Annotated in this window: 55 protein-coding genes and 1 tRNA gene (1 of these 56 cut by a window edge); 7 read left to right on the plus strand and 49 right to left on the minus strand. The window is 44.8% G+C overall.

Translation table 11 applies throughout. From position 1 onward, the window contains the following. The 4 genes from MKX36_RS25005 to MKX36_RS25020 form a co-directional block, all read right to left on the minus strand. Positions 1–381 carry the 5' end (the start) of a hypothetical protein gene (locus MKX36_RS25005; RefSeq protein WP_340866033.1) on the minus strand. It extends 762 nt beyond the left edge of the window, so only the first 381 of its 1,143 coding nucleotides appear in the window; it begins with the start codon at positions 379–381; its stop codon lies off the left edge, out of view. Continuing rightward, the gene (locus tag MKX36_RS25010; protein ID WP_249507031.1) at positions 378–890 is read right to left on the minus strand and encodes a DUF4365 domain-containing protein; all 513 of its coding nucleotides are present in this window, start codon (positions 888–890) and stop codon (positions 378–380) included. The genes MKX36_RS25005 and MKX36_RS25010 overlap by 4 nt, the downstream gene beginning before the upstream one ends. A 319-nt stretch (positions 891–1,209) precedes the next feature. After that, positions 1,210–2,286, minus strand: coding sequence for a hypothetical protein (locus MKX36_RS25015; RefSeq protein WP_290409640.1), 1,077 nt, complete (start codon positions 2,284–2,286; stop codon positions 1,210–1,212). Between the two features lie 77 nt (positions 2,287–2,363). Continuing rightward, the gene (locus MKX36_RS25020; protein WP_290409639.1) at positions 2,364–3,230 is read right to left on the minus strand and encodes a hypothetical protein; all 867 of its coding nucleotides are present in this window, start codon (positions 3,228–3,230) and stop codon (positions 2,364–2,366) included. Positions 3,231–4,275: 1,045 nt separating this feature from the next. Here MKX36_RS25020 and MKX36_RS25025 point away from each other — a divergent pair. Beyond that, a complete protein-coding gene (locus MKX36_RS25025) occupies positions 4,276–5,616 on the plus strand; it encodes a hypothetical protein (protein ID WP_340866036.1) in 1,341 nt (446 codons plus the stop codon). Positions 5,617–5,661: 45 nt separating this feature from the next. Here MKX36_RS25025 and rlmH read toward each other — a convergent pair whose 3' ends face one another. Together rlmH and MKX36_RS25035 are read right to left on the minus strand one after the other, a co-directional pair. Continuing rightward, positions 5,662–6,141: a 23S rRNA (pseudouridine(1915)-N(3))-methyltransferase RlmH gene (gene rlmH, locus MKX36_RS25030; RefSeq protein ID WP_044786744.1), complete on the minus strand. Its 480-nt coding sequence runs from the start codon at positions 6,139–6,141 to the stop codon at positions 5,662–5,664. A 315-nt stretch (positions 6,142–6,456) separates the two neighbouring features. Continuing rightward, positions 6,457–7,155: a DNA-binding protein gene (locus MKX36_RS25035; protein WP_340866038.1), complete on the minus strand. Its 699-nt coding sequence runs from the start codon at positions 7,153–7,155 to the stop codon at positions 6,457–6,459. 177 nt (positions 7,156–7,332) lie between these two features. Between MKX36_RS25035 and MKX36_RS25040 the strand changes: the two genes are divergently transcribed. Next, entirely contained in the window at positions 7,333–7,677 is a 345-nt protein-coding gene (locus MKX36_RS25040; RefSeq protein ID WP_340866039.1) for a helix-turn-helix domain-containing protein, read from the plus strand. A gap of 80 nt (positions 7,678–7,757) precedes the next feature. On the opposite strand, the gene MKX36_RS25045 is transcribed toward MKX36_RS25040, so the two are convergent. The 4 genes from MKX36_RS25045 to MKX36_RS25060 all read right to left on the minus strand — a co-directional run bounded on the left by MKX36_RS25045 (position 7,758) and on the right by MKX36_RS25060 (position 10,336). Continuing rightward, positions 7,758–8,246 carry a DinB family protein gene (locus MKX36_RS25045; protein WP_290409636.1) on the minus strand — a complete coding sequence of 163 codons (489 nt, stop codon included), beginning with the start codon at positions 8,244–8,246 and terminating at the stop codon, positions 7,758–7,760. 28 nt (positions 8,247–8,274) lie between these two features. Beyond that, positions 8,275–9,216: a helix-turn-helix domain-containing protein gene (locus MKX36_RS25050; RefSeq protein WP_340866040.1), complete on the minus strand. Its 942-nt coding sequence runs from the start codon at positions 9,214–9,216 to the stop codon at positions 8,275–8,277. An 82-nt stretch (positions 9,217–9,298) separates the two neighbouring features. Then, a complete protein-coding gene (locus MKX36_RS25055; protein WP_013373879.1) occupies positions 9,299–9,466 on the minus strand; it encodes a CxxH/CxxC protein in 168 nt (55 codons plus the stop codon). Positions 9,467–9,571: 105 nt separating this feature from the next. After that, the gene (locus MKX36_RS25060) at positions 9,572–10,336 is read right to left on the minus strand and encodes a class I SAM-dependent methyltransferase (protein WP_340866041.1); all 765 of its coding nucleotides are present in this window, start codon (positions 10,334–10,336) and stop codon (positions 9,572–9,574) included. A gap of 233 nt (positions 10,337–10,569) precedes the next feature. Here MKX36_RS25060 and MKX36_RS25065 point away from each other — a divergent pair, with 233 nt between their 5' ends. After that, the gene (locus MKX36_RS25065; RefSeq protein WP_340866042.1) at positions 10,570–12,291 is read left to right on the plus strand and encodes a cellulase family glycosylhydrolase; all 1,722 of its coding nucleotides are present in this window, start codon (positions 10,570–10,572) and stop codon (positions 12,289–12,291) included. 86 nt (positions 12,292–12,377) lie between these two features. Here MKX36_RS25065 and MKX36_RS25070 read toward each other — a convergent pair whose 3' ends face one another. Further along, positions 12,378–13,613: a S1C family serine protease gene (locus tag MKX36_RS25070; RefSeq protein ID WP_102997369.1), complete on the minus strand. Its 1,236-nt coding sequence runs from the start codon at positions 13,611–13,613 to the stop codon at positions 12,378–12,380. A 503-nt stretch (positions 13,614–14,116) separates the two neighbouring features. Here MKX36_RS25070 and MKX36_RS25075 point away from each other — a divergent pair. Then, on the plus strand, positions 14,117–14,323 hold the full coding sequence (locus tag MKX36_RS25075) for a hypothetical protein (protein WP_013373883.1): 207 nt from the start codon (positions 14,117–14,119) through the stop codon (positions 14,321–14,323). Here the strand turns inward: MKX36_RS25075 and MKX36_RS25080 are convergent. From MKX36_RS25080 to rpsF, 24 genes are all read right to left on the minus strand, one after another. Further along, complete coding sequence (locus MKX36_RS25080) at positions 14,292–15,098, minus strand: MBL fold metallo-hydrolase (RefSeq protein ID WP_340866044.1); 807 nt, start codon at positions 15,096–15,098, stop codon at positions 14,292–14,294. The genes MKX36_RS25075 and MKX36_RS25080 overlap by 32 nt on opposite strands. Positions 15,099–15,104: 6 nt before the next feature. After that, the gene (yycI, locus tag MKX36_RS25085; protein WP_013373885.1) at positions 15,105–15,869 is read right to left on the minus strand and encodes a two-component system regulatory protein YycI; all 765 of its coding nucleotides are present in this window, start codon (positions 15,867–15,869) and stop codon (positions 15,105–15,107) included. Positions 15,870–15,890: 21 nt separating this feature from the next. Next, positions 15,891–17,228, minus strand: a complete 1,338-nt coding sequence (locus tag MKX36_RS25090; protein ID WP_019689082.1) for a YycH family regulatory protein — start codon at positions 17,226–17,228, stop codon at positions 15,891–15,893. Next, complete coding sequence (gene walK, locus MKX36_RS25095) at positions 17,225–19,054, minus strand: cell wall metabolism sensor histidine kinase WalK (protein WP_025366252.1); 1,830 nt, start codon at positions 19,052–19,054, stop codon at positions 17,225–17,227. The genes MKX36_RS25090 and walK overlap by 4 nt, the downstream gene beginning before the upstream one ends. Continuing rightward, on the minus strand, positions 19,051–19,782 hold the full coding sequence (gene yycF / locus MKX36_RS25100) for a response regulator YycF (RefSeq protein WP_340866046.1): 732 nt from the start codon (positions 19,780–19,782) through the stop codon (positions 19,051–19,053). The genes walK and yycF overlap by 4 nt, the downstream gene beginning before the upstream one ends. 232 nt (positions 19,783–20,014) lie before the next feature. Next, positions 20,015–21,538, minus strand: a complete 1,524-nt coding sequence (locus tag MKX36_RS25105) for a M23 family metallopeptidase (RefSeq protein WP_340866047.1) — start codon at positions 21,536–21,538, stop codon at positions 20,015–20,017. Positions 21,539–21,847: 309 nt separating this feature from the next. Then, complete coding sequence (locus MKX36_RS25110) at positions 21,848–22,504, minus strand: hypothetical protein (RefSeq protein ID WP_290409629.1); 657 nt, start codon at positions 22,502–22,504, stop codon at positions 21,848–21,850. Positions 22,505–22,732: 228 nt separating this feature from the next. After that, positions 22,733–24,019: an adenylosuccinate synthase gene (locus MKX36_RS25115; RefSeq protein ID WP_016822464.1), complete on the minus strand. Its 1,287-nt coding sequence runs from the start codon at positions 24,017–24,019 to the stop codon at positions 22,733–22,735. A 377-nt stretch (positions 24,020–24,396) separates the two neighbouring features. After that, positions 24,397–25,755, minus strand: coding sequence for a replicative DNA helicase (gene dnaB / locus MKX36_RS25120; RefSeq protein WP_013373892.1), 1,359 nt, complete (start codon positions 25,753–25,755; stop codon positions 24,397–24,399). A gap of 2 nt (positions 25,756–25,757) precedes the next feature. Next, a complete protein-coding gene (gene rplI / locus MKX36_RS25125) occupies positions 25,758–26,201 on the minus strand; it encodes a 50S ribosomal protein L9 (RefSeq protein WP_016822463.1) in 444 nt (147 codons plus the stop codon). Next, the gene (locus MKX36_RS25130; protein WP_016822462.1) at positions 26,198–28,186 is read right to left on the minus strand and encodes a DHH family phosphoesterase; all 1,989 of its coding nucleotides are present in this window, start codon (positions 28,184–28,186) and stop codon (positions 26,198–26,200) included. The genes rplI and MKX36_RS25130 overlap by 4 nt, the downstream gene beginning before the upstream one ends. An 11-nt stretch (positions 28,187–28,197) precedes the next feature. After that, positions 28,198–29,115 carry a DUF2232 domain-containing protein gene (locus MKX36_RS25135; protein ID WP_016822461.1) on the minus strand — a complete coding sequence of 306 codons (918 nt, stop codon included), beginning with the start codon at positions 29,113–29,115 and terminating at the stop codon, positions 28,198–28,200. A gap of 5 nt (positions 29,116–29,120) precedes the next feature. Next, positions 29,121–29,423 carry a MazG-like family protein gene (locus MKX36_RS25140; RefSeq protein WP_013373896.1) on the minus strand — a complete coding sequence of 101 codons (303 nt, stop codon included), beginning with the start codon at positions 29,421–29,423 and terminating at the stop codon, positions 29,121–29,123. 189 nt (positions 29,424–29,612) lie between these two features. Continuing rightward, on the minus strand, positions 29,613–30,041 hold the full coding sequence (locus MKX36_RS25145; RefSeq protein WP_013373897.1) for a CBS domain-containing protein: 429 nt from the start codon (positions 30,039–30,041) through the stop codon (positions 29,613–29,615). Between the two features lie 45 nt (positions 30,042–30,086). Continuing rightward, positions 30,087–31,148 carry an LCP family protein gene (locus tag MKX36_RS25150; protein ID WP_045244807.1) on the minus strand — a complete coding sequence of 354 codons (1,062 nt, stop codon included), beginning with the start codon at positions 31,146–31,148 and terminating at the stop codon, positions 30,087–30,089. 233 nt (positions 31,149–31,381) lie between these two features. Continuing rightward, on the minus strand, positions 31,382–32,323 hold the full coding sequence (locus MKX36_RS25155) for a D-alanyl-D-alanine carboxypeptidase family protein (RefSeq protein WP_242211417.1): 942 nt from the start codon (positions 32,321–32,323) through the stop codon (positions 31,382–31,384). A 160-nt stretch (positions 32,324–32,483) separates the two neighbouring features. Beyond that, on the minus strand, positions 32,484–33,449 hold the full coding sequence (locus MKX36_RS25160; RefSeq protein WP_242211416.1) for an ABC transporter ATP-binding protein: 966 nt from the start codon (positions 33,447–33,449) through the stop codon (positions 32,484–32,486). Further along, on the minus strand, positions 33,446–34,429 hold the full coding sequence (locus MKX36_RS25165; RefSeq protein WP_016822457.1) for an ABC transporter ATP-binding protein: 984 nt from the start codon (positions 34,427–34,429) through the stop codon (positions 33,446–33,448). The genes MKX36_RS25160 and MKX36_RS25165 overlap by 4 nt, the downstream gene beginning before the upstream one ends. 13 nt (positions 34,430–34,442) lie before the next feature. Further along, complete coding sequence (gene opp4C / locus MKX36_RS25170) at positions 34,443–35,366, minus strand: oligopeptide ABC transporter permease (RefSeq protein ID WP_016822456.1); 924 nt, start codon at positions 35,364–35,366, stop codon at positions 34,443–34,445. Between the two features lie 11 nt (positions 35,367–35,377). Further along, on the minus strand, positions 35,378–36,340 hold the full coding sequence (locus tag MKX36_RS25175; RefSeq protein WP_016822455.1) for an ABC transporter permease: 963 nt from the start codon (positions 36,338–36,340) through the stop codon (positions 35,378–35,380). A 68-nt stretch (positions 36,341–36,408) separates the two neighbouring features. Continuing rightward, positions 36,409–38,148: an ABC transporter substrate-binding protein gene (locus tag MKX36_RS25180; protein ID WP_019689090.1), complete on the minus strand. Its 1,740-nt coding sequence runs from the start codon at positions 38,146–38,148 to the stop codon at positions 36,409–36,411. 528 nt (positions 38,149–38,676) lie between these two features. After that, on the minus strand, positions 38,677–38,949 hold the full coding sequence (gene rpsR, locus MKX36_RS25185; RefSeq protein ID WP_013312800.1) for a 30S ribosomal protein S18: 273 nt from the start codon (positions 38,947–38,949) through the stop codon (positions 38,677–38,679). 21 nt (positions 38,950–38,970) lie between these two features. Next, a complete protein-coding gene (ssb, locus tag MKX36_RS25190; protein WP_010346813.1) occupies positions 38,971–39,462 on the minus strand; it encodes a single-stranded DNA-binding protein in 492 nt (163 codons plus the stop codon). A 49-nt stretch (positions 39,463–39,511) separates the two neighbouring features. Further along, complete coding sequence (gene rpsF, locus MKX36_RS25195; RefSeq protein WP_007433230.1) at positions 39,512–39,796, minus strand: 30S ribosomal protein S6; 285 nt, start codon at positions 39,794–39,796, stop codon at positions 39,512–39,514. A 318-nt stretch (positions 39,797–40,114) separates the two neighbouring features. Here rpsF and MKX36_RS25200 point away from each other — a divergent pair, with 318 nt between their 5' ends. After that, on the plus strand, positions 40,115–40,309 hold the full coding sequence (locus MKX36_RS25200; RefSeq protein ID WP_013373906.1) for a YjzC family protein: 195 nt from the start codon (positions 40,115–40,117) through the stop codon (positions 40,307–40,309). Positions 40,310–40,675: 366 nt separating this feature from the next. Beyond that, positions 40,676–40,993 carry a hypothetical protein gene (locus MKX36_RS25205; RefSeq protein ID WP_016822453.1) on the plus strand — a complete coding sequence of 106 codons (318 nt, stop codon included), beginning with the start codon at positions 40,676–40,678 and terminating at the stop codon, positions 40,991–40,993. Between the two features lie 206 nt (positions 40,994–41,199). Here the strand turns inward: MKX36_RS25205 and MKX36_RS25210 are convergent. From MKX36_RS25210 to MKX36_RS25220, 3 genes are all read right to left on the minus strand, one after another. Beyond that, positions 41,200–41,290 (minus strand) — tRNA-Ser (locus MKX36_RS25210). Positions 41,291–41,367: 77 nt separating this feature from the next. Continuing rightward, positions 41,368–41,592, minus strand: a complete 225-nt coding sequence (locus tag MKX36_RS25215; protein WP_016822452.1) for a DUF951 domain-containing protein — start codon at positions 41,590–41,592, stop codon at positions 41,368–41,370. Beyond that, positions 41,582–42,532 (minus strand): mechanosensitive ion channel family protein, encoded by a 951-nt coding sequence (locus MKX36_RS25220; protein WP_019689092.1) that lies wholly within the window; start codon positions 42,530–42,532, stop codon positions 41,582–41,584. Before MKX36_RS25220 ends, MKX36_RS25215 begins: the two co-directional genes overlap by 11 nt. 250 nt (positions 42,533–42,782) lie before the next feature. On the opposite strand from MKX36_RS25220, the gene yyaC reads away from it, so the two are divergent. Continuing rightward, a complete protein-coding gene (gene yyaC / locus MKX36_RS25225) occupies positions 42,783–43,385 on the plus strand; it encodes a spore protease YyaC (protein WP_019689093.1) in 603 nt (200 codons plus the stop codon). Here the strand turns inward: yyaC and MKX36_RS25230 are convergent. From MKX36_RS25230 to rpmH, 11 genes are all read right to left on the minus strand, one after another. Beyond that, a complete protein-coding gene (locus MKX36_RS25230; RefSeq protein ID WP_016822449.1) occupies positions 43,339–43,860 on the minus strand; it encodes a DUF4446 family protein in 522 nt (173 codons plus the stop codon). The genes yyaC and MKX36_RS25230 overlap by 47 nt on opposite strands. A 204-nt stretch (positions 43,861–44,064) precedes the next feature. Further along, a complete protein-coding gene (locus tag MKX36_RS25235; protein WP_016822448.1) occupies positions 44,065–44,907 on the minus strand; it encodes a ParB/RepB/Spo0J family partition protein in 843 nt (280 codons plus the stop codon). Beyond that, entirely contained in the window at positions 44,900–45,661 is a 762-nt protein-coding gene (locus MKX36_RS25240; RefSeq protein ID WP_013373915.1) for a ParA family protein, read from the minus strand. Before MKX36_RS25240 ends, MKX36_RS25235 begins: the two co-directional genes overlap by 8 nt. A 186-nt stretch (positions 45,662–45,847) precedes the next feature. Next, positions 45,848–46,666: a nucleoid occlusion protein gene (noc, locus tag MKX36_RS25245; RefSeq protein ID WP_013373916.1), complete on the minus strand. Its 819-nt coding sequence runs from the start codon at positions 46,664–46,666 to the stop codon at positions 45,848–45,850. Between the two features lie 386 nt (positions 46,667–47,052). Then, on the minus strand, positions 47,053–47,775 hold the full coding sequence (gene rsmG / locus MKX36_RS25250; RefSeq protein WP_031462540.1) for a 16S rRNA (guanine(527)-N(7))-methyltransferase RsmG: 723 nt from the start codon (positions 47,773–47,775) through the stop codon (positions 47,053–47,055). Beyond that, a complete protein-coding gene (gene mnmG / locus MKX36_RS25255; RefSeq protein WP_016822445.1) occupies positions 47,775–49,664 on the minus strand; it encodes a tRNA uridine-5-carboxymethylaminomethyl(34) synthesis enzyme MnmG in 1,890 nt (629 codons plus the stop codon). Before mnmG ends, rsmG begins: the two co-directional genes overlap by 1 nt. 97 nt (positions 49,665–49,761) lie before the next feature. Continuing rightward, the gene (gene mnmE / locus MKX36_RS25260) at positions 49,762–51,138 is read right to left on the minus strand and encodes a tRNA uridine-5-carboxymethylaminomethyl(34) synthesis GTPase MnmE (protein WP_019689096.1); all 1,377 of its coding nucleotides are present in this window, start codon (positions 51,136–51,138) and stop codon (positions 49,762–49,764) included. Positions 51,139–51,268: 130 nt separating this feature from the next. Next, positions 51,269–52,027: an RNA-binding cell elongation regulator Jag/EloR gene (gene jag, locus MKX36_RS25265; RefSeq protein ID WP_340866054.1), complete on the minus strand. Its 759-nt coding sequence runs from the start codon at positions 52,025–52,027 to the stop codon at positions 51,269–51,271. Next, on the minus strand, positions 52,024–52,893 hold the full coding sequence (locus MKX36_RS25270; RefSeq protein ID WP_016822442.1) for a YidC/Oxa1 family membrane protein insertase: 870 nt from the start codon (positions 52,891–52,893) through the stop codon (positions 52,024–52,026). Before MKX36_RS25270 ends, jag begins: the two co-directional genes overlap by 4 nt. 71 nt (positions 52,894–52,964) lie before the next feature. Continuing rightward, positions 52,965–53,315 (minus strand): ribonuclease P protein component, encoded by a 351-nt coding sequence (gene rnpA, locus MKX36_RS25275; RefSeq protein ID WP_013373922.1) that lies wholly within the window; start codon positions 53,313–53,315, stop codon positions 52,965–52,967. A gap of 257 nt (positions 53,316–53,572) precedes the next feature. Next, positions 53,573–53,707, minus strand: coding sequence for a 50S ribosomal protein L34 (gene rpmH / locus MKX36_RS25280; RefSeq protein WP_007433250.1), 135 nt, complete (start codon positions 53,705–53,707; stop codon positions 53,573–53,575). Positions 53,708–54,784: the final 1,077 nt, after the last annotated feature.

Raw genomic sequence — 54,784 nt, forward strand, 5'->3', positions numbered from 1 at the left:
TATTGTGTTTTCTACACCTTTGGTAAGAGAAGTTGCTTGAATAAGAGGCATTGTTCCACTGTACGTTTCATTTGAAGCTATCCTAAAACGGAGAACGTCTACTCCGCTTAAATTAATTTCATTAATAATTGATCCCATAGAACGATTTTCAATAACCTCTAATGATTTAAACAATTCGATCATGCGAACTTTATAATCTTTTAATACTTGGTTGTGCGGTAAAATCACCTCTACTTCTTCCTCATTCAATGAAGTAAATCTCCATATTGAACCATAATTGTGTTCATAATTATATACCTTTCTCCATCCCTTAGTTTGAAGGTACATTGAGATTTCTGAAGGCTTTAGAGTACTTATTAAATTTTTCCATTCAGTAATCATAGGTCTTGCCTCCGTGAAACCTTCTCCATAAGGTTTTGTAGGGAATTTACATCGAAAATTTGAGATCGAGGTATATCTACTGTAATATTAGAAGTGTTTTCTGTATCCTTTTTACCACATAACGACACCCAATAAGCACAACTACGCATTCTCATGTGATCTTCACTCTGTTCAATCCAGGTGCCTACTTCTTCTGGAACAAGCATTACAACAAGTATTCTTGGAACAAGAGTCCTACCTTTTAAATCCTCATAATTTTTAATAGGTAGGCTAAACTTCAAGAAATTGCTTTTTGGTTCTAACTTAGTAGCGGTGGCTTTTGCTTGTAACTCAATTCTCGGTGATCTCAAGAGCGCCCCATCACCGTAAGTCCCTGAACATGATATAATAACATCTACACTGTCATCGTCTACATCGGGTTTAGTACAACTAAACCCGGCAGCAGCAGCTACAGCTCGTATATATGCGATACTTAATTGTTCTTTCTTATGATTTAAAGTAAGAGGCATATTAGAGTGCCTCCTTATTTCTACATATCATAAAAAACATATGTTTAGCCCCTTTAAGCCCCATTAAAATACCTATAAAACTCTCTGTATCAATTTACTTCTTTATACCTGTATAAATAGGAAAGTATGACTATATATAAATATATTAGCATCACACATACCATTAATCTACAAAAATCAAGAAATAATTCCCAAAATAATTTTCACATCACGTTGCCGTTACTTATGGTACGGTTTAGCTTAACGGGGCTATTGGCGAAATGCGAAAAAAGGTCATCCTTTAGAGAATGGCCTTTCTTTGATGAAGTACCCTTGTGCTTTATTTCTTCTTAAAATACGTTTTGCCTAACTTTTTTAAATATTTCTCTAGATTCTCATCCTCAAGCGAGATCTTATCATCAAATTTTGTCTCATAATCAAACAGTCTAAGATTATATTTTCCATAAGGTATTTCCTTATTTGTTCTTCTTCTTCTACTCTTCTCTAACTTTACTTGGATTGGATTTTTTAGGAATTTAATTAGTTTGTCCGAAGTTATTTCGCCTTTAAGCTCAGGAAAGATGTTAAATTCATACTTCACCTTTTTTGTAACAGCTATAATCCCCGGCTTGTCTCTATTAATGAATTTGGAAAAGGCAGAGTAATCAATCACATACGTATTCTCTATCTTATCTGCCGAACCAACAGGTGGAGTTACAATTAGCATATTAATTATCCTATCAGGTACCCATGTTGAAGGAAGTTGAAGATTTGATCTAACTATTTGTAAGTTGTTCTTGTAGAATTCAGAAATTTCTTTAAGTTGAATATTGATTGCTTCTTCTTTCTTTCCGATAAGTTCATAGAATCCACGATGAGTTATAGGCTGTGAATACGCCTTACATTCGCATAAAAATAAGCATGTTCCAACTACAAATGCTACGTCGCACTGGAATGTCCTCTTAGTTCCATCGTCAGAAGGCCCTTTTGCGTTCAAACCAACCGCATTTATTCCTATTTCTTGTAGATCTTCAATAACCCTTTTCTCAAATCCATATCCCTTAAAATTCATATTTGAGTCTTTTTTCAAGAAGTGACACATTAATACCCTCGTAGAGTCCATAGATGCAATCAGCGAAGGTATTAATACAAACCCACTATTATTTTTAATTCTAATAAGAGGAGTATCAAACAAATCAGAATCGCTTTCTGAAAAAGTTAAATTTTTTATAATTTTATAAATGTTATTATGATTGATTCCACTGTTAATCAACTTATTTTTGAGTTCTTCATCACTTATATGAAAGCAGATGCTAGACAAGCGTAAATTATCTTTAATTATTTGTCTACTTTCTAAAAAGCTCCTACCCAATTGCTTTAAAATGGAAAAGGCCCTTATCCATTCTTTTATTGGCACCTCTAGTACAGTCTGATTAAGGTTATTTAGATAAAAATATTCCTGAAATGAATGATAAGTTATGATTTCATCTTTATTTATAATTCTTCTGGTGGCAACTTAATCGTATTATTATTTGTAGTGATTGCATCAAACTCCATGTGCTCTAATTCAATATTTATCTGTTGCCTTCTTGATTCGAATCTTCCCAGTGAAACGTGGTTTCGTAAAAAAGCCTCTTTGCCTTTTGGTTCAAAGGCTAAGTACTTATCTCTTTTTATTAGCTTACAGTCATGGTATTTCCAATAATCGACAAAGTCCTTTAGGACATTAATTTTATCATAAGCATCAAAGTGGTTTAGAGAACTTAAAACTAATGTTTCATCAATTATTAACTCCGTGTCTAATGAACGTTTTTTGGTTTTTTTATAGAACATTAGGTAATTCAAAATACTGCCAGAAATGTTTGAAAAATAATCGAACATTTTGCTGGTACTCATCTGCACTGAATCGTGTTTAAAAAAAGCATGTTCAAAATTTAGGTTAATAGATAGAGGTTGAATACCGCTTCTAAGTGTGGTTAACATAATCTCAAGTGCTATCAGGAATGACTCTACCTCAAACTCCCTTGATATCTTTTCTGCATCAATATACTCTTGGCTTTCATAGCATTCTCGAAATAATGAATTTATTACATTAGCTTGTTTCCTAAATTCATCCCAATCTTTCGTTACTTGTCTGTCTGGAAATTTTTTGATTATTTCTTCAACTTGGTTTACTAATTGCTCATATTTATGTTTTCCCGGGTAAGGATTAATTAGTAAACCTGTACTTTTCAATATTTTTATAGTTTTTTCGAGACTCTTAAGATTATGTCCATCACAGAGGTTAGAGATCATCTTAATGAATTCAGCACGATTGCTTAACAATGCTTCAAAATTTCTAAACTCTATAAATGTTTCCATGCTATCCCCCACCTTTATTCTATAGTTATAAAAAAATCCGATAATACCGCTCCGCCTCTGTTAAAACCAAATACGTGCTAATATGTACAAAAAAACATCCTGCCAAGTTCAATTTTCAATAAAATCCTAAGTGACTTTCACACGAGATTTCATCTTTATGTAGCTTAATTAGTTGGTTATATCCATGTCAGTTCAGAATTAAGAAAGGAAATAGTAGAAAAGAATAAACGCATACAAGCTCATTCTTCATTACAGTAATTCATTCTCTATCCTCCTAAAAGACCCAACTAACAAAATTTAACTTTAATCTAAGAACATTATACCAAAGGTATGACCTCGCACCTAGTTCAAAATTACTATAATCTCAAGTCCCAAGTTCCGTTGCTGTTATTTATGGTACGATTCACTGTATCTATTGATAGGATAAACTCGGATGATTCAGATACTTCCTTACAATAACATATGACTACGCGAATTCATTAACGTGCGTGTCTACTTCGTGTGTCTTAGGGCATGATGATGTGATATATCGATATCATCGCAAAATCCTCCGGGTTTTCTGAGGAAGAAATGAAACAATCTTGAATTTATACAATAGTTGTAAATCCAGTGATGAAATAACCGGTATGCTTAAAGAATAAATAAACTAGCTGTCTCAAATACTATGAAAATGTTGCCGATAATCGAAATATGGTTATCGGCAACATTTTCATATAAAACTAATGACAGTCAACAGGAGGGAATTATTATTTTTAAGTGGTTGCATGAAAAAATATTATCATTTAATGGTTTTTTTGCTTTTAATTCCATGAATATTATGTTAGTTGTATTGACTCATAAATACCCGATTTTCACTCTGCTTATGATAATATCTACAAGCTACTCAATATATGCTGCGTTTATATTGAGTTGGAGAGTTTTCAAGTCGATAAAGGGATTGAAAGACCTAAAGTATTTTTATATTAACTCTTACTTTAATGATTTGCTTCACAGGAAGAGTATTATACATAATGCCATTAAATTGTTGATCGGGTGTTTTTTATTAGTGTCCACATTATTAGTTGGGGTAGAAGTGATATTTAATCATCCATCCATACTCAACGATAATGATGTTACGCTACCATTTCTCTTCTTGGTTGCATTTGCGTTCATACTAATAATTAGGTTAAGCCATTCAAAAGTCAGTCCTGTGTTAATGATATTGGTTTCGACATTCTTTGGTCTAATGATTCTAATAATCTCCTTCATGGTACTGCTATTAATTATTACTTCGCTACTTGCCTTTTCAATGAAGTTTCTTGAAACAGGAACCCCGCCTTCGTTTACTAGTGCGGAATTTCAGGGCTTTATTGATAATTTAATTCACGTAGGAGTAGGCTTTATTTTCATTGCGTCGGATAGATCATATTTTTTATCGAACTTGCTCGTCTCAATTTTTATTCAGGTACTTATTATCGGTATTACACCGCCATATTTTTTTAAACGATCAAAAAATGCATTTACTTTCGTGAATTACATTTTTAATGCGTTGATACTATTGCTATTATTTGTATCACAAGATGTATCAAACAGCATTAATACATTTGTTATAGGATTTGATGCAAAAGGTTTTGAAGAATTTCTCAATCTAACAAATAGCAATACGTTTAAAGAGTTGTTTGATAAGTTTATTAACGTGACTCTGATGCCATATATCATAGGTTCATTTATAGGATTACTTCTACTGGATCGCAAAGAAGAAGCCTTACAGAAAAAAGCCAGAAACAGTTATTTAACTGCTTTGCATCTTCATAATATTGAAAATGTAGAAGATATTGTTGTTTTTCTAAAAAAATCCGTATACTATGGTGGAGAAAGCTACGAGTTACTTATCAGAAGTAATAATGATTTTATTGCGTACAACAACTCATTGTTAACTGATGAATCCGTTAGTACTTCGTGGGGGCATCGCGTGACTAAATTTATTGGCACCGCTTTTAATCGTCTTCTTTCTGCATTGCAGATAATTATCTATTTCTCAAAATCGATTCCATCAAGAATTTCAAAATTACCGATTGTACTACAGCAGTTTGCTGATAATTACAACTTGCGAACCCAAATGATTATTCTAAGTATTGCTTTTAGCGGGTTCGCTTTGTTTGCACTGCTGGACTTTATTTCAATAAATCGTGAAATTAATACAATGTTTAGATTACTGAAAATATTATTTAACTCACTATCAATAGCCTTTCCCACACTGTTTTTAATTGCTACTGCTAGCTATTTATATTATCGCAAAAGACTTCATATAGCAGTATTCTACTTTATCGCTAGTGTGTTTTTAATAACGGTTCTTACTTTTGACTATTTCCTAATAAAAATACTCATAGGGAGTCTCAAACTATAATTTATATTCACCGTATCTATCGATAGGCACAAATTTGCGTTGCCGTTATTTATGATAAGGTTCCCCTCGATTAATCTTCACCGCCCGATAAATCTGTTCCACCAGCACCAATCGCATCAGCTGATGTGGCAAGGTCATCCGTCCGAAGCTCAGCTTCTGCTGGGCACGGCGGAGAACTTCGTCAGAGAGACCATGACTGCCGCCAATAACGAAGATAACATGGCTTGTACCGTAGGTGCCGAGCTTGTCCAATTCCTCTGCGAGTTCTTCCGAGCTCCAGAGTTTGCCGTCGATGGCAAGTACAATCACGTGTGCTTCACTTTTCACATGAGCAAGGATACGCTCGCCCTCTCGCTCCTTAACCTGTCGAACCTCCGCCTCACTCAGTGTGTCAGGAGCCTTTTCATCCGCTACCTCGATCATTTGGAACTTGATGTATGGCCCTAGCCGTTTAGCGTATTCCTGAATGCCCATGACCAAATACTTCTCTTTTAACTTCCCCACACCTATAAGCTGAATAAACAAATTCCATACCCCTATCTATGTCGAATGATAATGTAAAATCGTATTTACGATCCCTAACTTAAAAACATACCTGTATCATAGTTATTTTAGCACCTGAAACGTCTCTTACCTATCTATTTCCTCTCCGTTACAAGCCTATTCCCTGTTCAGATCATAGCGGATCATTCATTTAGGCCTCATCACAATGGAATGCTTTCAGTTCCGTATTCATCAAGACACTGCATTACTATCTGTCGATATTCGCTGATTTGCTCCGCTGTCGCTGACTCGCGTAATGATTCGAACAATGCTGTACATTTCTTAAATTGACCATCGTTACCCGACTGATCTGCTAGTTGCATAGCCTTGCAAAGCAAGCCTCACTGCATCCTGTAATCTGCCGAACCTCCGATAGTACAAAGCCAAATGATAGCAGTAGCTATAATAGTAAGATATGTTCTCTGCGTCTTCATAACTCTCAAATTCATCAATCTGCTCTGCAAACGTATGTAAGATATCTGCCACATCCAAATGATACATAAGCGCTGCCTGTAATATGGTATTTAGCCCCGGTAATATTTCCTCTAGATTATCCTGCAAAAAGGCTACATATTCCTCGATCAGCTCTATATTTCCAGATAAAATATCTACTGCATATAAATTGGTCTTGGCTAAAAACCTGAATTCCTCGACAACCTGATTGTCTTCTTCCTCTAAATCCTCCATCCACCCTAGCTCAGCATACTTATAGATGCACTCCCTTGCCTGCTCATATGCACCCTGATTCTGGTGAGCCATTCCGCACATCAGGTGACTGAGCCCAAAATAATATACCAACGGACGTTCTAGATTCACATGCGGGATGGGTAATTTCATTGCTTTATGATACTGCCGTTCTTCGTAGATACGCTGGACACGGCTATATAAAATGCCAGATGTAGTCTTTACCTGAGTCCAATTTTCGAAGGAATAAGCCATTTTTAACAGTTGTACGATCACATCTGGTTTGAGTGATTTAAGAATGTCCTCCTGCAAAAATATTACCTCCTCTAGTATATCCTCTTTATCGATTTAGAGTTGCCAACCACTCGTGAGGAGTGACTAAACAGACTAATTATACTACTTAAAAAGCGCAATATAAACCATTTTTACTATATATTTTGACCTGACTTTTACACTTCATCTTCCATAAGCTTATTATGAGGTGGTAATATGGCTGAATTACGCAAGCAAATCGGTACAAGAATCCGAGCTATTCGAAATGCAAAGGGACTTACACAGCAACAACTAGCTGACATCGCAAGCTTGGACTATAGATATATTGGTGCATTAGAAAGAGGAGAGAGAAACTTTTCGATTGATACCCTGGAGAAAGTGCTAACCGCCTTAAACGTGTCTATCAGTGAGTTGATGTTTTCCGAAGAACATATGACTACAGACGAAATGATTCGGCAAGAAGCGATAGATGAGTTTGTTGCGCTCACCAGCAGATTAAATAAAGAACAAATCGGGATTCTTAGACGTGTTAGTAAAGAAATTTCACGCGCGTTCGACTAAGCCATTCCACCCTGAAAAGTCTTAAATAAAACCAAAAAGAGCACCCCACAGGTGCCCTCAAACCTTTTTATATAAAAAACTTAAGCATATAACATAAAAAAGCTCACTTCATGTCCCAGTTGCTTCAAATAATTATAGATCTGGGAACGGTGATGGAACACATGGGTCACAGTCTCAATCTGCCATTGAACCTGTAGATGCCCATGCTCCATATAAAAGGCCTTCGTCGAACGATTCAGATAATCGTCTTCGCTAAGCGAAAGAATGTAAGCCTTATATGCCTCAAAATTCTCCCTAAAAGTCTCAGCCAAGCGCTCGGGATCTTCCACTCCGGACAGGCTATTTTCAATCTCTCCTACTTCTACCTCGGACTTCTCCTGCATAATCGCAAGATCCGAAGCTGGAATAAGCACAAAGTGGTGCACTAACTCCAGCAGCGAACGGAAATTGTCCTGTGGACGAAAGCTCCAATCCTCTGGACGTATTTTACGAATCAAGGCTTCCCCCGTCCGTACCCCGGTCTCCAGCTCATTCAGCAGATGATCGCGAACTTGCAGCGTTCCACTCATATCCTCATCTCTCCTTTGCCATTCTCCTTCATATTTTGAGTATAGCCGAGGGTTCCGAACGTGTATTGTAAAAATCGGACAACTTCCGAAAGTCCTTAGCCGCAGTAAGCGGGGAAGCTCCATAAAATCTGCGAAAATCACGGATTAGATGCGCTTGGTCAAAAAAGTTATGCTTCAATGCCAACTCCATCGAATCGACAGAATCACCATTCTGAATACTGTGTAGAACGCTCTGGAAGCGGACGACTTCACTGAACTTTTTGGGGCTGATTCCGATCCATTGTCCGAACTTACGATTGATCTGTCTTTCACTGATCGCCTCGCGCTCGGCAAGCTCCTTAACCCCCACACTCCCGCCGTTCACAAAGATGCGATGCAGCAGATTTTTCATCAGGTCACAATCGCTTGTCCTACGACGCAGTAGAAGCTGGTTGAGATACTGATCCATTATGCGCACCCGTTCATTAAAGTCTCGTGCCTCCAAAATGCGCTCACCTATGATCTCGACATTCTCGGGCCATATCTCTTCCAAGCGATAATTACCGCCTGTAAACAAATGAGTCGGCATGCAGTGAAAATAGTGTGCTCCACCGGGAAAAAATCGCACTGCAAAAATACGTGTTTCGGACCCTGCTTGTCTGGTAGACACGAACGGATTCGTAAATGTCCCACAGTATGAGAGTTCCTGACGCTTACTCACCGGGTCGTATTCTAATAGAATATCCGTACAACCATCAGGTAATACCCGGTCCACTGCCTCTTCTTCCTCCAGCCAGCCTAATGAAGCTTCGCCTCTATCCGATACTGCCATATTCCGTTCAGAAACTTCTCTAGTAGCCGGACCCGACTCCCAATAGCAGGCTACGTAAGCTCTCAGCGCAGCAGACGGCTTTTGTTCAATATAATATGTATAGGGATCACTTCCATTGACTTGAAGCGGACGAAACAGTGAATGCAGCAAAGGGTCCATCCAACGTTCACTCCTGTCTCAGTACGTGGTGGGGATATATACAAAAAGGACGTTTCTGCCCGAAACGCCCGTGCTTGTTTTTTTAGACGACCAAAAACTCTGCTTTTTTCTCACATTCCTTGCACTTCACTGGAGGGTCCCAATCCGAAAATTTCGTTTCTTTGAGATCGACGACATCCGGTGCATCCTCGTATTCATCGACGAACATATCAATTGCCAGTTCCACATGCTCTTTACATACCACGTACATTCCAGTTGCATCCCTTTCCGTTTGAAGCTCTTCCTGTTGTAGGTGTGTCAAAACCGCCTTCTTTTGTTCTACCACACTTGACGCGGAAAGGAAAGGGCTTGCCCACTATCCCTGACGTTTGGTCTTAAAAATGAGGAAATTACTGACGTTCAGGTCTTCACGGAAATGGGGATATTTCTCAAGCATATCAGCAGACGGCTTCGGTTCGATCATCCCTTCCAACAACAAACCCGACTCCACAATGGCCTGTACATAGCTGCCTAGCGTACGGTGAAAATACAAAAGCTTTTCCTCCTGATCATAAGGAATCGCTTGCTCCAAAGGGCCTTCGTTGAAATATTGATCTACTTTCCAATACAGCTTTTTCCCTGTCTCATCCTTCACCCACCCACTCTGCGGCGTCAGGAAACATGGATGCAGAATAGAAAAAATAAAGCGGCCTCCTAAAACTAATAATCGCCGCATTTCGGCAATCGCCTGCTCATAATGAGCCAAGTCCTGTATGACCATATTGGACACGATCAGATCAAAGCTCTGGTCCCCGAACATCTCCAGCTTCTCCAGATTGCCATGGTGATATGTAATTCCCAACGCTGATGGTGTTCGCTCTTTGGCTAGCCTCAGCATCTCTGTCGAGTAATCGACAGCCTCCACCAAAGCACCCGCCCTGGCCATTTTCCGGCTCAGATAACCTTCGCCACAGCCGGCATCCAGCACCTTTTTGCCTGCGATCAGTCCCATACACTCTTGCAAAGCAGGATTTAGCAGCACTTCACGAGACCGATCCCCTTCTTCAGTGTACTTAGCAGTAAAATTTTCTGCATGCATATTCCAGCGTCGAATGGCCTCTTCGGTGTTCCATGTCCCCATATTTAGCTCCATCTCCCTTCCGTACTCAGTAGCCCTTTGCGAATCCATCTTTCGCGTAGGGTCATAGATTCTACACTCATTTCTGTATTTTTTCAATAATAACGCTTACAATTGTAAAATAACTAATTCACACATGATTTTTACTTGAATTATGCAGGTATTCCATATTGCATTAGTATGATAGTGTTTTATTAGAAAGCGCTTTCAAAAATAACTTTGTAAAGGGGCCTGTTATGTTAAAACGAAGACCCATTTCATTGCTGTCGTTGACGCTTGCCATCACCCTATTGTTATCCACGTTCGCATCCGTTGCCGCTGCTGCTGAAACGGACGGACAAGCACAGCCAGCTGCTGCCACAAGCAATATGCAGTCATATGTGGAAGCCATGCAGCCTGGATGGAATTTAGGAAATTCGCTGGATGCTGTCGGGACAGATGAGACCGCCTGGGGCAATCCGCGCATTACCCAAGCTTTGATCCAGCAAATTGCTGCCCAAGGGTACAAAAGTATTCGGATTCCCGTCACCTGGGATAAGCATATTGGAGCCGCACCCCATTATACCGTTGAATCTGCTTACATGAACCGTGTGGAAGAGGTTGTTCGCTGGGCACTGGATGCCAATTTGTACGTCATGATCAATGTCCATCATGATTCATGGACGTGGGTAAGCAGTATGGAGCCCAAGCATGATGAAGTGTTAGCACGCTATAACGCATTATGGACACAAATTGCCGACCGCTTTAAAAATCAGCCTCACAAGCTGATGTTCGAGAGCATTAACGAGCCCCGCTTTTCTGAAGGGGGAACAACGGATGAAGCGAAAATGAATCAGATGCTTCATGAGCTAAATGTATCCTTCCACAAAATCGTTCGCGCCTCCGGTGGTAAGAATGCCACGCGTCCCCTTGTTCTGCCTGGATTAGATACTTCACCTGCTCAGGCCAAAATCAACGAACTGTATAACACGATAACCAAGCTGAACGATCCCAACCTGATTGCAACCGTTCACTATTATGGCTTTTGGCCTTTCAGTGTAAACATTGCCGGGAATATAACATTTGATAAAGCGGCCCAAAACGATATTGTTCAAACCTTTGATAATGTCTATAACACCTTTGTAGCCAAGGGAATCCCGGTTATTGTCGGTGAATATGGCCTGCTCGGTTTTGATAAACATACAGGTGTTATTGAACAGGGTGAAAAGCTGAAGTTTTTTGAATTTTTGACTCATTACATGAAAGAGAAGAAAGTAACAGGCATGCTCTGGGATAACGGCCAGCATTTGAATCGGAGCACTTACAAGTGGTCTGATCCTGAACTCTTTAATGTCATTAAGGCCAGCCTGAAAGGACGTTCCTCCAATGCAGCTAGTGATCTCATTCACTTGAAGAAAGGCTCTCCTGTTCAGGATACCAAGGTCACTTTAAACCTGAATGGCAACCAGTTGAAATCGCTCAATGCCAACAGCAAGCAGCTGAAACAGGGCACCGACTATACGCTGAGTGGAGATACATTAACCTTCAAAGCCAGCTTGCTCACCAGCCTAATTACTTCCGGTAAACATGGTGAGAATGCCGTTATTAACACCAAGTTTAATAAGGGGGCAGATTGGAATTTTAGAGTCGTCGTGTATGATACACCGAAATTAAGTGCCGTCGAAGGGACTACACAAGCTTTTACCATTCCAACAGACTTCCGTGGTAGCCAGCTTGCGACGATGGAAGCCGTGTATACGAATGGAGGCAATGCCGGTCCACAGGATTGGACACCTTATAAAGAGTTTGGCAATACTTTTGCCCCTGCCTATGATACGAATGGCATCAAGCTGCTGCCTGAATTTTTCAACAGTGTGAAGGATGGTGAAGTCACGTTGAAGTTCCACTTCTGGAGCGGAAATGTAGTGACATACAAAATCACCAAGAGCGGAACCCGCGTGACGGGTACGACATCTTAATCCAAGGTACTGCAGAAATCAAAAAAAGGCGTTCCCGGAAATAAGCCGGAGAGCGCCTTCTTTATAGTTAAGTCTATCATTCAACCTTAGCCTTCCGGCTTATCTGTTAATTTTAACGTCACTGACTCTTCCTTGCCTGCCCGGTAAAAGGTAACTTTAAGCTCATCGCCAATCTTCTTGTTATCATACAGGTAGCGACGCAAATCAAGCGTAGAGTTAATCGGTTCGCTATCAAACGCTGTAATGACATCGTTCAGCTTCAAGCCGCCCTCCTTGGCAGGACCATGGGCCTCCAGAACAACGGCTCCATCCTTGACGCTGTCAGGCAGCTTGAGTTCCTTGCGCTGAGTTTCATCCAAAGGTGCATATTCATTATTGAGGTCCACCGTGTACACCCCCAGATAAGGGCGGGTAATCTTGCCATCCTCAACCAGTTCATTCACCGTCTTCATTACCTCATTAGCAGGAATGGCGAAGCCCAGTCCTTCAACACCTGTATCGGCGATTTTCATCGTATTGATGCCAATCACCCGTCCGTCCAGATCGACCAGCGCTCCGCCACTGTTTCCTTCATTAATCGCCGCATCAGTCTGAATCACATGCTGTTCCCAGTCATATACACCATCCTGATTAATGGAGATCGGAATGATGCGATTCGTATAGCTCACAATGCCGGAGGTCAGGGTGTCTCCCAATCCGAGCGGGTTGCCAATCGCAATGACCGTCTCGCCCAGACGAAGTTTGCTGGAGTCCCCGATATCCGCCACTGTGCTAATGCCTTTATCATCAACGGCCAGTACAGCGATATCACTAATGCGATCCTTTCCGACCAGCTTCGCCTCTTTTCTGACACCGTCTACGGTTACAATATCCAGATCATCCGATCCTTCAATGACATGGTTGTTTGTCATAATAAAGGCTTTGCCTGAGCTCACACGGAAAATGACGCCCGATCCAAGCGCGGATTGTTCCGTACTTTTACCGTCTTCCCCCTTCAGGTTTACGATGCTGACGACGGCTGGGCGTACCTTGGCTGCCGCCTGCACAATCCGATCATACGGATCGCCCGCTGCTTGCCGCAAGGGATAATGACTTGCTCCGGTTACCGCTGTAGTGGAGGGCAGACCTGTAACAAAGCTGAACAGCAGCACGGAAACCACTGCACTCACCGCACCGCTAATGACAGCAGCCTGCACCGGACTTACCCGACGATTCCTGTGCGGCCAACGTCCTCGTCCTCCGCGACGCGCCTTAAATGCCGTTTTTTTAGCCGCACGTGTGGACACCTTCGTTGAATAAAAATCATCATCAAACAAGCCCATGCTAATCCTCTCCCCTTCGTTGTCATGCACCGACACTCACTAAAAAATTAGGGCTATTCGGGCTTGCGCCAACCTATGCTACAGAGAACCTGCTCCGTTGAACATCTCAAATGGATTGAATATCCCCTACCATCGGAATTCAGCAACTAATCGTTCCGGTCTACTTATTAATCACCACAAATGGAACCTTCCTAAGCAACCAAATCTCATAAATTAGCATACACGCCGAATCTGACCCCGAATAGAGGAAAAAAGAGGAATGATTTCCAAACCAATGGACTACAATAGTAACAAGTCTTCTATTCTATTACAAAATGATCGTCTCATAGAGACGTTCTGGCTTGTTCCCGTCCGCTTAAAGCAGCCTATACTTTCGATGAGAGCCTTCCTTCAGAAAGCTTTCTGTTGTTAGCTTTATTGTATCACAGCACTTGGCAAAACCACAGGCAGAACCAAGCTTATTGCGCGCCATTTTAAAAATATTTTTACAGGAGGAATATAGGATGAATTCCCATCGTTCCGCTATGGATGAAGTTCGCATGGCAGCCAAGCTTGCGGATTTGAAAGACGAGCACTACCGTAATACACTGGCGCTAAGTACATTGATTGAGCTACTGGTGGACAAAGGCATAGTGACCCGTGAAGAGGTCGAGCGCAAAGCCGCCGAGTTGGACAGCTTTATGGCTCACTTACCTTATCCCAAGGTGTAGGACGATCATAATACGTATCACACAATCGAAACTCACTATCCTTGTAAAAACAGCCGCGGTCTTCCATTGCCCCGCGTACGGTCAGCTTCGCAAGCTCCATCATATTGTGGTCGCGGCTCAAATGTGCCAGATACGTCCGCTTTGTCCGTCCGGTCAACAGCTCGCTAAGAATCGCACCTGCCATCTCATTGGATAAGTGGCCGATATCACTGAGTATACGGCGCTTGAGGTTCCAAGGATAGCGGCCCATACGCAGCATTTCTACATCATGGTTAGCCTCTAGCACCAATACATCTGCATCTGATATCGCTTGTTTTACCTTATCGCTGACATAGCCGAGATCGGTCGCTACGCTAAGCTTCTCTGCCCCATCATAAAAGCTGTATCCTACGGGCTCAGCCGCATCATGGGAGATGCCAAAAGACTCTACACGCAATGACTCAAATTCCCGTGTCGCGCCTGTCTCCAATATTCTGCGGTTATCATCCGCGATTTGCCCAACAGCGTTGCTGATGGCAAACCATGTCTTCTCGTTAGCATATATAGGTAAATTATATTTACGCGCCATGGCGCCTAGTCCTTTAACATGATCGGAATGCTCATGCGTGACCAAAATACCATCCAACTCTTCTCCGCTCAGATCGCGTTCTTTCAGCAATTCGTCAATACGCTTTGCGCTGAGACCTGCATCGATGAGCAATGTCGTGTCTTCGTTCCGTACAACGGTAGCGTTGCCGGTCGAACCGCTCGACAGCACGGTAAAAGAAATCCCCATATCTGTTCAAGACCCTTCTGTATGTTCTGTCTTTGGACTAATGACATCTCCGTTCATCTGTACATAATACACGCCTTTTCCGTTGTCCAGCATAAACCGCCACACCGGAGCAGCCACCTGGCTATCGGAGTTAAAGGTCTGTCCGTAATATCCGAGCCGGATATCCTTCACTACGGAGTCACGCGGCAAATAGCCATCGATCAGCCTCGCCAAGGCTTTGGACGCAGGCAGCATTTTCTTTGCCTCATCCGAGGGCTGGAGCTCCACTTGAATTTTGCGATACCCTGTAATCTTCTGATTGCTGTAAAACAGAGCCAGCTTCACATTAAAGAGCGGCCACTTGCCCTGTACCAACGGATGCAGTACAAAAGCATCTGCCTGTCCGGATACAAGCTCCTCCTGGACATCCAGCGGATCATACTGATAGCTATCGATATCCTTGATTTGCGGCTCCAATGCCTCCACTAGCGCATCATGAGTGAATACCAGCTTGCTGTCCACTGGTCTCAGCAGCTGCACAAGTTCATCTTTCTCTCCACTATGGACATAGGTGTAAGACAGCTTGGGCAGCTGCGGGGTATCTCCGGGAATCGGAGCCAGCACCTGAATGCTTTTCTCTTCCATTAAACGCTGCGTGTTTTCATCCAGTGAAGTAAAATCCAGATTCGGCCCGGCCGTTTCCTGTGCATCATGCCACAGTTGATAACCCAATACCACATTGAGCAGCAAAAATGTACAGATCAGTACGTTTTTAGCGCGGCTCCAATCCATTCCCGTTCCCCCTTCCTATTATCACTTTGTCTCTTGGTCTGACTTTTTTAATGTTGTATTGGATGCTGTCGTTACAGGAACAGCATGAATCTCTGCAACAGAACCGTCGCTGAACGTAACACGCCACTCTGGGATGAGCTTCAATCCGTCATTGATCAGCTCTGGCTGATATACAGGAGTCAGATCTCTAATCGACTTGCCGTCGCCTACCGTTTGCAGTTGCTTCTCCAAGGTCTCACCGCCTGGGAGCATCACTTTCTTCGAGGATTGCTCCCCACCCTTGAGATACAGCAACGAACGATCATAGACAGATGCCGTTTCCTGCTGGATTTGCAAGGAGATCGTACCAAATCGGAACGATGGCGTATCCAGCACCGGATAAGCGCCATAATACTGCTGGAACATCACACTCGTGCGATTTTCATCGCTGCTTCTCAATTTCATCTGATACGCAGCATCCCAACCGCCATGCTGATTTACAAAATCAACTGCGGCCAACACGTCCCTAATTGGGCTGCTTCCATCCGCTCCCGGTGCACTAGGATCGGTATAGCTCATCCAACGTTGATCCTGCTTGATCTGTAAGCTACGCTTGCTATCTGTATAAATCTGGGAACCGTCTTTTTCCTGAATATTGCGCGTAATGCCCGGATCGAAAAATAAATTCCGCTGCATCTGTTCTGTCGTAAACAACCCGGCATATACCACAGGCTGTACAGTCTCCAGGTCATCCACGGGAATGTAATACTGATTATTCACCAGCTTGTACAACGGGGCGTTTTTCCCAAAATTCACATGCTGCCGAATGTCTTCTACCGTCATATCGAACTGGTTCGCCTCATACACCACATCGCCTCTGGCACTAAAAAAGAGCGCGTGCGGCTTGGCATTCTTTTCGTCGATATAGATCCAGATGCGGTTAATCGTCTCCCCCTGAAATACTGAATCCGGCGTCAGACGCATGACTCGTTCCAGTAATGAAACCGGAACCCCGCCGGAAAATGATAATTCGATCCCCTCATTCTCACTGCGAATCCGTGCCCAGTCCGCTGACTGGATACTCCGGCGTTGGAAATTGTTAAAGCTTCGGCTTTCCAGCCGTGTATAAATCAAATCGTAAAAAGTAACCCCCGGATAAAAAACGGTATGTTTCTTCTCACCTTGATGAATTAGCATCCTATCAGGGAATACAAGGTTCTCAATCTTTTTCTCCTGCCCCATGCTTTCAGTTTTGACATAGTTCGTTTCTGAAGTGAGTACAGAATCACTGCCCGGAAGACGGTAGATCAAAAAATAAGTCTGAACCAGGCTGGAAGCTACCAGCAAAACAAGCGTCCAGGACTTCAAACGTTCCTTCACTGTGCTTCCCTCCCTTCACCCGACATAGGCAGCGTAAAGGTTGTACAAGTTCCCTGACCATATTCAGACTCCAGGAAAATCTGACCTCCATGGGCCTTTACAATTTCCCGGGCAATCGACAACCCCAGTCCTGTGCCACCCATATTGCGCGATCTCGCTTTGTCCACACGATAAAACCGTTCAAAAATTCGGTCCAAATCTTTTTTGGGAATACCAATTCCGGTATCCTGCACCGAAATAGCCAGCATTCCCTCATGGTTGCGGCGAGCCTCGATCCGAATACTTCCACCTTCCGGCGTATATTTCAACGCATTGGACATCAGATTGTCCAGCACCTGATCAATCTGATCACGGTCGATCACGACCTTGCCAATCCCCTGCTCTACGAACATCCCTGAGCGAATGTGTTTTTGCTTCATTTGAAAGGAAAACCGATCCGCGACCTCGTCCAGCATCTCCATCACGTCGGCAGGCTGCATCCGCAGAGGCGCCTCATTGGAATCGAGCCGCGACAGATGCAGCAAATCCGTAACCAGCCGGATCATACGTTCCGTCTCGTTACGGATGACACCTACAAAACGCTCTGCGAGCTGCGGCTCAGCCATCGCGCCATCATCCAGCGCTTCAGCGTAGCTGCGGATCGTCGTCAGCGGTGTGCGCAGCTCATGAGATACATTAGCGACGAATTCCCGCCGCGTCGTCTCCATCTCCTCCTGCTCCGTCACGTCCTGAAGCACAGCAATCGTGCCCGTAATGCCAAATTCCCGCCGATGAATGGGTGTAAAGGTCACGCGGATGACGATGGGTTCATCCTGACCGGCCGGCTCCAGCTGCAAGAGCGTAGAAGCGGACGATCCGCTGTACAGGGCCTCGGTTTCCTCCGGGTCGATCCCCAGCAGTACCGCGATATGTCTACCGGTCATTTCATTCTCATTCACGCCCAGCATGGCGCTGGCCCGGCGGTTGACCAGAATGACCCGGCCATGATCGTCGGTAGCGACCACACCGTCGCTCATATTGGTCAAGATGGAGGAGAGCTTTTCCTTCTCCTCCTCATTCTGCGACAGAGCCTCACGTAGACGTCCTGTCATATAGTTAAAGGCCACGCTCAGCCTGCCGATTTCATCTTCGCCAAACACTGGCATCTGCTGGTCAAACTTGCCCTCAGCGACCTCCGTCGCATGCCGTGTCATCACTTTGATTGGATGCGTAATCGTGTGGGCCAACACCACGCCCAGCACAGCCGTCAACGCGAGCGCAATCAGCATACCTGAGAGAAACACATTGTTAATGCGTTTCATCGTATCGTACAGCTCAGCCATGGAAGCAGCGATGTACACAGCACCGACGATTTTGCCTTGGCTGATGACAGGCTTGGCGACGACCTTCTTGCGGACGTTATCTTCGTCCACCATATATTCCTCGTTATCACGGATTCCTTGGAGTGCGCGGCTAACCACTGTCTGCGTATTTTTACGTCCGACATAGTCAGCATGAGAGCCTTGAGAAGTAATCAGTACTTTGCCACTGGCATCCAGCACCTGAATTTCCGCGCCGCTGAAATCAAACAAGTTATTCACGCGTGCACGCAGACTTTCGACGCTATCTTCCTCCATTTTGCCATCACTGCCACTCAGATCCTGCTCCGCCAGCACGGACAGCATCTCCGCCCGTGCTTGCAAATCCTGCGTAAAATTACTCGTCAACGAGTTCTTCATCGAGCTGACAAAATAGACTCCAATCAACTGCATGGCCACCAAGATTAGCAGCACATAGATAATAATCAGCTTGGCATGAATGGTACGAAAGAAGGACAGCCATCTCATGCCCGCAGGCCACCTTTGCCCCCGCTAACGATATATCCAAGGCCACGCCGTGTCAGGATCGTCTCCGGCTTGCTCGGGTTCTCCTCAATCTTCTCGCGCAGTCTCCGGATCGTCACGTCTACCGTCCGCACATCCCCGTAGTACTCAAATCCCCATACCGCTTGAAGCAAATGCTCGCGAGTCATGACCTTGCCTGCATTTTTCGCCATATAGTACAGGAGCTCATACTCGCGGTGCGTCAGGTCAAGTGGAATTCCGTTTTTATAGGCTGTATACATATCCGCATCAAAAAAGAGATCGCCTACGCGCAGCCCCTGCTTATCCTCCTGTGGGCGGCTTTCCGGCGTGCCTGCTACGCCGCGTTGCTGTCTACGCATCTGTGCCTTTACCCGTGCCAGCAATTCGCGTGTGCTGAACGGCTTCGTCACATAATCGTCCGCACCCAGCTCCAGCCCTAGCACTTTGTCGATTTCCCCATCCTTCGCAGTCAGCATAATAATTGGCGTCTGAAGCTGATGTCCGCGAACCTCGCGGCATACGTCCATACCGTCCATGCCCGGCAGCATCAGGTCCAGCAAAATCAGGTCTGGCTGTTGCTTAACCGCGATATCCACCGCACTGATTCCATCAAAGGCGCAAATGACCTCGTAGCCCTCTTTTTCCAAATTAAATTTCAAAATATCAGCGATAGGTTGTTCATCATCCACTACTAGAATCGTCCCTTGCATACAGCGTTCACCTCTTCTCACGGATCATCATCTATTATTAACTTTCGTTTGTCAGTACCCATAAGATGCTTATTCTATTCTATCATACCCGTACGCTATTCCATTACTTTTCCAGACCCTTTTCTTTACGCAGAAAAAACCATGCCTGCACCTGGCTGTTAAGCATGCAGAAAACATGGTCTTTCTCCTTGATCCTCATCGAATCACATAACTCTCGATTTAAACATCCAATCTATCTTAAATACGTCATTGGATTTTGTGGCGTATTATTTTTGCGAATCTCAAAGTGAACATGTGTGCCTGTGGAACGTCCGGTGCTTCCCATGATACCAATCGCTTCACCTTGCTGAACAACCTGTCCCACATGGACACCAATACTGTTCAAATGCCCGTATACTGTTTGATAGCCGTTGCGATGATCAATCATAATGACATTACCGTAGCCATTCTGCTGACCGGCAAATGTGACGACACCTTCATCTGAAGCTTGAATCGTATGATCGCCGACCAAGTCAACACCTTCATGCATACGTCCCCAACGTCCTCCGAAGCTACTCGTCATGATTGCACCCGCAGTCGGCCAGGCAAATTGGCCCGAGCCTTCCCCCTCGACTTTCGTTCCTCTCAGAACCACCTCGGTAACAGACGGCTGTAACACCTTTTGACCGAGCCATTCCTCTTGCACGACCTCACCGTTCTCCTTGGTCAAACGGTAGTCCATCTCTTTAAGACCTGCTTGTCCCGGTCTGACCACTTTCGTAACTCCTGCTTTCAATTCATCGCTCTGGCGAATCTCTACTTCAGGCTCGATAGCAATCTGCTCGACGACCTTTTCTACCGTTCGTACCGTAACAGGTACCTTGGGAGCCGTGACCTTTAACTCGTCCCCAATTTGCAAGTACAACTCACGCAGACCGGGATTGTTCTGCTTAATCTCCCAAGCCGTCGTATCGAACTTCGTAGCAATCGACGACAAAGAATCGCCTTCTTGCACCGTATAGGTTGTAGGAGCTTCACGTCCCTCGGTCAGTACCTTAACCGCTTCTGCCTCCGTCAGCACCTTGTTCGGATCTGCTTTCACCGGCTCATACGCAATCTTTTCACGGATACTGGTAGACTCCAGCCATGCTTTAGGCGCCTTCGTGCTTGCGCTAGCATGACTACTCCCCACGGATGTTTTGCGAACTAGCCCCTTGATGCCTGAAGCCGTACCTTCACCCGCAGGTGTGTATTTCTTCTGCACTTGCTTTAAAGCCGCTTGTGCCGTCGCTTGATCCTTTACAATGCCAACCGTCTGTCCGTTGACCTTCATTTCTACTCCTTTGGCATAGGCAGTCAGCATGCGGTCCAACTTCTTCAGCGTGGCTGCGCTATCGATATCCGCCTTATATGCCTTTTCTGTGCTCGTCGTGACCGCGCTCGTATTGAGCACCATTTCCACGTCAGGATACTTGTCTTTATACTGCTTGCTCTTCGTTGTATACAGCTGCTTAAGCTGCTGCTCATTCAGGATACTGCCGACCTCAACGCCTTTAACATACACTTTATAATAAGGAACCGTATTGGCACCAACATACTGATTGCTAGCAAAAATAAGACCGCCAACAATCACAATGCCGCCTGCCGTCCAACTTAACCATCTTTTCCGTCCGTTCCACCATGTTGCTATTTTCCCTGCTTTATCGGCAGAATTGCTTTCAACACTTGAATTCCCATTCCTGTGGTCTGGTGATAACTTCCCCTTAGAAACCTCCATGGTTCTCTCCTTTTCAGCATATCCTATCTCTATTAAATGCGTTCATTATTGTCCTTTTACATGATAAAAGTAGCCGTTTTACAAGCTTATCTATGATAATAGTCGCTATCTAGCATTGCATAGTTATGTAAAAGGTTTCAAAAATTTAACCTTTTCACAACACAGTTTACTTTAACATAGCTTTTACAAAGAATTCAACTGCACTCCAATTACTTCCTAGCACGCAAAAAAATCCGCGCCCGGCGCGGATTCTACAGTCCTGTTTTGAGCATTAACATTGCCCATACATTTATGCGTTTTATTTATGCATTATTTAAGCATACCCATCAATTTGTTATATTCCTCTTTGGTCAAATACTTCGCAAGCACCTGCTGAATATCTTGCAGCTCCTGCTCGGTGAGACCGCCTTCCATCGCAGCTGATATTTTCTGCATCTCTTCCGGCGGAAGTTTACTCATAAGAATCGTAAAAATCTCCTGCTTCTGAGCCGCCGGTAAATTGTTCTTTTTCTCCGTCAGATGGTCGGGCGTAATGACCAAATCATGGCCTTCGATACTCGTTTCAGGTGTAGCTGTACCTTCTGCCTGCTGACGCGGCTCGCTGTCTGGTGTTCCCGCCGACGTGGCCCCTTCCTGAGATCCCTTGTCATTGGATGCACCACCTGTCTTATTTTCGCTTTCTTCTAAGCCCTGTCCCATGACAGGCAAAGCATTATCAGGCGGTGTTACACTTCCAGAGTCGCTCCCTGTCGTCTTGCTCTTCCCTGTACCTGTACTTTGATCAGTACCAGCGCTGCCTTTTAGCCAGCCCCATCCCCATATCGGCTGATGATCGAGCTGAATGTTAAATTGCCGTAACAGCGATTGAACATAAGCATTCACGACCACACCGGTCACTGCCAGTGTCAGCGCGCTGACCAGCACCACCGTCATTCCTTTTTTAAGCAGCCATCCAAGCCACCTCATATCCCGTTACCTCCTTATACGCATCTTGCCATGTGTACATCATGAAGTGCATATAGACCAGTATTGACGAGATATGACGATTTTTAACCCTTGGAATATGTAAAACTAGCACCAACACATCCATATAAAAAAGAAGAGGGAGGCATGAATTGCCCCTCTCCCCTTGATTTAGCAGGAAAAGTTATATGATTAAACAGGCATGACACCCTCATAGAATCCTACGATATTTTACAAATAAATCGGAAGCACTTGGTTCGTTTGATCGCGGTTACGACCAACCGAGAAAATAGCGATTGGAATACCTGTCAACTCGGATACGCGTTGTACGTAATGGCGGGTAGTCTCCGGCAGTTCTTCCAGCGTCTTCACGCCAGTAATGTCTTCGTTCCAGCCTGGCATTTCCTCATATACCGCCTCGCACTCTGCCAGCATTTTCAGGCTAGCTGGATAATGCGTGATGATCTCGCCGCGGTATTTGTAGCCTGTACAGATCTTAACTGTTTTCAGGCCTGTCAATACGTCCAGCGAGTTCAGGGAAAGACCAGTTAATCCACTAACACGACGGGCATGGCGCACAACGACGCTGTCAAACCAGCCTACGCGGCGAGGACGGCCTGTAACCGTACCGTACTCATGGCCTGTTTCACGAATGTAATCGCCGACTTCATCGTGTAGTTCCGTTGGGAAAGGTCCATCCCCTACACGAGTTGTGTACGATTTAGCTACACCGATCACTTGTTGAATTTTGGATGGGCCTACACCAGAACCGATACATACGCCGCCAGCCGACGGGTTAGAGGACGTAACGTATGGATACGTACCTTGGTCGATATCGAGCATAACGCCTTGTGCACCTTCAAACAACACCTTACGATTGGCGTCAATTGCATCGTTCAGCACAACAGACGTATCCGCTACATAAGGACGAATAAACTCAGCATATTCCAGATACTGTTTCAATATTTCTTCAACATCCAGCGGCTCGCCGCCGTATACTTGCTCAATCACTTGATTCTTTTCCTTCGTTAGATGGCGCAGTTTCTTTTCGAATTCTTCTGCTTCCAGCAAATCAGCAATACGAATACCGTTACGAGCAGCTTTATCCATATAAGCAGGGCCAATCCCTTTACGGGTAGTACCAATTTTGTTAGGACCTTTGCGGTCTTCTTCCAGCACGTCCAACGTCATATGGTAAGGCATAATGACATGTGCGCGGTCACTAATGACCAAATTTTTCGTGGAAAATCCATTATCATGAATATAAGTAATTTCTTCAATAAGAGCGGCTGGATTCACTACCATGCCGTTGCCAATAACACACTTTTTATCTTCATAAAAAACGCCGGATGGAATCAGGCTCAGCTTATACTTTTTACCGTCAATGAGAATCGTATGACCAGCATTGTTTCCGCCTTGGTAACGGGCCACTACTTCAGCGCTTTCCGCCAGATAGTCCGTGATTTTACCTTTGCCTTCGTCTCCCCATTGTGTCCCCACAACGACTACAGTTGACATGTTTCATTCCTCCGTGGAGTGCCCACAGACACTCTGATTTTGAGCTGACGCGCTAACACATATCTGGCTTCAACCGCCTCAGCGGGCAGGTATGGAGCGTTCTCGGACAGCAGGAAAAAACGTCCGTCGCAGACATTCCGTAAGTTCGGAAAGCCCCGGGCGTAATGATCTCCCCACTGCGTTGAAGCAGCACTATAAGTGTACCAGTACCATTTTTCAAAGTCAAATAAAAAGCGAACATTATATTACATGAAAATAGTATTGTTCGTAATTGAGAGTTTCAATCGTTCTATCAAAATATATGAATTCTATAAAAAAGGCTCTCTCGTAATCGCGATACCCGCGTCGAAAGAGCCTTTTCTAATCATACTAATATATTAACCGGCGAACGCATCCGAATGGGCACGCTCGTAATTAGCGAATTTATTATAATTTTTGAGAAATACCAGCTCTACCGTACCGACCGGGCCGTTACGCTGCTTGGCAATGATAATTTCAATAATATTTTTCTTTTCTGTTTCCTGATTATAATAATCATCCCGGTACAGAAACGCAACGATGTCAGCATCCTGCTCAATGGAACCCGATTCCCGCAAGTCACTCATCATGGGCCGCTTATCTTGACGCTGCTCCACACCCCGGCTCAGCTGGGAAAGGGCAATTACAGGCACTTCAAGCTCACGGGCAATTTGTTTCAATGTCCGTGAAATTTCGGATACCTCCTGCTGCCGGTTCTCGCCCGCTTTGCCACGTCCGTGAATGAGCTGCAAGTAGTCAATAACGATCATACCCAGTCCCTTTTCCGCCTTGAGACGGCGGCATTTGGCACGGATATCAGCCACAGTGATGCCGGGCGTATCATCGATATAGATTTCCGCCTCTGACAAGGCTGCAATGCCCATCGTCAGCTTCGCCCAATCGTCGTCGCCTTTAAATTCACCTGTCCGCATGACGTTCGCGTCCAAGTTAGCCTCGGCACAGATCATCCGCTGCACGAGCTGAGCCGCCGACATCTCCAGACTGAAGATGGCAACCGTCTCTTTTGCCCGTACTGCAACGTTTTGTGCAATATTCAGGGCGAATGCCGTTTTACCTACAGATGGACGGGCAGCCACAATGATCAGGTCATTGCGCTGGAAACCCGCCGTCATCTTGTCCAGGTCAACGAATCCGGACGGAATTCCGGTCGTGTTTCCCTTGTTCTGATGCAGCAATTCAACGCGGTCGAACACTTCCATCACGACATCACGGATGGCGATAAAACCACTGCCTGAGCGCCCGTTGGAGATTTCCATAATCTTGCGCTCAGCATCACTCAGCATACCGGCGACATCCTCGCCACTGCTATAGCCTTCGCTCACAATCTGTGTAGCTGCACGAATCAAGCGACGAAGCATCGCTTTTTCTTCAATGATCTGGGCATAGTAATCCACGTTAGCCGCTGTTGGCACCCCGTGAGCCAGCTTCGCCAGATAACTGACACCGCCGATATCCTCCAGCTGACCTTTGTCCTGAATTTTCGAGGTCAGCGTAACCAAGTCAATCGGCTGTCCGGATTCACCCAGCTCAATCATTGCTTCGTAAATCATTTGATGAGCTTTATCGTAAAAGTCCTCGGTCTGCACCCGCTCCATTGCGGTAATCAGTGCTTCAGACTGAAGCAAAATAGACCCAATAACCGCCTGTTCAGCCTCCAGATTTTGCGGAGGAATCCGATCAAAAAATTCGCCGCCCATAATTATTCTTCAGTCACCTGTACTTTCAGCGTAGCTTTGACCTCAGGATGAAGCTTGACGGTCATTTGAGTCACGCCCAACGTACGAATCGGTTCTTCCAGCTCGATTTTGCGTTTGTCCAGCTTGATGCCTGTTTTAGCAACAGCCTCTGCGATTTGCTTGCTTGTAATCGCGCCGAACAGACGTCCGCCTTCTCCAGCCTTTGCTTTGAGCTGAATTGTAGTCTCTTCCAGCTTTTTGCCGAGTACTTGTGCCTCTTCCTTTTCCTCTTGCTTGCGTTTCTCCTCAGCAGCATTTTGGTTTTCCAGCGTCTTCATATTTCCTTCCGTTGCTGGACGGGCAATCCCACGCGGCAACAGAAAATTCGCTGCATAACCGTCGGATACTTCCTTAACCTGCCCCTTCTTACCTTGGCCCTTCATATCTTTAATGAATATTACTTTCATTCAAATAACCCCTCTTCCCCATCAATTTCGGCCAGTACGTCGACCACTCTGCGCTTAGCTTCCTCCAGCGAGCAATCCAGCTGAACCGCCGCATTCGTCAGATGTCCTCCGCCGCCTAGCCGTTCCATGACGACCTGTACGTTCATGCGTCCGAGTGATCGGGCGCTGATCCCCACCAGACCGTCAGGACGTTCACTGACCACAAAGGAGGCCAGTACATCCGTCATATTGAGTAATGAATCCGCCACCTGAGCAATCAGGAGCTGCGGTATTTTTTGTCCGGGCTCGGTCACCGCAATTGCGATATGCCCATATATCATTTTAGCATGCTTAATAATTTCCGCCTTAGCAATATATTCATCCAGGTCCTCTTTTAACATGCGCTGGATCATCACTGTATCTGCTCCACTACGTCTTAAGAAGCCAGCTGCCTCAAACGTGCGTGAGCCTGTATGCAGGGAGAAATGCTTGGTATCCACCGTAATCCCCGCCAGCAGTGATGTTGCCTCCAGCGGTGTCAGCTGGACCTTTTCATGGATATATTGCAGCAGCTCAGTCACCAGTTCACAGGCCGATGACGCGTATGGCTCCAAATAGATCAGAACAGAATCATTAATAAATTCCTCGCCCCGACGGTGATGATCCACAACCACCACCCGGCTGGCCGTCTGCACCAGACGCGGCTCAATCGTCATTGACGCCTTGTGCGTATCCACCACAACCAGCAGGCTATGCTCGGTCATCACCTGAAGCGACTGCTCCGGTGTCATGAGCGCTTGCGACAGCTTCTCATCCTTGTTTACCTGCTCCATCATTCGGTCAATAGACGGATTGGATTTGTCCAGTACGATATGGGCCTCTACATTGTAAAGTGCCGCAGCCTTCCACACACCGATAGCTGCTCCTATTGCATCCATGTCCGGTATTTTGTGTCCCATAATCAGCACACGGTCGCTCTCCTGCATCAGATCACGCAACGCATGCGCAATGACTCGGGCACGCACCCTGGTACGCTTCTCGACAGCATTGGACTTGCCTCCGTAAAAGGACAGGCGCTGTCCCGCTTTCACTGCTGCCTGATCTCCCCCACGTCCAAGCGCCATATCTAGACTGGATTGAGCTAGCTCGCCCAGCTCCTTGATACTCTCTGCGCCGAAAGACAAGCCAATGCTCAATGTCATCGGTACTTTCAAATCTGCTGTCATTTCCCGCACGGTATCCAAAATGACGAATCGGCTTTGCTCCAGCTCCTGGAGTGCTTTATGATTCAGCATAATAAGATAACGCTCAGATGACAACCGGCGCAAATAAATATTGTATTGATTGGCCCAAGACGTAATCTCGCTGGAAACCTTCGCAATAAGCGCGGTACGCTGCTGATCGTCCATTCCCTGAGCAGCCTCGTCCATATTATCAAGCATGACAATACCAAGCGCTAACCGCTCGTTCTCATACTGCTTGCGCAGTACCGCGAGCTCCGTCACTTCATACAAATATATCAGACGCTCATCAGGCACGATTAGAAACTGATAATGACGCTCATCATGCTGTAATTCCACCTTTAGTTCACGAGCAGACTCTTTTGTTTCCTTTTTAGTGCTTAGAGCGTTTGCGAGTTGAGGAAACAAATCTTGAAGGGGCTCTCCAATCAACGATTGCTCCTCGAACATCTCACTGGCAAAGCGATTGTGCCATTCTACCGTCCGATTTTCACTGTATAAAATGATACCGAACGGCAGTGTACTGATCGCTTCTCCCTCCACCCGCTTGATCCGGAAGGAAAGGCCACTGATATATTGATTCAGTTCCCGACGGAAATCCAGCTCCGTCTTCAGCATCAATCCGCCGAGCAAGAATGATAGCAGCAGTCCTATCACACCCAGTTCCCAGTTGTACATGGAAATACATATGACAAGCACCAGCAGCAGTAAAAACGCCCAGACCGTCTGATAGCCGTGCCAGCGTTTTTGTAGAAATTTAGGCATGACTGTTCACCCTATTTCTTTGATCTTGTAATAGCTTCACGCAGCGGAAAGGCCAAATCAATAATACCTATAATGCGGAGCGGCTGGAACACCAGAACGACGAGCGACAGCAGCAACGCAATCACTGGGCTCATTTTACGGCTATGCGTCCAGAAGTATACAAAACCAATTGTCTGGATAATAAAACATGCATGGATCAGCGGTAGCATACTAATAGAAACCGTTTGAATCCAGCTGCTATCGGAGGAATCCGCTATCCATCCAATTACAATTGCCAGCAGATAGTACCAGATCAGCGTGCGTGGTAGCATCCACTCGCGGGCAGGCTTCATTTTACGTACCGGCACATCGAGACTGCTCAATGCTGGACGTGCCAAAGCATGTGTGATCACTGCCAGTATAAACGAGCTGACGATCATCACATATGGAACTTTACCAATCAGCATTGTACCGAGTTTCTGCGTATCTTCAGCTGTCCAGCTCATATTCGCAAACATCGGATTCGCACTTAAAATCTGCTGTACAATACTGGCCGATATCTCAGCCTGATCCCGAAGGGACTGCGAAAGATCAAACCCGAAGGAATACGTAGCGATAAACAGTACAAACAACAATTCGGCTAAAATAATGCCCGTTCCGGTCATCAACGCCTGAAAAGCAGATCCTCCCTTTTTATATATCCGTCCCATCAATATAGAAGGAATCAGAAAGTAAATCGCAGGAAGCAGCGAATACACATCGAGTAGCGCTATAATTAAAAGCACCGGTATGACGTGAACCAGAAATCCTTTGAAAGGCAGCGATGAAAACAATACAGCGCCAGGCACAATCAGAAAAAATACGGTAATAATTCTAAATGGTGTCAATAGAGTCAGCAGCAGAAGCAAATAAATAACGCTCCATGCTACAGTGGCCAAGCGGAATTTCAACGTTTTCACCTCTTACGCATATGTTCTTCCAGTGCGGAAATGTCCTGATACCAATCCTCCAGCTGGTGTCCTTCTTTTCTGTGCTTTCTTAGCTTGTCGATGAGTAGATCATCCAATTCACGGTAAGACACCCCAAGACGCCTCCCCAGAATATAACTGCTCATCACCAGGCTGGCCAAACAGTCACCAATACGGACTGTACTGCCTTCCCACATCGCCTTAAACAGACGGGAGACTTGGTCAAGCACCTCTGTTTTAAGCCATTCAATAACCTTGGCTCGTTTAACTACATCCATTTCTTTAGGCATATGATGAAGAGTCACACCCCTCTGAAAAAGCTTTATTCTCCATTATAGCATATCCTATTTTGAAAATAACTGTTACCCCATAGGGTAAATCGTTATTTTCAGAGCAGCTTTGCTACTCATTATAAGCCCATGTCAACACTGTTAGCCCCTAGGGTAATAGTAATCTTCAGTGCGGCTTTGCTGCTTATTTTAGCTTGAAGTATTAAGCGATTCCTTGGACACAAATTTCTCACAATACTCAATAATTTGGCTGCGGCGCACGATACCGATAAACCTTTCCATATCATCCACAACGGGCACAAAGTTTTGTACCTTCGCCAAATTAATCAGATCCTCCATATTGGCATCAATGGATACAGGTTTCATCGAAACCCGCAGCGGAACGTCCTTGAGCATAAACTTAGAAGCGTTTTCAAAGGTGATTTTCCCCTCGGACTCTTTCATATGCCACAATAGGTCACCCTCTGTAACCGTACCCGTATATCTACCTTCCTTATCCAAAATAGGAACCGCTGTGAACCGGTGATATTCCATTCGTTCCAATGTTTGCCGTAGAGTAGCATCCGCCGTTACACAAGCGACCTCTTGTTTGGGAAGCAAGAAAAAAGCAATATTCATGAGAAACGAATCCCCCTCAAAATCAAATATAAATCCATTGATTACTCACTGAATGTCCTGTTTGTCGGGAAGCCTCAGCGTCTGCGGGGTTGTATCAGAGTCTAGCCAGTTCGCAATCATAAGTCTGGCATATTCAAGTTCCTGTTCATTAGCCCGGTCATAGTACAGGCCCTTCTTCTTGAACCCTTCCCCCGTAATCGTAAAACTTGAGATTTGTGGATTCCCTTGTGAAATAGCTTGCTTGCCAAGCCCAGTAATAAAGGCAGGTTCCATATCCGTTGTGAAATTGGCCCCCATGATATCGAGCAACTCCGGGATCTTGGTGATTCCGTCGATATTCAGTAGCCTATCGGCCATAGCATTCAAAAAAATTTGCTGACGTTTTGTACGGTTGAAGTCGCTATCTTCCCGATACCTAACATAATACATGGCTTCTTCACCATTATAAAGCGGCTTGCCCGCCTCAATACGGAACTTGATATGCAGCGGGTTTTTATTCTCGATGGGCTGGTCGATAGGTAACACTACTCCGCCCACTGCATTCACGGCATCCTGAATACCCTGGAAATTAATCGTAGCATAATAATCGACCTTATGCTCCATCAGCTTCTCTACAGTGCCCATGGACATATCCTCGCCTCCGAACGCATAAGCATGCCCCAACTTATCAAAATCATCCTCGCCATCTCGATTGGAATCATGTCCGGCAATCTGTACATACGTATCCCTTGGGATAGAAATCAAGAGCACACGCGATTCTGCGGGCCGTACAGCAGCATATATCACCGTATCTGAGCGACCACGTGCCTTTTCATTGGGCCGTTGATCTGTCCCCAGTAATAACACCGAAAAAGGCTCCTTCTGGTAAGCAATGGTCTCTTGGGGCTGTTGTTCCTTGGATTGACGAGGCTGGTAGGATTTCTCCAGCTTGCTTTCCAGCGTCGGTGACACAAACCAGTCAAAAGCCACGAGCGTCAGCTGTTTGCGGAATAGATAGCCCCCTACTGCAACTAAAAGCAAGACAATACATGAAATATATAGAGCGGTAAACCTCTTTTTCTTTTTGGGCTTTCCACGGGTCCTTCTCTTATGTCTTCTCTCCATCATGGCTTCCTTCCTTCTTTCGTCCACAAATCCCATCTCTTCATTAAACCGGATTGATCCCTCATGAAGCGGAAACTTCCCCTCAAAGCATAAAAGGTCTGCTACCTTGTTGTCAAAAGTGCCATGGCGTGGTTAATTCCTCAAACTCATGACAAAAAAGGCTTTGCCCTTACGGTCAAAGCCCTCATTTACGTTTATATAAGTATTCTATGTAGCTTTCAAAGTTATCTTTTATCTTAATGCAGAGACAGTTTCACCAAATTTTGCAATCGTACCGGAAAAGAGGTGGACAGAGAAAAACCATAATCAAACAGCTTCCGTGTCTGTGCGAAACGCTCTTCCTTGCTCGGTGCACCCAGCACTACAGCAACTAATCGTTTGCCATGCTGCTCAGCTGTACCAGTGAAGCAGTATCCAGCATCGCTTGTGTACCCTGCTTTCAATCCGTCCGTCCCCGCATAAGAGTACGGTCCAGCCAAGGAAGGCAGCATCCAGTTCGTATTACTGATGTAAATGCCCTTATCCTTCAATTCCATCTGTGTGCGGCTGGACGTTCTGAGAATCTCAGGATGTGACGTAATCAAGTAAGAGGCCAACTTTGCAGTGTCGCTTGCCGTCATTTTTGTTTCTCCGCGAATATCCTTAGGATGGTTCGGCCCCAATTCACTCTGACCAGCCCCAGAGGCATTACTAAAGCGACTACTGGGTGACAGCCCAATTTGAGCAGCCTTTTCATTCATGCGCTTCACAAAAGCGGACTCATTCCCTGATGAACGCTCTGCCAGCGCTACAGCGGCGTCATTCGCTGAATACACAACCATACTTTGGAACAGTTCAGATACGGTCATTCTTTCCCCATACCGAAGAGACAGATTCACACCACCCACCGTACTGGCATAACGACTAATTCGCACCTCATCATTCCAGCCTAACCGTCCGGTCCGAATATCCTCCAGTACCAATAGCTCGGTCATGAGCTTGGACATATTTGCAGAAGGCATAGGCTTATCGCCATTCACATCCATCAGTAATTCCCCGGTGTGTATGTCCATCAGCACTGCAGCGTCTGCATCCACATTCGGCTTTCCGATCAACAAGCGGGGTCCAAGAGTAATAAAAATCAATATAATAAGTACCGGGACGACAATAGCCCAACGTAACCAATGTTTTTTCATCATCGTAATAACCTCCATATCTTATTAGACGATGAAAAATCCATTTTGTCTGCAATTTTTCGAAAAAAAGATACAATTTTTTTACCTTTTTTTATTTCACGACAAAATATCCGCCAATCCTTGTTACAGGATGACGGATATTTTGCTTCTTCAGTATGTCGTATCAGGCAAAGTGACAGGCTACAAAATGCTGGTCGCCCGCATCTCGGTATACTGGAGCCTCTGTTCTACAGCGCGCTTCCGCCATAGGACAGCGTGTATGAAACTTGCATCCTGACGGCGGATTAGCCGGAGACGGGATGTCCCCTTTTAACACAATCCGCTGCCTTTTGATCGTCGGATCTGGAATCGGTACTGCTGATAGCAGAGCCTTGGTGTATGGGTGTAGCGGATTGCTGAACAGCTCCTCCTTGGAAGCCAACTCTACCATCGAGCCCAGATACATCACACCAATCCGGCTACACAGATGCTCGACTACACTCAGATCATGCGAGATGAACAGGTACGTCAGTTGGCGTTCCTGCTGCAAATCGCTTAACAAGTTAATGATCTGGGCTTGAATCGACACATCCAGAGCAGATACCGGCTCGTCAGCCACAATAAAATCAGGATTCAAAATCAAGGCCCTTGCAATCCCGATCCGCTGCCGCTGACCGCCAGAGAACTCATGCGGATAACGATCATAGTGATATGAGGACAGCCCACAAATGTTCAGCGTTTCGTTGACCTTCTGCCGTAGATCATTACGATCAATCAACCCGTGATCCAGCAAAGCCTCTCCGATCGCCTCACCCACCTTAATTCTCGGGTTCAGTGAACTAAAAGGGTCCTGGAAGACGATTTGCAGCTTTGGACGAAGCGCACGAATCTGCTCCTTGTTTAATGCGTGCAAATCTTCGCCCTTGTACCGTACTGATCCCTCTGTCTTATCCATCAATCTGAGAATCGTGCGTCCAATCGTACTTTTACCGCAGCCCGATTCTCCTACCAGACCAAACGATTCACCCTTATGAATATGAAAGGATACATCATCGACCGCCTTGACATGTCCGACCGTACGCTGAAAAACCCCGCCTGTGATTGGGAAATACTTTTTCAGCCCTTCCACTTGAATTAAAGGCTCGCTCATATTCGTTGCCCTCCTTCTTTCTCATATAGCCAGCAGGCAACCTTATGGCCATTCTCCTTTTCATTCAAGGGAGGGGCCTGATCCTTGCATATTTGCATACAATGTGCGCATCGATCATGAAAATGGCAATTTTCGCCCAGCTCAATGGGGTTTGGCACCTGCCCTGGGATGGAATATAGCCGATCCATTTTCTGATTAATGACAGGCTTTGCCTTTAATAGTCCTTGAGTATACGGATGCTGCGGATTTTTGAACAGCTCAATGACAGGAGCCTCTTCAATAACGTTCCCGGCATACATAACGACCACATAATCCGCCATTTCTGCCACGACACCCAAGTCATGTGTTATCAGCATAATGGACGTTTTAAGCTTATCCTTCAAATCCCGCATTAAATCGAGAATCTGTGCCTGGATCGTTACATCCAGTGCCGTTGTCGGTTCATCCGCAATCAACAGCTTCGGATTACAGCTTAAAGCAATAGCAATCATAATCCGCTGGCGCATACCGCCACTCAACTCATGAGGATAGGAATTGAATATTTCCTCCGATCGCGAAATGCCCACCAAATTAATTAGTTCAATTGCCCGGGCGCGTGCTTCCCTTTTACTCATTAATGTATGCATCAGCAACGGCTCCGTAATCTGTTCCCCGATCGTAAGCACCGGATTCAGAGAAGACATCGGTTCCTGAAAAATAATCGAAATGTCATTGCCGCGAATTTGCTGCATTTGCCCTTTATTGAGTTTTAGGAGATCCTTGCCCTCAAACCAAATTTGTCCGTCTGAGGTGTGGGGAGAATCAATCAACCGCATCATTGTCATCGCAGTTACACTCTTACCACAGCCAGATTCTCCTACCACACAGAGCGTTTCACCCTCACGAATTTTAAAACTGACGTCATTGACCGCTTTGACAGTTCCGTTAGAGGTATGAAAGTGGGTTTTCAGGTTACGAAATTCAATCAAAGCATTTTCCATAAACGTTCGTCTCCTACTTCTTCATTTTAGGGTCCAGCGCGTCACGCAAGCCGTCACCAATCAGATTAATCGCTACAACGGTAATTAGAATACACATTCCCGGTGGTACCCATATCCAGGGCCGTTTGCGGAAGTCAATCAGATTATTCGCAGCCGATATCATGTTCCCCCACGAAGGTGTGGGCGGCACGACGCCAATCCCCAAGTAACTGAGCGCAGATTCTGTAATAATCGCACCAGCCACTCCAAGCGTAGCCGTAACAATAATAGTAGGAATCGTGTTCGGTAGCAGATGTCGGAATATTTTGCGGCGGTCTCTCAATCCCAGCGCTTCCGTCGCCTGCATGAACTCCTGTTCACGCAGCGTAAGAATCTGCCCTCTGACCAGACGGGACAAGCTCGTCCAGCTCAGGACCCCAATAATAAGCATCAGAAAATAAATACGGTTCGACGGATCAACCTTCAAATCCGATAGAACAGCACCTAAAATAATAAGCAGCGGCAATGTAGGCAGCGCCATAAAAATATCGGCAATCCGCATAATAACCGTATCCACGCCTTTACGATAAAACCCTGCCAGCGCACCCAACGTTGCCCCGATCATGACCGAAATAAACGTGGCGACCAGCCCCACTGTCAAAGAAATACGGCCAGCCAGCATCGTACGCAGTAAAATATCTCTACCAAACTTATCCGTACCGAGCCAGTACTTCGCATTAGGGGATAAGTTTTTGTCAGATAGCTTGTAATCATCTAAATGATAAGGTGAAATCATGGGACCAAATACACAAATGATAACCATCAGAATTAATATAACGAGACCTGCTAAAGCCAAGCGGTTTTGATTAAAACGGCGAACGGCGATTCTCCATGGAGACGCTTCAGGACGGATCGCCGCCTTTTGATTCGTTTCAATCGTGACTGTTTCTGCGGACAATAGTATCCCTCCTACTTCAAGCGAATTCTTGGATCTGCCATGCCATACAATACATCAGAAAGTAGATTGCCGATGAGCGTGAGAACAGCTAGGAAAATGGTGAAGCCCAACATAAACGGATAGTCCCGCATACTAATGGACTCCAGGTAGACCTGCCCCACACCCGGCCATACAAATACCTTTTCCAGGATCATTGCCCCACCAAATAAGGCTGGAAGCTCGAACCCGAGCAGTGTGATTGCTGGAATCAGGGCATTGCGCAGTGCATGTTTGAAAATAACCGTCCGTTCCTTCAAGCCCTTGGCGCGTGCGGTACGGATATAATCCTGACGGATGACCTCCAACATGCCTGTACGGAAATAACGAGTCAGGCTTCCTGTACTCAGCATCGTAAGTACGAGTGTCGGCAGGAACATATGCTTGAGGACATCCACCATATACGCCCACGAACCTGCTTCCATCCCTGCTGTAGTCATACCCCCAACCGGGAGAATTCCCCATTCAAGGGCAAATATTTTGATAACCAATAGACCAATAAAAAATGAAGGCAGCGACATACATAAGAAAATGAATAACGTCACGAACTTATCGAATAAGGAATATTGAAACTTAGCTGAAAATACCCCTGCAACAACTGCAATGAGCCAGCTAAAAATAAGACTAAAAAAAGCGATAATAAAAGAGTTCCATACATAATTGCCAATGACCTTCGTTACCGGCTGCTTATGCTGTAATGAATCCCCCATATTTCCCTTTAACATATTACCGGCCCATATAAAATAACGTTGGTATTCCGGCTTATCCAGCCCGTAGATATGTCGTAGCTGCTGCGCCTTCTCGGCGGTCATATTCGGGTTCTGCTTGGCTGTAATGTAATCACCCGGCACCATGGCTGAAATCGCAAAAACGATAATGGATATGCCAATAAGTGTGGGGATGAGTTGCAGCAGTCTTCGAATAATGTACTGCTTCATATTCATTCCTCCAGACGAATAAAGTGATATGCCCAGCTCGTGAGAGCTGAGCATACGGTTGGCATCCCTTATTGAGCGATTTGAGCGTTATGCAGAGTGAACTCAAAATCTTTGTATGGCGTAATTTCTAGGCCGGATACACGTCCATTCACTGGCCACATATCTCTGCGTTGGTACATAAAGATAGTTGGCAGATCTTTGTTCAACTCTTGATAGAGCTGTTTGTAAATCTGTTTGCGTTTCTCTTGATCCAGTTCATGCTTACCAGCAAGCGTTAATTCATCGACCTTTTTATTAGAGTAGCCGATATCGTTTTGTGCACCATTCGTAATAAAAGTCGTTGTGTCCGGGTCTGGAGTTAAGCCCCAGGCCGCAAAGAACATATCAAACTTGCCTGTATCCTTTTTATCCATAATGGCGTTAAAATCTAAAGTTTCGGAAGTCAGCTTGATGCCTAGCTCCTTATAGTTATTGGACATGATTGGTAGCAAGGCCTCTACTACTGGATTATCAGCAGTTGCGGAGAAGTTAATGGTCAGCTTTTCGCCGTCCTTTTCGCGAATCCCGTCAGCACCAACCTTCCAGCCTGCCTCATCCAGCAAAGCCTTCGCCTTCGCTGTATCAAATTCATATTTGTTGATGCCTTCATCCGTATAAGACCAAGATTCGGTAGATTGTGGAATGTTAATGACATTCGCATATGGGCCATACACGCCCTGTACAATCTCTTTACGGTTTAAACCAATAGTTAAAGCCTGACGTACTTTAGGGTCCTGGAATTTCTTTTCCTTGTGATTAAATGCAATATATCCATAGCCATTGGTCGGCATAATATTCACGTCCAAGAAGCCTAGAGCCTTTAATTCCTCTACATTGTCTTCCGTAACTGTGATGTTGTCCATGTCCGTTTCGCCTGTTTGCAGCATAGACAGGTTTGTTTCTTCTGTTGTCGTTTTGAAAATAACCGATTTTACCTTTGGTGCGCCCTTGAAGTAGTTTGGATTCGCTTCAAGTACGACTTGCTGACCCGGGGAAAAGCTCTTCAGCACATACTGCCCGGAGCCGATTGGTTTATTATTAAGCGCCTTGATGCTGTCCAGGTTACCCTTCTTGAACCCTTTTCCGTAATAAGCTTCTGGCATGAAGTATTGCTCACCCAGATAATCCTTCGTATAAGCTGTTGCTTCTGTAACGGTTACCTCTACTGTATTATCATCGATGACCTTGATACCCGAGATATCATTCGCCTTGCCATCGTGGTATTCCTTACCGCCTTTAATCTTAAAAGATAATATATCGCTTTCTCCATCATAATTCGGATCATGCAGCACTTTGAGAACAAAAGCATAATCCTTTACGGTTACTGGAGTGCCGTCACTATACTTCACACCTGGTTTCAGATGGAAGGTGTATTTTAGACCATCCGGCGATACATCAACCTTCTCAGCCAAACTATTTTCATATGTACCATCTGCCTTCACCTGTAAGAAGGAATCAAATACCGTTCTGACTACATATAAATCGTAAGTTGTTTGCCAGAATAGCGGGTTAAATACCCCTTTAGGTGATGTCATACCTACTACAATGTTATCTTTCCGATTTGTTGCTCCCGGAGGATTTTGTGACAAATCCGTCGCTTTAATTACACCCTCTGTAACTGGTGCGCTGCCTTCATTTCCCTCTGTTTTCTTATCCGCATTACCTTGCTGCGGCTGTGCCTCATTAGCACCTCCACTACATCCTGCAAACAGAACACCAACGATCGTAAGCACCATAAGCAAAGAAACCCATTTCTTCGTTTGCACCATCCTGTTAATCCCCCTTAGTCGGTCTTTATTTAACAGCCTGTCTCATTCCTGCGGTGATTCGTTAAAGCTTGAGGTTTGAAAATGAAGTTTGCACATCCTCCTTACTGTTCCTAATGATAGCGTAGAACACATGTTTTAGACCCTTGGTCAATTTTGTGCACCGACAACCATTACATTTTTATTAAGGTTTATCTTAAGTGTAAAATAATATCACGTCAATATCTTTTTTTATGTAATATGCAATTGCAAAACAACTATTTTTGTAAAGTTTATGAAATTTACTTGTGGGAAATGACAAAAAACTGAGTGTTATGTAATATAAAATAACATTTCGAATGGTTGAAATGTGTACTCTGGCGAGTTGGGGAGCTTGTAATTTCCTAAGCCACTAAAAGGTAAATTATACTTAATGGGTAAACATGGATTGTATTATTAGTAAGTTACAATAGATGGCACTTGTTGTCAATAAAAAAAATCATAAAAAAAGATGCCCCCAGAATTGGGAACATCTTTTCTTTCCACCCACTACTATTCAGTAGTGTAAGGAAGCAATGCGATTTGACGGGAACGTTTAACAGCGATTGTCAACATACGTTGATATTTCGCGCTTGTTCCAGTCACACGACGAGGAAGAATTTTTCCACGTTCGCTGATGAATTTTTTAAGCAGATCTGTATCTTTATAGTCAATGTGAGTAATTTTGTTCACAGTGAAGAAACATACTTTACGACGTTTGTTGCGACCACCACGACGAGCTGGTCTTTTGTTATCGTCTCCGCCTTCTCTTTGTCTGAAGCCCATTCTTTGTCAGTCCTTTCCCAATTAAAATGGTAGATCATCATCCGAAATATCGATCGGTTTTCCGTCATCGGAAAAAGGATCCTGATTGTTTCGCGAGTTATTATTCCCGCGCCCACTATTGCTGTTACCGCCTCCGAAAGGAGACTCCTCACGCATACCTCCACCGCTATTGCCGCCACCGTTGCCGCTATCGCGGTTAGATTCCAAGAAACGTACATTATCAGCAACAATTTCAGTCACGTATACACGTTTTCCTTCATTGTTCTCATAATTACGCACCTGTACACGGCCTTCAACAGCCGTCAAACGACCTTTACGAAGATAGTTAGCGCATGTTTCAGCAAGCTGACGCCAGGTTACGATCGGCAAGAAATCCGCTTCCCGTTCGCCGCCTTGACTTGTAAACGGACGGTCTACAGCCAGGGTGAACTGGGTTACTGCTACACCAGACGGTGTATAGCGCAGCTCTGGATCTTTGGTCAAACGACCGATCAGAATGACACGGTTCAACAATCCAATCCCCTCCTTTGAGCGTTGTTCATTACATAATCACGTACAATAATTAAGCTACGTCGTTCGTAATGAGATAACGAATTACTTCGTCAGAAATTTTCATGATACGCTCAAGCTCAGTAACAACAGCAGGTTCTGCTGTGAAGTTTACCAGAACGAAAGAACCATCACGGAATTTCTTGATCTCATACGCAAGACGGCGTTTAGTTACATCGTGATTCGTAATTTCGCCACCGCCGTTAGAGATGATACCTTGGAATTTGTCGACTGTCGCTTGAACAGCTTCTTGTTCAATGTCAGGACGAATAATGTACATCACTTCATATTTGCGCATTCTTTACACCTCCTTATGGACATAAGGCCCTCAATCTCAGTTGAGAGCAAGGAACGAGCCTAAACTCGCACTAAAACAGTTTACCAAATCGAGCACCTGAATGCAACCTGCAATTTCGAGCACAAGGCTAAAAGCTGTTCACACACAACCTATTATTAGCTTTATACATTTTTATATCACTTCACAAATTTTGCATATATAAAGGAAATCATTTTTGATTAACTACTATCTGTGTGCCCTGATTTCGCATGTTTCTGTTTAAGACAGCGCACAATAACCGTTGCAGTCCAAATTCATTATCTAAGGAGGCACAACCGTATGGGTGAAAAGACTGAGTTCGTACCCGGGGATAAGGTCCCAAATGACGGCGTATATATGGAGGTTGGAGAAAAAAGCTTTCATACTGAAATCCAAAACCCGCAGCAAATAACGTTGGAAAGAGGCGATTCTTTTCCGAAGACCACCAACCATAATCGCAAGTGGAAGAAAAAAACGAAAGCTCGTGTCCACTAATGTATATTTCTTCGGAATCCTGGCCATATTATGATTAGGCGATACAACAGAGAGGTGTGGTTCCGTTGGACAACGTAGCCTTACAAACTGTTAGGAGATCCATTCCGGGCATTAGAAGCGTTAGGTTTGTGTAAAAGGACACTGTCTTTTCAACACGGTATTGCTAGTCAGTACACCGAGTTTCATGATGTGATTGGACAGATCGTATCCTGTTAAAAATGTATCGCCTACGATGGAGGACCTTTGTGGTCCTCCTTTGTTGCATTATCGGACTTTTTGCATATGCTGGTAAAATGCAGATTAATTCAGCTCCTTCTGCTAGAATATATCCAAGTACAAAGACCTACTATCTACGGAGGTTTAAAGATGAGCTATTCTCGTATATTAAAGTGGATATCAGGTATATTCGAATTGGTGCTGGCTGTACCGATTGTGGGAGGAGCTATTGTCATGGGGACTGGCTACTCAGCACTGGGGTTTATGCTTGTCCTGCATGCAGTAACACTTATCCTGTCGTTACGCAATCAGGAAGCGATCTACGGTTCTGTCTGGGGAGTACTCACTTCCTTGCTAGCCTGGATTCCTTTTGTTGGCTGGGCACTCCATTTGATCGCTGCCATCCTGCTGATGATCTCTGGCTCAAAGAGAACAAAACGCTATCATTACCCGCCTAACCAGCTATAACAAAAGAATGCTCCTGACGGCAATTATCTCAAACGCTGTTAGGAGCTTTCTTTTACTTTAACACCTTATTCATTCACCAAGGGGTTCTTAATCATTCTTCGATATCGCTACATTCATTTTTATAACCTAATAATGATTTATTTCCATAAAGCAAAAAATCCCCTACGTCAGCAGACGTAAGAGATTGATCAAGTTCATGAAGTTAGTGGCGGAAAGAGTGGGATTCGAACCCACGCACGCCTTGCGACGCCTAACTGATTTCGAGTCAGCCCCCTTGGACCTCTTGGGTACCTTTCCGCAGCAAGGATAATTATATCATCATTGCTACCATGACGCAAGCTGATTTCTTGTTCACCATGATCCACTTTCTCTGCTCAAATGGTTTCCGAATTTTGCTCGCCAGCGCTGGACTTTGAGCGCAGCACTTTCTTCATATTCTTTTCGAACTTGGCACGCGGAATCAGCACACTATGCTGGCATCCGACACATTTGATTCGAATATCCATCCCCATCCGGATAATTTCCATCTCGTTCGTTCCACATGGATGAGGCTTCTTCATCTGCACAATATCCCCTAGTTCAAACGACTTACGCTCCACCCTTTTCTCCCCCTTTTCTTCCTGACTCATCTTCTTTTTCAAGGGTGATCGCCGTCTCCAGTGCGGCCTGACGATGTTCCTCGTCCTCTAGAGCCCTCTTGATATTATTCTGAATATCACGCTCTACCAAGGCCCCTGTATTCGGCATACATTCCGCCACAACCCGTACGATATACTCTGATGTAGTCATGGACTGAACGCCTAACACATCCGGCATATTAAGTATCTGCGCATTGGACTCTTCGATACCTTGGATCGCCTGTTTTACCAAGCTGACGGCTTCCTCCAGACTACGCTCCGCCTTCATCGGCACATCTACCACCGCCAACGCGTTGGACATGGAGAAGTTCGTTACCGTCGTAATGGAGCCGTTCGGTAAAATATACACCTCACCTTTCCAGCTCACCAGCCTGGTTGTACGCAGCCCAATCATTTCTACCGTCCCCTTGAAAGTTCCCGTCTGAATGACGTCTCCTACGGCAAATTGATCCTCAAATATAATGAAGAATCCGGTAATTACATCCTTAACCAAGCTCTGTGCCCCAAAACCTACAGCCAACCCAAGCACTCCAGCTCCAGCAATCAGAGGGCCTAGATTTATACCCATTTGCGATAGCACCAGCATAATCAAGATGAAATTGAACACAATATTTGTTACATTTTTCAGCAGTTCGCCCACAGTCGTTAACCGTCTGGTATTCAATCGGAATCTGCCGTTATCTCCCTTTTGCTCCATCGACTTATCTATAATTTTATTAATAACTCGAATAAAGATACGTGTAATGATGAAAATAATTACGATTTTCAAAACCACAAACAAAAAGGTCGACCACATCGCACTATCTGTAAGCCATTTCCATACAGCATCCTTCCAATGAATCGCACCTTGCACTACGTCATCCGTGTCTAAATTACCGGCCAACCAATGTATAAAGGTCATGCTGTACTCCTCCTCAAACCAGGGAACCACTCTTTCTATTTCCCACATTCTATTTCCTATCTATATAAGCATATCTCCCGACTTCAAACATACGACTATGAATAATCTACTTTTCCCGAGTATAAAAACGCAAGTTTATCCATATACTAGCTACTATCTTGAGAATAATTGTTACCCGCAGGCCAAGTGAAATCTTAAAAGTAGGCGAGCACAACCTGCACGCTCCATTACAGGACGAAAGGAAGATTCCATGACTCATTCTGACTTCATTCCGGGGCAAGAACCCCTAAGCTTAAAAATATCACACACCGATCCCGGGATCCAATCAGCCATCATCCATCGCTTGCTGTTCCATCTGCATCAGGCACGGAGTCTGCAAAATATCGTCATCATTTGCATCGGCACCGATCGTTCTACTGGAGATTGCCTTGGTCCGCTCGTTGGTACCCATTTGTCACGCTATAAAAGCCCCCTGTTTAACTTGTATGGAACATTAGATGAGCCTGTACATGCTATGAACCTTCAAACGACGCTGAACGGCATACATGACCGATACGAACAGCCTTATATCATTGGTATAGACGCATGTCTTGGACAAACCTCCAGTGTTGGATGCATTCAGGTTGCAGAGGGTCCTCTTAAACCTGGAGCAGGTGTAAATAAAGAATTACCGCCGGTCGGCGATATCCATTTGACTGGTATCGTTAACGTCGGCGGCTTCATGGAATACTTTGTGTTGCAAAATACGAGACTAAATTTGGTCATGAAATTATCAGATATCATAGCTAGTAGCTTATACTCCGCAATTAAGGAGTGGCATTACCGGTCTGTCCTACTTGCTGCGCAAGAGTAATAGCTTCTTTCTCTTCAGGTGATAAGGAATAAGAAGATTGTCCCGCTTCCAGAGGCTTGGCATACACATATGAGCCATCCCGGTTATAAATACCGGTCAATACTATTCCGTCCTGATTATCGTCTACAATAGCCAGAGAGAAGCTTAGATCGCTCCCTCTCTCACCAAAGGCATTATAGCGTTTGATGCCTATATGTCCCTTCAAGCCAGTCAGTTTGCTGCGTAGTGATTTCATACTTGCACGGTGGGCTTCCTGCTCATCTTCAATCGTGTCCATCTGTACCTTTAAATCAATCAGCAGCGTCTCCAAATTCTCTACCCCGCTGCCTGCCATCATGGTTTCATACTTTCGCCGCATCTTCTTTAGCTTTGACCCCTGTACAATAACAACAATCAACAGGATAAGCAAAATAAGCACGATCCCTGCAACAATACCAGCAAGCTGCTCCATGATTAGTCCATTCAATTCAGCCATATGTTTGTTTCTACCCCTCTACCTCAAAAATCATGTTACTGCTTTGCTTACCTTTTATTTTAAACGTTTGAGAACAGCGAGACAAATAACACAAGGCTATTAGTTTATCCATCAAAACCATTCTAATTCCTGCAATTCCAGACAAAGCAAAGACATATCTCACTTTCCATTTCACTCAAGGAGACATGTCCATATTTTTACAGACTACTGTAATAGCTCCAGTAATCTTTCCAAATCCTGCTGGCTGTAATAATTCAATTCGATTTTCCCTTTATCTTTATTGTGCTTGATCTTTACAGTTGTTTTAAAACGCTCGCGCAGGGACTCTTCCATATGGTCAATATAGGGGTCCTTTTTTCGCACCTTGGCTTTAGCTTTTGTTTCTCCAGGCTTATGATCCAACTGTTGTACGGCTTCCTCAAGTTCACGAACGCTCCACTGTTGCTCAATACATTGCATGGCCAGCTGTTTTACCATGTCTGGATCTTTGAGCCCGACAATTGCTCTAGCATGCCCCATAGACAATGTTCCACGTGAAACATGATCTTTAACCTCCTCAGGCAATGCGAGCAAACGGAGAAAATTGGCAATGTGTGAACGTGATTTTCCCACTTTCATGGACAACTCTTCCTGAGTTAAAGAAAACTGATCCATTAACCCCTGATAAGCCACCGCCACTTCCATTGCATTTAAGTTTTCACGCTGCAAATTCTCAATCAGGGCAATCTCCATTACCTGCTGATCTGTAAAATTGCGAACAACCACAGGTATGGTTGGATTCCCGCAAAATTGAGAGGCCCGAAACCGTCTTTCCCCGGCTATAATCTCATAACCTCTCAAGACACTACGCGCAATAATGGGTTGGATAACACCGTGCTGACGAATGGATTCCGCTAATTCCTTAATGGACTCCTCATCAAACGTTTTCCGAGGCTGGTATGGGTTCGCCCGCAACTGACTGAGCGGAATGTCAACAACCTTATCCTCGTCACTGACTGTAAGGGAGGGAATAAGTGCGTCCAGTCCCTTTCCCAACCGTTTACTCATAAGATACCACTTCCTTTGCCAACTCAATATATACCTCTGCCCCACGAGACCGGGGATCATACGTAATAATGGACTGGCCATGTGATGGTGCTTCGCTGAGTCTCACGTTGCGTGGAATAATCGTCTGATAAACTTTGCTTTGAAAATATTTTTTCACTTCTTCAATCACCTGAATACCCAAGTTCGTGCGGGCGTCAAACATGGTTAGCAATACGCCCTCAATTTGCAATGAGGTGTTTAGATGTTTTTGCACTAATCGCACGGTATTCAACAATTGGCTTAATCCTTCCAGCGCGTAATATTCACATTGGATTGGAATAATGACTGAATCGGAAGCCGTCAAGGAATTGAGCGTTAAAATACCCAGCGATGGGGGACAATCTATTAATATATAATCGTAATTATGCTTGACGAGTTGAAGTGATCTTTTTAATCTCAATTCGCGAGAAATAGTTGGTACCAGCTCGATTTCAGCACCCGCTAATTGGATGGTTGCCGGGATAATATCCAATCCCTCAACCTGTGTACTGATAATCGCCTCGCTAGGGTCAACTTCGTTAATGAGTACATCATAAATACAATTTGCCACATCCGCCTTATTGATACCCACACCGCTAGTTGTATTACCTTGCGGGTCGATATCCACGAGCAATACCCTTTTGCCGAGGGAAGCAAGTCCGGCGCCCAAATTCACGGAAGTAGTCGTTTTGCCTACTCCGCCCTTTTGATTGGCTACGGCTATTATTTTTGACACTTCATTCACCTCATAATTTAATCGGAATCCTGCTACGTTCCATGATTGCAAAAGCTCTATGAAGACGTTACTTAGTCCTTAACTTACGGATAACGGCAATTTCAAAATAGAATACGAGTATGCTGCGGTTTTATGTTGGCGTTAGACAGAAAAAGCGGCAATTGCTGCCGCTGTACGCTTCATCCCTTACTTACGTTTGGGAATTTGAATGACAATCTCATAGTGATCCTCATGATCAGATTCCTTTGTTTTGATATCCAACCCTGAGCCAGACACCATATCAATGGATTGACGAATCGTATTCAGCGCAAGCCGGACATCCTTGGTAAAGGAAATCCGCTTAGATTTCTTAATCGTGGATACTTGTTTATAGAAGGCAACTCGTGCCTCTGTTTGCTTCACATTGAGTTCCTTAGCAATCACTTCATCTAAAACCTTGTACTGTAGCTCTTCGGTCTCTAACGACAATAATGCACGAGCGTGACGCTCGGACACCTTCCGCTCCATTAGAGCCTCTTTCACTCTCTCCGGCAAATGAAGCAGCCGTATCTTATTAGCAATAGTGGATTGGCTTTTGCCAAGTCGCTGAGCGAGGCTTTCCTGGGTGAGTTGATGCAGGTCAATCAGCTTTTGATAAGCTACAGCCTCTTCAATCGCAGTTAGGCCCTCCCGCTGAAGATTCTCAATCAACGCGATGGATGCAGCTTGTGAATCATTAAACTCACGAACAATGGCTGGAATCGTCTCCATACCCAGCTTGGTGACAGCTCTCCAACGACGTTCCCCTGCTATAATTTCATATTGTCCATTACGGAAACGAACGACAATCGGTTGAATTACACCATGCGTCTTAATAGTCTGGCATAGCTCATCAATCTTTTCGTCGTCAAATATGGTGCGGGGCTGATAAGGACTGCTGACAATATCCCGAACTGGAATTTGTTTTATTTCGTCCCCATTGGAGCGCTCCGTCAAACCAAATAGCTTGGAAAATTGTTCTTTCATTCCGTATAATACCACCTAATTTCATAATAGCACCATACAAACAGCGCTTCGTGAAAAACAGTTCCTTACGGGGATTGTAGACCCTTCTATATGAAACAGCGCCGTAAGCGGGTACACTCCACGTACTCCCCTGACATTTGTTGTCCCACTTCCCTATATGTATATCTGAAATCATGGGTACGGGAAGCAGCCAACTTACACTAAAACGATTATCTCTATTCTATCACTTTTCCAGTCATAATCCTATCGTCTCTAACAGCTTTTCAGAAGGATAAAAGAATAAATTATGTAGAGGGCATTCGGCAAGGAGTCATCTTAAGCAAGGAGTTTATAAACCATAAAAAAAGTGAATGTTTCACGTGAAACATTCACTTTTTTTCAAACATTTACACTAAAGGTGTTTTCAAAGGAGTACCTGGCTTACGCGGGTATTTCCGTGGTGTAGCTGCTCTTTTTTCAATAATAATCATATGTCTGGCTGCATCCTCAACAGGTAGCTGAAAGGCCTGAACATGCTTGATTTTTCCCTTTAGCTCTTTCAAACTGTAGGAGGCTTCCCTGATTTCTTCCGTTGGGTCGCTACCCTTCATTGCTGCAAAGTGGCCCCCTTCACGGACAAAAGGAAGACAAAATTCATTTAGTACCGCGAGACGGGCAACGGCTCGCGCTGTGACCAGATCATAGCTATCACGATATCCTGCTTTGCGCCCCAATTCCTCTGCCCTGCTGTGAATCAGTTCGACATTTTCCAGTCCCAACTGCTCTACAACATGAGCTAAAAATTGTATGCGTTTGTTCAATGAGTCTACAATGGTCAATTGAATATGTGGAAAGCATATTTTCAAGGGGATTCCAGGAAAACCAGCGCCTGACCCAATGTCAGCCAGGCTCCCCACATCATTTAACGGAACATAAAAGGCAAGTGAAAGAGAATCGTAAAAATGCTTGGTGTACACTGCATCTCGCTCAGTAATGCCCGTCAGGTTCATTTTTTCATTCCATTCGACCAGCACACGGTAATATGTTTCAAACTGCTCTAACTGACTGTCATTAATCACAATGCTATGCTCTGCCAGCCGCTGCTTAAACTGCTGTTGTATCGCGTCCATTAAGATCCCCTCGCTGCCGTTACACGGTTATAGTGCTCCAGATAAACCAGCAAAATGGAAATATCCGCAGGAGTTACACCGGAGATACGGGATGCCTGACCAATGGACATCGGACGGATCTTCTCAAGTTTCTGCTTGGCTTCAATGGCCAAGCCTTGAACTTCATTGTATGCGATATCCTCTGGAAGCTTCTTCTTCTCCATCTTTTGCAGGCGTTCTACATGCATTAATTGCTTTTCAATGTAGCCCGCATACTTAATTTGGATTTCTACCTGTTCTTGCTCTTCCTCAGTAAGAGCTACAGGTGAAGGCGAAATTTGTGCCACTTGTGCATAGCTGATCTCAGGTCGACGCAGTACTGTTAACAAATTACTGCCGTCCTGTATCGGTGCAGATCCGCCTTGCTCCAGCATCTCATTTACATCAACCGGACGAACTTTAGCTAAGCGCAAACGCTCAATTTCTTGCTCTACCTTTTGTTTTTTATCCAAAAAGCGCTCGTATCGTTCATCTGTAATCAGGCCAATATCATGCCCGATCGGAGTCAATCGCAGATCCGCGTTATCATGCCGCAACAACAGACGGTATTCTGCACGGGATGTCAGCAAGCGATAGGGCTCATTTGTCCCCTTCGTCACCAGATCGTCAATCAGAACCCCAATGTAGCCTTGAGAACGATCCAGTACGACGGGCTCTTTTCCCTGCACCTTGCGAGCTGCATTAATCCCAGCCATAATTCCTTGACCCGCAGCTTCTTCATAACCAGATGTCCCGTTAATCTGACCTGCTGTGAACAAGCCAGGTACTTTTTTCGTTTCCAAAGTAGGCCACAACTGAGTAGGTACCATCGCATCATACTCAATAGCGTAACCGTTACGCATCATTTCTACCTTTTCCATCCCTGGAATGGTACGCAGTACTGCTAATTGCACATCCTCTGGCAAGCTTGTTGACAAGCCTTGAACATAGTATTCAGATGTGTTTTTACCCTCAGGCTCCAAAAAGATTTGGTGCTTCGGCTTATCACTGAAACGCACCACTTTATCTTCAATAGAGGGGCAATAACGTGGTCCCGTTCCTTCGATCAGACCAGAGAACATCGGTGCACGGTGCAAATTATCATTAATAATCTGATGTGTTTCCACTGAAGTATACGTCAGCCAGCAAGGCAACTGCTCATTATCCGAGGACTTCGTTTCATAGGAGAAGAACTTCGGCTGATCATCGCCTGGCTGTATTTCTGTTTTGCTAAAATCAATCGTATCCTTATGCACACGTGGTGGCGTCCCTGTTTTAAAGCGAACGAGATCAAACCCAAGCTCTCTCAAATGTTCAGAAAGTCTCAGCGAAGGCTGCTGATTGTTCGGACCACTCTCATACATCAGCTCACCCATAATGATTTTTCCGCGCAGATAGGTGCCCGTCGTCAGGACAACTGCTTTACTACGATACTCTGTGCCCGTCTTCGTAATCACACCTACGCATTGGCCGTCTTCTATAATCAGCTCTTCAACCATGCCTTGACGTAAGGTCAGATTCGGTTCTTTCTCCATCGTTTCCTTCATCGCATGCTGATAAGAGAACTTGTCTGCTTGTGCGCGCAAGGCATGCACGGCAGGACCCTTACCAGTATTTAACATTCTCATTTGGATAAATGTCTTGTCGATATTCCGACCCATTTCGCCACCCAATGCATCAATTTCCCGTACTACATGACCCTTTGCGGGACCACCAATAGACGGGTTGCAGGGCATGAATGCGACCATATCCAAGTTAATTGTGATCATCAATGTACGACAGCCCATCCGTGCCGCTGCCAAGGCGGATTCTACGCCCGCATGGCCTGCACCGACGATGATCACATCATAGTCGCCTCCTTGATATCCCATACCTCTCTTGCCTCCTTATACATTCGAGTCTTCACCCTGAATATGCTCTTGTGTATCTATAACGATAGCAGGCTTAAAACAGCCATGCTTGAATGTTCTACTTGCCCAGACAGAATTGTGAGAATATTTGATCTATTAACGCATCATGCGCAGTATCGCCTACAATCTCACCCAAATGCTCCCATGCCAGCCTTACATCAATCTGGATCATGTCAATTGGAACAAATTGATCAGCGGCCTCATAGGCATCTACCAGCGATTGGCGCGCTTTCTTCAGCAAAGCAATATGCCGTACATTGCTGACATACGTCATATCCGCTGATTCTAGCTTGCCGCTAAAGAATAAATTCGATATAGCCTGCTCCAGCCGATCTGCTCCCTCATTTTCCTTCACAGACATCGGCACAATAAGCTCTTCAGGAACATAGCGCAGCAACAAATCCCGGTCTATTTGGGCCGGTAAGTCCATTTTATTCATAATAACAATCGCTTGTCTACCGCGGATTTGTTCCATTAATGCCATTTCATCCTCGTGCAGTGGTTCGTTGGCATTCATAACGATGAGCAACAGATCCGCTTCACTAACTGCCGTTCTCGAACGCTCTACCCCAATCCGTTCCACGACATCCATCGTTTCGCGAATTCCAGCCGTATCCAACAGCTTGAGCGGAATATTATTAATCGTCACATACTCCTCGATAACGTCACGGGTCGTACCCGGAATATCGGTCACAATCGCCCGTTCGCCCTGAGCCAACGTGTTAAGCAGCGACGATTTGCCTACATTCGGCCTTCCGACAATCGCTGTAGTCAGCCCTTCACGCAAAATTTTCCCCTGCTCCGCTGTATGCAGCAGCCGATCAATTTCCGCTATAACCTGGCTGCTTTTATCCTTGATTAACTCAGACGTAAAGGATTCTACATCATGCTCAGGGTAATCAATGTTTACTTCAATATGAGCAAGTGTCTCGACCAAAACATGACGCAAACGACGAATATTCTGGGACAGCTGCCCATCCACCTGCTTCAGAGCCATCGAAAAGGCTTTATCCGATTTGGAACGAATTAAGTCAATAACGCCCTCCGCTTGACTCAGGTCAATACGACCATTCAAAAAAGCACGTTTCGTAAATTCACCTGGCTCAGCCAGACGTATATTTTGCAGTAGTAACAAATCCATCACCCGTTTAACGGCTACCACCCCGCCATGAGTGCTGATCTCTACCACATCTTCTGTTGTAAAAGAGCGTGGTGCCCGCATCACTGTAACTAAAACTTCCTCCACCTTCTCTTGGCTTTGAGGATCTATAATATGTCCATAGTGTACCGTGTGCGTTGGAGCCTTACTTAAGGGCGTTTTACTACGGAACAAAGCCTCCACTTCCGTGACCGCTTCTGGACCGCTGACCCGCACAACTGCAATGCCGCCCTCGCCGACAGCCGTTGCAATGGCAGCTATGGTATCGCTCAGCATATCGTTTCTACCTCCTATCAAGTAAAAACGGCATTGCCGCCCTTCATCAAGGACGGCACCCGTTTCATTGTGTGAAATATAAGAAAAAAAGCAATGGCTTCTGCAGCTTGCAGAGAGCCATTGCGTCGGATTATTTCTTGGCAATGACAACGCGCCGATTAGGCTCGTCCCCCTTGCTGTATGTTCTAACCAGCGCATGCTGCTGGAGCTTGGCATGAATCAGCTTCCGCTCCTGGGACGGCATTGGCTCCAGTACCACTTCCTTGCCGTAACGAACAGCCTGGTTCGCTAATCGTTCCGCCAAATCCTCCAGCGTTTTCCGCCGACGTGCACGAAATTGCTCGGCATCCAGCACAATTCGGATAAATTTACCAGAATGACGGTTAGCAACAATATTCGTCAGGTACTGCAATGCATCTAATGTCTGTCCTCTGCGGCCAATCAGCATACCGAGCGATGGACCGGAGATATCCAGTGTACTTTCATCCTTGCGATGACGGACATCGACTTCGACGTCGAGTCCCATTCCTGCAGCTGTTTCACGGATGAAACGCACCGCCTCTTCATAAGGATCTATATGTCCCCTGGATGCTTCCATGTTCATCTGTGCTTCCTGCGCAACAGACCCAGCTTGTGATACAGCCTGTCCCACGTCAGAAGGTGCTTGAGCCGATACATGAGGTTCAGCCGTGTGTGTGGTTTCAGGAGACGGCTCAGAAAGCAGCGTAAGCTCCACCTTCGCCTTTTTGACCCCTAGCCACCCCAGGAATCCTTTTGACGGCTGTTCCAACACGTTTACGGTTACCCGTTCACGGCTTACTCCCAGCTGGGAGAGTCCTTGTCTTACAGCATCTTCAACGGTTTTTCCTGATGTCACGACTTTGGTCATCTCGACTTTTTAGCCCCCTTCGTGTTTTTGCCGCCTTTTTTCTTACTATTATTAGAGGAACCTGTTTTCGCGAGACTCGCTGTTTTTACATTAGCCAATGCTGCGTCCTTATCATTATTCCGATAAAGGAAATAGTTTTGAACAATCGTGTAAATATTACTGAAAAACCAGTACAACGGCAAAGCAGACGGGAAGTTATACGACATGAATAGAATCAGCACCGGATAGACATACAGCAAAAATTGCATGGGTCCTTGCTGCGGTGTCGGATTCATTTTCATCATCATCCAAGTTTGGACAAAAGTCGTAATCGCTGCTAGAATCGGCAGGATAAAGAAGTGATCCGGTTTACCTAACTGGAGCCACAAAAAGTCATGATCCCGCAATGCCGAGTTATAATAAATGGCATTATAAAGCGCGATGAAAATGGGCATCTGTACTAACAAAGGCAGACAGCCCGCCATTGGGTTAACCTTGTTTTCTTGAAACAATTTCATCGTTTCTTGCTGGACTCGCTCAGGTGTATCCTTGTATTTCGCTTGAATTTCTTTTAATTGCGGCTGAATAGCCTGCATTGCTCTGGAACTGCGTACTTGCTTGAGTGTAAGCGGCAAAATAATAGTACGCACAATGATCACCAGAATCAGTACGGCCAGGCCATATTCTCCAGAGAACCATTGGGCAAATGTATCCAGCGCATACGAAAACCAGTAAACGACATATCTTTGCCACCAAGATCCATTGGCCAAGTCTGCCGTCGTGTAAGAATTGTGAGCCGCCTGGGTACATCCGGACAGCACAGCAACAAGTGCCAATAAGGCAATCAGGAGGAACCATTTTCCTCGTTGAGTCTTCAAACGCGACACTTCATAACCCCTTTCTTAACCAATCCATTCCAACGTAAATCATACCATATCCTGTAGGACAAAGATACTGACTATCGGCGCGTAGACTTGAGCAGCGAGGCTTTGCGCAAAACGTGCAGCACGCTTTTCTCCAGCTCTTGATACGACTTAGTAACCGCACCCTTACGAACGATAAAAATCAGGTCAATCTGCTCCACCAATTCCTGCTCATGATGGCGCACGATTTCCTTAACGATCCTGCGCATCCGGTTGCGTACAACTGCATTGCCGATCTTCTTGCTAGCCGAAATTCCGACGCGGAACTGCTCTACCTCTCTGCGGCGGAACCAGTACACCACAAACTGATGGTTGGCAAAAGATTTGCCATGGCGGTATACGCGCCCAAAGTCCGCCCGGTTTCGTAGACGCAATTTTTTTTGCACGGCGCTTCTCCTTGCTCATTCTTTTACACATATCGGTAAGCAATCCTTACCTCTTATATAGTAAGAAGTATGGACAATATTCCAACATGGTAATCTCGCTTATTTTATATCCGTTTTCAAAAACTTCATCTAATATAGAGCAGGATGTAGGACTTGTCCCTCTTTTTACACTACATTTCTACAATAGAAGAAGCATCCGATCCATAAATACTTCAATTATGAAAAAAAAGACCACCGTAGTGGTCTTTATGCACGCATTACGCACTCAATACTTTTCTACCTTTTTGGCGACGAGCTGCCAAAACTTTACGGCCATTCTTCGTGCTCATTCTTTTACGGAAGCCGTGAACTTTTTTACGTTTGCTGACATTCGGTCTGAAAGTCGGTCTCATTGTGCTGCACCTCCTTACAAGGAATACGTTTTATATGGAATATACCTAACATAGCAATCTCCACAAAAAACACCTTTGTACATTTAACCACAAATAGCGGTCAAAGTCAATGTACTTCTGAATTCTCTCCCTCTTTTTCACATTCACAAGCCCTCTCCCTCTTTTCGCATCACCCACTCTACTCTTTTCTATCCCTTTATTCCCGATTTTTTCGTTTCTTCTCCATGATCAACATTCATCAGCATTTTACTGTAGCTTACGTTCCTATCTAAAAACTGCCCTTTTTTTCATCTATTCATTTACGGCTTCAATCCAGGCCGTTCCAAATCCCCACTATCAGTTTCGTCAAAAATATTGTCGGAAACGTTACCGGAAATTTTCAACACAAAAACAACCCGGTGTAACCAAAAGGCAACGGATGTTATACACAGATCCACAAAAAGAATGGAATTGTGATTTAAATGGTCATAACCTGTGCATAACATTTTAGAGCAAAAAAGAGTTATTGTCGAAAACTGAACAAATTATAAACAATATCTTGTGTTGTGAATAAAAATTGTACACAACAGATTGAATTTGTGGATAAATAACCACGAGTCATTGAAATACAAGGCTTCTTTTGCTATGATGATATTACTTTTGAATGTGAATATGTTGTTTTACCCTCCATATTATCAACACCCTGTGGATAAAGTTGTGAACAAGTTCAATTTATCCATCTTTTTATTTTTGTGCGGATTCGGGATTCTGGGGATATATTCTACATTTTTCATTTGATTTCGACATATTGCAGTCCCGTTTTGGCCTGCGGGAATAAGAGAACGGATCGTGCCGCACATCCCTCCTGAGAAATATCGCCTTTCTTCTGCTGATCAGCAGTGGAATTTTCCAATACTATTTTTCAGGGCATTTTGTGCTGCGTTCTCTCACTACACTGCCGCATGATTTAGGCGGCGGTATGTCTTTTTATGGCCTTCAACAATATTTTTGTGATTTTAGGCGTTTTGCCGAAGCGCCGAGAGCAGCTCTCTGCAGCTTAATTCGGCAAAATGTCAGGATTTAAAAGGAGTGACGTCT

It is taken from the genome of Paenibacillus sp. FSL W8-0439, assembly GCF_038008995.1.
Classification (GTDB): domain Bacteria; phylum Bacillota; class Bacilli; order Paenibacillales; family Paenibacillaceae; genus Paenibacillus; species Paenibacillus polymyxa.

Coding starts and splice junctions, on each gene's coding strand:
- jag (WP_340866054.1), bottom strand. CDS start 52,027: ATGACCAAAGTCGTGACATCAGGAAAAACCGTTGAAGATGCTGTAAGA.
- MKX36_RS25020 (WP_290409639.1), bottom strand. CDS start 3,230: ATGGAAACATTTATAGAGTTTAGAAATTTTGAAGCATTGTTAAGCAAT.
- MKX36_RS25050 (WP_340866040.1), bottom strand. CDS start 9,216: ATGGACCCTTTGCTGCATTCACTGTTTCGTCCGCTTCAAGTCAATGGA.
- MKX36_RS25230 (WP_016822449.1), bottom strand. CDS start 43,860: ATGGCTGAATTGAATGGACTAATCATGGAGCAGCTTGCTGGTATTGTT.
- noc (WP_013373916.1), bottom strand. CDS start 46,666: ATGAAAGAACAATTTTCCAAGCTATTTGGTTTGACGGAGCGCTCCAAT.
- MKX36_RS25145 (WP_013373897.1), bottom strand. CDS start 30,041: ATGAATATTGCTTTTTTCTTGCTTCCCAAACAAGAGGTCGCTTGTGTA.
- MKX36_RS25155 (WP_242211417.1), bottom strand. CDS start 32,323: ATGATGAAAAAACATTGGTTACGTTGGGCTATTGTCGTCCCGGTACTT.
- rpsF (WP_007433230.1), bottom strand. CDS start 39,796: ATGCGCAAATATGAAGTGATGTACATTATTCGTCCTGACATTGAACAA.
- MKX36_RS25150 (WP_045244807.1), bottom strand. CDS start 31,148: ATGATGGAGAGAAGACATAAGAGAAGGACCCGTGGAAAGCCCAAAAAG.
- rsmG (WP_031462540.1), bottom strand. CDS start 47,775: ATGGACGCGATACAACAGCAGTTTAAGCAGCGGCTGGCAGAGCATAGC.
- rpmH (WP_007433250.1), bottom strand. CDS start 53,707: ATGAGACCGACTTTCAGACCGAATGTCAGCAAACGTAAAAAAGTTCAC.
- MKX36_RS25220 (WP_019689092.1), bottom strand. CDS start 42,532: ATGACCTTTATACATTGGTTGGCCGGTAATTTAGACACGGATGACGTA.
- MKX36_RS25110 (WP_290409629.1), bottom strand. CDS start 22,504: ATGAGGTGGCTTGGATGGCTGCTTAAAAAAGGAATGACGGTGGTGCTG.
- MKX36_RS25130 (WP_016822462.1), bottom strand. CDS start 28,186: ATGCCTAAATTTCTACAAAAACGCTGGCACGGCTATCAGACGGTCTGG.
- MKX36_RS25180 (WP_019689090.1), bottom strand. CDS start 38,148: ATGGTGCAAACGAAGAAATGGGTTTCTTTGCTTATGGTGCTTACGATC.
- MKX36_RS25040 (WP_340866039.1), top strand. CDS start 7,333: ATGGCTGAATTACGCAAGCAAATCGGTACAAGAATCCGAGCTATTCGA.
- MKX36_RS25200 (WP_013373906.1), top strand. CDS start 40,115: ATGGGTGAAAAGACTGAGTTCGTACCCGGGGATAAGGTCCCAAATGAC.
- MKX36_RS25055 (WP_013373879.1), bottom strand. CDS start 9,466: ATGTACGTGGTATGTAAAGAGCATGTGGAACTGGCAATTGATATGTTC.
- MKX36_RS25010 (WP_249507031.1), bottom strand. CDS start 890: ATGCCTCTTACTTTAAATCATAAGAAAGAACAATTAAGTATCGCATAT.
- MKX36_RS25140 (WP_013373896.1), bottom strand. CDS start 29,423: ATGCCTAAAGAAATGGATGTAGTTAAACGAGCCAAGGTTATTGAATGG.
- MKX36_RS25045 (WP_290409636.1), bottom strand. CDS start 8,246: ATGAGTGGAACGCTGCAAGTTCGCGATCATCTGCTGAATGAGCTGGAG.
- MKX36_RS25235 (WP_016822448.1), bottom strand. CDS start 44,907: ATGAGTAAACGGTTGGGAAAGGGACTGGACGCACTTATTCCCTCCCTT.
- MKX36_RS25080 (WP_340866044.1), bottom strand. CDS start 15,098: ATGGGGATTTCTTTTACCGTGCTGTCGAGCGGTTCGACCGGCAACGCT.
- yyaC (WP_019689093.1), top strand. CDS start 42,783: ATGACTCATTCTGACTTCATTCCGGGGCAAGAACCCCTAAGCTTAAAA.
- dnaB (WP_013373892.1), bottom strand. CDS start 25,755: ATGGGCGGCGAATTTTTTGATCGGATTCCTCCGCAAAATCTGGAGGCT.
- MKX36_RS25065 (WP_340866042.1), top strand. CDS start 10,570: ATGTTAAAACGAAGACCCATTTCATTGCTGTCGTTGACGCTTGCCATC.
- walK (WP_025366252.1), bottom strand. CDS start 19,054: ATGAGATGGCTGTCCTTCTTTCGTACCATTCATGCCAAGCTGATTATT.
- MKX36_RS25205 (WP_016822453.1), top strand. CDS start 40,676: ATGAGCTATTCTCGTATATTAAAGTGGATATCAGGTATATTCGAATTG.
- rplI (WP_016822463.1), bottom strand. CDS start 26,201: ATGAAAGTAATATTCATTAAAGATATGAAGGGCCAAGGTAAGAAGGGG.
- MKX36_RS25075 (WP_013373883.1), top strand. CDS start 14,117: ATGAATTCCCATCGTTCCGCTATGGATGAAGTTCGCATGGCAGCCAAG.
- MKX36_RS25070 (WP_102997369.1), bottom strand. CDS start 13,613: ATGGGCTTGTTTGATGATGATTTTTATTCAACGAAGGTGTCCACACGT.
- MKX36_RS25115 (WP_016822464.1), bottom strand. CDS start 24,019: ATGTCAACTGTAGTCGTTGTGGGGACACAATGGGGAGACGAAGGCAAA.
- MKX36_RS25160 (WP_242211416.1), bottom strand. CDS start 33,449: ATGAGCGAGCCTTTAATTCAAGTGGAAGGGCTGAAAAAGTATTTCCCA.
- yycF (WP_340866046.1), bottom strand. CDS start 19,782: ATGCAAGGGACGATTCTAGTAGTGGATGATGAACAACCTATCGCTGAT.
- MKX36_RS25060 (WP_340866041.1), bottom strand. CDS start 10,336: ATGGGGACATGGAACACCGAAGAGGCCATTCGACGCTGGAATATGCAT.
- rpsR (WP_013312800.1), bottom strand. CDS start 38,949: ATGGGCTTCAGACAAAGAGAAGGCGGAGACGATAACAAAAGACCAGCT.
- MKX36_RS25165 (WP_016822457.1), bottom strand. CDS start 34,429: ATGGAAAATGCTTTGATTGAATTTCGTAACCTGAAAACCCACTTTCAT.
- yycI (WP_013373885.1), bottom strand. CDS start 15,869: ATGGATTGGAGCCGCGCTAAAAACGTACTGATCTGTACATTTTTGCTG.
- MKX36_RS25105 (WP_340866047.1), bottom strand. CDS start 21,538: ATGGAGGTTTCTAAGGGGAAGTTATCACCAGACCACAGGAATGGGAAT.
- mnmG (WP_016822445.1), bottom strand. CDS start 49,664: ATGGGATATCAAGGAGGCGACTATGATGTGATCATCGTCGGTGCAGGC.
- MKX36_RS25175 (WP_016822455.1), bottom strand. CDS start 36,340: ATGAAGCAGTACATTATTCGAAGACTGCTGCAACTCATCCCCACACTT.
- mnmE (WP_019689096.1), bottom strand. CDS start 51,138: ATGCTGAGCGATACCATAGCTGCCATTGCAACGGCTGTCGGCGAGGGC.